Below are 55436 nucleotides of genomic sequence, written 5' to 3'. Positions count from 1 at the left end.
TCTGGCCTGTGTTGAGGTATATCGAGTTGAGCTTTCGTGATCTGAAATCCGAACAATCCAGTTCGCTTTCACAAGCGGGTTTCGCGCCCTTCGGCGTGGATCACGCCCCGCTGCGTCCGTCGCAAGCCCGCAACGCAATTGCGGCTTCCGGCATTTCGGCCAATTCCCGCATTGATACGTTGCGCGGCAAGGTCGCGGCCCGCGATCTGCGCGAAGGTGATCAGGTCAAGATCTACGGCGATAAATTCGCGACCCTGCGTTGGGTGGGCCTGTCGCGCCAAGGCAACAACAGCGATCTGCCAATGCGCCGCGTTGAAACTGACGGCTCCCCTAGCACGACGTTGCTGTCGCCCGACAACCTGGTGATGGTCCGCCATCCCCGCACCGAGCTTTTGTTCGGCACCAATGAAGTTCTTTGCCCCGCGCGCTTTCTGGCTGATGCGGGGCTTTTCGTGCAAGACGATACCGTCACCCCGGTTTTCGTGCACCTGCTGTTTGAGACCTACGAGCTGATCAAATGCGGAGAGGATTGGGTCGAAAGCCTGATGCCGAACATGTCCCATATCCGGTCGGCTGATCTGGGTGTCGCGAAGGAAATCACCGCAGTTCTGCCGCGCTTGGAAACCAAACATGGGCTGGCTTCGTATGTGCGCAACCGTCCGGTTCTGAATGCCCGCGAGGCATTGGTGCTGTTTAGCTGATCACTGAAAAAGCGCGTGCTTGACTAAGGCTCTCTGTCGCCATTGGCCCGGCCTTGTGCCTGTTGCCAGCTGTCCCAATCCGTCTGTCGATCAATATCTGTCGTGGCGTGACGTCGTGGCAAGTGCACCAGACGCGCGGGCGATGTTTTCACCACCTCTTTTGCGCCTGTATCGCCGCAAAGCGCCTCCAATTGGGGTCGCATTTGGGCTGGAAACAGGACCGGGTGACCCGCGGTTCCGTCAGGCTCTGCCCCGCGGATCACGTGTTTGCCATCGAAGGACGAACAAACTCTGTTGATGTCTTCGGTGGTGATGGCGGGCATGTCGGCCAGAAGCACCAAGATGGCGTCAAGCCGGGCTGGAAGTGTCGCAACGGCTTGCGCCATGCAATGCCCCATCCCCAATTCCGCATCGGCACACAGAACCGGGTTGGCCCCTGAGGCACGGGTGATGTGGTGGCGGTCGCGGGCATGATCGCCAAGCGCGACATAGACAGGGTGACCCGTCGCGATTGCCACGCTGATCCGATCCTCAAGCAGGGTCTGGCCCGTCGCTTGCCGCAGCAAAAGCTTGTCACATCCCATCCGCAGAGACTGGCCTGCCGCCATCACAAGTATGGCGATATGGGGGGCGGGGGGCATCGAGGCTATTTCTCGGGGATCAAGCCTCGTGGCGAGAAGCGCAGAACCAGCAAAAGGATCAACCCCATCGAGAACAGCCGCATATGTGCCGCCGAATCCAACAGGTGGGCCTTCAGCGCAGATCCGTCCGCCATGCCAGAGGTCACGACCGACATCAGCCAATAGCCGATCGGCTCGACCTGTATCCAGAAAAACCAGATCACAAAGGCGCCCAGAACGGACCCCAGATTGTTGCCCGACCCGCCAACGATCACCATCACCCAGATCAGAAACGTATAGCGCAGCGGTTGATAGGTGCCCGGCGTCAACTGTCCATCAAGTGTGGTCATCATCGCGCCCGCAAGCCCACACAATGCAGACCCCAACACAAAGATCTGCAAGTGCCGCTTGGTCACGTCCTTGCCCATCGCCTGCGCTGCAACCTCGTTGTCACGGATGGCGCGCATCATGCGGCCCCAAGGCGAATTAAGCGACAATTGTGCCAAGATGATCAGCACGACAAGCACCACGGTGAACAGCGCGGAATAAGACAGCTTCACCGCGATGGTCGATGCGGTGGTGATATCCGTGCCCCATGCCTCGGCGCGCGTGGCGAATTCGGCGCTTTGCTGCAGGTCGATCTCGTAAGGGACGGGGCGGGGCAGGCCGATCACGTTCTTCACGCCTCGCGCCATCCAGTCTTCATTCTTCAATACGGCGATGATGATCTCGGCGATGCCAAGCGTCGCGATGGCAAGATAGTCAGACCGCAGACCCAACGCGGTTTTGCCCACGATCCACGCAGCCCCCGCCGCAAGCAATCCGCCGACCGGCCAGGCGAGAACCGTCATGTAGCCATGCGCCCGATAATTGTCCGGCCCGCCGGGGTTCAGCCCGCCAAGATAGCCGGTTTGCGCCGGGTTCACGGCCTCGACCCCGACAACGCCTGCGTCGAACACCCAGCGGTAAAGGACGAAACCCAGAACCAGCGTCGCCAGCATGGTCAATATGCGCGTGCGTCCCGGTGCCATGCGCTTGTTTTGCAATACCACAAGCATGATCGTAGCCGCACCCAGCGCCAACCCGGCGATGATGCTATTGCCACCTGCCGCCCAGGTGCCGGGTGTTGCGGGCATCGACACCAATACCGTCGCCAGCCCGCCAAGGGCCACGAAGCCCATGATCCCGACATTGAACAGCCCGGCATAACCCCATTGCAGGTTCACGCCCAGCGCCATGATCGCCGAAATCAGCGCCATGTTGAGAATGGACAGAGAGGAGTTCCAGCTGCCCGCAAAAATCCACCAGTCGGTCGAACCTTGCAGGATGAACAAAAGCGCGACCAGCGCGAACAACAGCGGCGTGCGAATGGACTGGCTCATACCGATTGCCCCTTGAAAAGCCCGGTGGGCTTGAACAGCAGAACGACGATCAGGATGACGAAGCTGACCGCGAATTTATAGTCGGTGGACATCAGCTGCACCAACCCGGATGGCTCTAGGCTTTCGGGCAACACGTAGGTCGCGACTTTTTTCCAGGCATAGGTCACCGTCACCTCGGAAAAAGCGATCACAAAGCCGCCGGCAATAGCGCCCAGCGGATTGCCCAGCCCACCCACAATAGCCGAGGCAAAGATCGGCAGTAGAAGCTGGAAATAGGTGAAGGGCTTGAAGCTTTTGTCCAGCCCGTAAAGCACGCCCGCGATGGTGATCAGGCCTGCGACGATGATCCATGTGATCATCACCACCCGTTCCGGATTGATGCCCGACAAAAGCGCCAGGTCCTCGTTGTCAGAGAAGGCGCGCATGGATTTCCCCGTGCGGGTTTTGTTGAGGAACCAGAACAGCGCGGCGACGACGATCACCGCAGTGATGATTGTCAGCCCCTGACTGGTCTTGAAGGCCAACCCCTCGTCCAGTCCGGTCAGTTCCTTGAATTTACGCGCGCTGATGATGAAGCGGGCGCCATCGGCAAACCGCTGGTCGTCGGTGCCAATGATGAAACGGACGATCCCGTTCATGATGAACATCACCCCGATAGAGGCCATGACGAACACGATCGGTTTGGCTTTGACCTGCCGATAGAAGCGATAGACCACCCGGTCGGTCGCCAGCAGCATCATCGAGGTTGCCACGATCCCGAAAGGCAGCGCCAGAAGTGCGGTGGGCAGGGGGTCGATCGAGACACCCATGGATTGAAACCACCACGTGATCAGGATCGTCACCATGGCCCCAAACGCCATGCTGTCGCCATGTGCGAAGTTTGAAAACCGCAAGATCCCGTAGATCATGGTGACGCCCAAGGCCCCTAGCGCCAATTGGCTGCCATAGGCAATCGCGGGGGTCAGCACGAAGTTGGAAAGCGCCACAATGGCATTTAGGAAATCCATCAGAACTCTCCCTCGCAGGTGCCGATATAGGTGATTGCAGCGGGGCCTTCATTGGCGTGGGTGGTGAAGCGCGCGGCGTCCGCGTTGCGCGACAACAGGTATTCAGCGCCCTCGCCGGTGGCGAAAATCGTGGTCAGACTGCCCTCGGATTTGACACCGACGACGACAAGATCGCCGAAATCCGTGATCAGTTTCGCCTCGTCCAACGCGGCGGACAGCGCAAAACTGGTGTCCTGACAGGGCTCGGCCTCGTAACATTCGGTGGTGAAGGTGCAGGTCTGCGCAGCGGCAGGCACCGCGCCCAAACAGCTCAGCAAGACGGCATATGTGGGTTTCAACATGCTCATCCCCCCAGAAAGCTTTGACGCACTTCGGGGTTGGCCAGCAGTTCCTTGCCCGTGCCCGTATGTCCGTTGGCGCCTTGCACCAACACATAACCCTTGTCGGCGATTTCCAGCGCCTGGCGGGCGTTTTGTTCGACCATCAGGATCGAGATGCCAGTGCGCGCGACCTCGATGATGCGGTCAAACAGCTCGTCCATCACGATGGGGCTGACCCCGGCTGTTGGTTCGTCCAGCATCAGGACGGTTGGCTTGGTCATCAAGGCGCGGCCCACGGCCACCTGTTGACGTTGCCCGCCCGACAGCTCGCCCGCCGCCTGATTGCGTTTCTCATGAAGGATCGGGAACAGGTCATAGACCTGCGCCATCGTTTTCGAGATATCGTCCTGGCGGATAAACGCACCCATCTCGAGGTTTTCTTCGACCGTCATCGACGTGAAGATGTTTTGCGTCTGCGGCACAAACCCCATGCCCTTGCCCACCCGCGCCTGCGGGCTGAGGTCGGTGATATCCTCGCCATTCAACCGCACCGAGCCCTGGCGCAGGTTCAGCATGCCAAACACTGCCTTCATCGCCGTGGATTTCCCCGCGCCATTGGGGCCGACGATCACAGCGATTTCGCCTTTTTCGACGGCGATGGTGCAATCATGCAGAATGTCGGGTCCGTTTTTGCCATAGCCACCGGTCATGCTGTCGCCGATCAGAAAGGCGTCGCCCGTGTGCATTTTATGCTTGGTGCCGGTGGCCGGGATCATCGTGCCCTGACCCTTGGGGTTCACGATCGAAGCGTCTTTGTTGCCGCGCTCGGACTGATAGGGGTTCTGGCTCATGCGCCCACCATCTCCTTGTTTTTCAGACCTGTGCCCAGATAAGCTTCGATCACGTGCTCGTTTGCCTTGATCTCGGCCAGCGTGCCTTCGGCCAGCACTTTGCCTTCGGCCATGCAGATGACAGGATCGCAAAGGCGTTCGATGAAATCCATGTCGTGTTCGATCACCACGAATGTGTAGCCGCGTTCTTCGTTCAGGCGTTTGATGGCATCGGCGATGGTATAGAGCAGAGTGCGGTTCACGCCCGCGCCGACCTCGTCCAGAAAGACGATTTTGGCGTCGACCATCATGGTGCGGCCAAGCTCCAACAGCTTTTTCTGCCCGCCCGAGATTTCACCCGCGCGCAGGTCAGCGATGTGCGAAATGGTCAGGAATTCAAGCACTTCGTCGGCGCGGGCGCGCAGTGCGCGTTCTTCGTCCGCGATCCGCTTGCGGCCAAACCACGTGTCCCAAAGCTTTTCACCCGTCTGGTTGCCGGGCACCATCATCAGGTTCTCGCGACACGTCATCGAGCCAAACTCATGCGCAATCTGAAAGGTGCGCAGAAGCCCTTTGTGAAACAGTTCATGCGGTGCAAGGCCGGTAATGTCTTCGCCCGCCATTGTGACGCGCCCTGATGTCGGCTGAAGCACACCGGCAATCACGTTAAACAGCGTGGTTTTGCCCGCGCCATTGGGACCAATGAGCCCGGTGATAGAGCGTTCCTCGATCCGCATGGATGCGCCATCCACCGCGTGGAAGCCGCCAAAATGCTTGTGAACGTCTTCGATGACGATCATCTATCCCCCTTCGCAGCGTGATCTCGCTGCTTAACTTACCAAAACAGCCCGGAAAGACCGGGCTGTTTCATTGTTTCTAAGGTGCAGATCAGCGGTATTGAACCGTGACCATCTTGCCGCCTTCGATCTTGATCTGACGATAGGAACCGGCTGCTTCGCCGCCATCCACGAACTCGACCGCTGTTGCGCCGACATAGTCGATGTCACCGCCATCCGCCAGAATTTGCAGACCTTTGGCCAGTTCGCCGGGGAAGATTTGTTCGCCGGGGGCGTTTGCCACCATCTCGACCTTCGACGCATAGTCGCCGGGTTCTGCCGAGCCTGCGGCTTGCATCGCCAGCAACAGCAGGGCAGCCGCGTCATAGCTTTCGCCGGAATAGGGCGAGGTCACGTCGAACTTGTCGCCCACCAGCTCAGCGAACGTGGCAGCGCCGGGGCTGTCCGTGCCCGGAACCTGACCGGTCGAGCCTTCAATTTCGTCGCCGAAATTGGCTTCGAGGTTCGACCCGATCATCCCGTCGGGGAAGTGGAACATGTCAAACGCACCGGTGTCCAGCGCGCCGCGCACGATGCCAGCACCGCCTTGGTCAACATAGCCCGCAACCACCAGCAGATCGCCGCCAGCCGATGCCAATGCACCAACTTCAGCGGTATAGTCGGCTTTGCCGTCTTCATGCGCAGCCACGATGGTCACGGTGCCGCCTGCCGCTTCGTAAGCGGCTTTGAACGCATCGGCCATGCCTTTGCCGTAGTCGTTGTTGGTATAGGTCACAGCGACCGAGTCCACGCCGTTTTCGCGCAGGATCTGTGCCATGATGTCCGACTGGCGCGCATCCGACGGTGCGGTGCGGAAGAACAGGCCGTTGTCTTCTGCAGTCGACAGGCCGGGTGACGTTGCCGAAGGCGAGATCATGACGATGCCGTTGGGCAGGGCCACGTTGGCCAGAACTGCTCCGGTCACGCCCGAACAGTCGGGGCCCATCAGGCCTTTGACGCCGTCGCCGGTGATCAGTTTTTCAGCAGCAGCGGTGGCCGCGGCACTGTCGACACAGGTCGAATCAGCGCGCACGCTTTCGACTTTCTTGCCGCCCAGCAGCAGGCCCGAGGCCGAAACCTCTTCCATCGCCAGTTCGGCACCCCCCGCCATATGCGGCGTCAGGCTTTCAATCGGGCCGGTAAAGCCAAGGATTGTGCCGATTTTGATGGTTTCATGGTTGTCGGCATAAGCTGCGCCACCCACAAGTGCGGTGGCGGCGGTTGCCATCAGAAACTTCTTCATTTTCTTTGTCTCCCAATTGGAAAATTCCGGGGCCGAGCGTAGGCAAGCGTTTCGGAAAAGAAAAGGGAGAAGCGTGTTGAACGCCTAAAAAACCGGGTCTTCTTTGGCGGCGGTCGCCTGCGGACGGGGCAGGGCGAAGTCCGTGCTGTCACACCATTCGCCGTATAGGTGTAAGGTGCGCGGTCTACGCCCGGTTTCGTGGAAGCCGAGATGCGTCAACAGACGGGCCGAGACAGTGTTGCGCGGGTCAATCTCTGCGGTGATACGATCAATGTCGGCGCGGGTTTGCCATGCTGCTTCGATCACTGCACCCAAGGCTTCGCGCGCCAGACCTTGGCCCCAATGGTCGGGATGAAGGATATAGCCCAGCTCGGCGATGCGCCACAGCCCAGCTTTGCCAATCACGGCTCCATCACGTTCGACGACAAACTCAAGCCCGGTATCGGCGTGGGATGCGATCATATTGTCCAGCACGCGCTCTGTGCGGGCGATGTCGTCATGTGTTTCATGGCTCCAATACCGCATCGCCTCAGGGTTGGAGAAGATCGTGTGCAACGCCGGCAGATCGCTCGGAGCGGGCGCGCGCAGCAACAGGCGCGGTGTCTGGATCACGTCGGCGCCTTTGCCGCGTGGCTGCCGCGTTCACGATAGGGCGTCGTGTCGTAATGCGACCGGTAGCATTTCGAGAAATGCGACGGGCTGGAAAAGCCGCAGGCCAAGGCCACGTTGATCACGCTCATATCGGTTTGCATCAACAGGTTGCGGGCTTTTTGAAGACGCAACTCCATGTAATACCGCTTGGGCGAGCGGTTCAGATAACGGCGAAACAGCCTCTCTAACTGGCGGGTGGACATGCCGACTTCGGAAGCAAGGGTCGAGGGCGAAATCGGATCCTCGATATTTGCCTCCATCTTCTGGATCACGTCGCTAAGCTTGGGGTGCCGCACGCCGATCCGCGTCGGCACGGACAGGCGCTGGGTGTCCCGATCCGTGCGGATCGACGTATAGATCTGTTGATCGGCCACCACATTGGCCACGTCCTCGCCGTGATCATCCGCGATCAGTTTCAGCATCAGGTCGATCGACGACGTGCCGCCCGCTGCCGTCATCACGTTCCCGTCGATGACGAAGACGCGCTTGGTCAAATCGACATCGTCGAACTCTTCAACGAAGCTGTCGTGGTTTTCCCAATGAATGGTGGCGCGTTTGTCCGCCAGCAACCCGGCGCGCGCCAGAACATGGGCCGCCGTGCACAGCCCAACCACGCGCACACCGCGACGCGCTTCGCGGCGCAACCAACCGAGCAGTTTGGGGGTGCAGTGGGTTTGAACATCAACGCCTGAGCAGATGATAACGGTGTCGTCGCGCTTTAGCTCGCCCAGATCGCTGTCCAGATTGAATGAGGCACCCGCAGACGACGTCGCCACCGCGCCGCCTTCGCCCATGATGACCCAATCATACAGCCGCTGTCCGGCCGCGCGGTTGGCAATGCGCAGCGCATCCAGTGCACCGGCAAAGCTCAGCAAGGTGAACCCTTCCACCAAAACAAAGACGAAACGGCGCGCCGTCATGTCTGCCGGCGAGGTCTCTCTGGTCATGAACGTTACCTTCTTGCTGATATTTTTCCCCTTTGGTGCCGGGGACTTCAACAGGTTTCACGGCTTGCGACAAGGCCGAAACTGCCTGCGGCGATATCTGCGGCGATCATAGCTCAGCCCCAAGAATACATGATCATAGCCGGTCACAGGCCAGTCACATAACTGTAATTGCACGTTAGCGCTGGTCAGGTTAGAAGGTGGGCTTGAACCGCGCACATGCGGAACCACTAAGGAATACGGAGCAAAGACATGACGGATTGGGACAAGTCTGCCTGGCGCAAGAAGCCTCGGGTGCAGATGCCTGACTATACCGATCAGGCCGCGCTGGCCCAGGTCGAGGCACAACTTGCAAAGTATCCGCCGCTGGTTTTTGCCGGAGAGGCGATGCGACTGCGCAAAGAGCTTGGGCGCGCGTCACGTGGCGAAGCCTTCCTTTTGCAAGGCGGCGATTGCGCAGAAAGCTTTTCCGATTTCTCGGCCGATGGCATTCGCGACACGTTCAAAGTGATGCTGCAAATGGCGATGGTGCTGACCTTCGGCGCGAAAGTGCCGGTGATCAAGGTTGGGCGCATGGCGGGTCAGTTCGCCAAGCCGCGCTCCGCACCCACCGAAACCATCGACGGGGTTGAGTTGCCCAGCTACCGGGGCGACATCATCAACGAGCTTGCCTTCTCAGAGGCGGCGCGCATCCCTGATCCCGCCAAGATGTTGCAGGCCTATACGCAGGCAGCTGCGACGCTGAACCTGCTGCGCGCCTTTTCGACCGGCGGTCTGGCGGATGTGCACAAGGTGCACAGCTGGACGCTGGGCTTCACCGAATCGGACGAGGCGGAAAAATACCGCGCAATGGCGGAACGTATTCAGGACTCACTGGACTTCATGCAATCTGCCGGTGTGACCGCGGACCGGATGCACAGCCTGCAGACGGTGGATTTCTATACATCGCACGAGGCATTGCTGCTGGAATACGAAGAGGCGCTGACCCGTCTGGACGCCACCACCGGAAAAACCGTTGCCGGGTCCGGGCATATGATCTGGATCGGCGACCGCACCCGCCAACCGGACGGTGCGCATGTCGAGTTTTGCCGCGGCGTGGTCAACCCGGTCGGCCTGAAATGTGGCCCGACCACAACGGCTGATGACCTGAAGGTGTTGATGAGCAAGCTGAACCCGGACAACGACGCCGGTCGTTTGACGCTGATCGCGCGGTTTGGTGCCGGCAGCGTGGCCGACCACTTGCCACGCTTGATCAAGGCCGTGAAGGACGAAGGCGCCAATGTCGTTTGGTCCTGCGACCCGATGCATGGCAACACGATCAAGTCTGCCACTGGCTACAAGACCCGGCCGTTCGATGATGTGCTGCAGGAAGTGCAGGAATTCTTTGGCGTTCACAAAGCCGAAGGCACCATTCCTGGCGGCGTGCATTTCGAAATGACCGGGGCGGATGTGACCGAATGCACGGGTGGCGTGCGCGCTGTGACGGATGAGGATCTGTCAGACCGCTACCACACCGCCTGTGACCCGCGTCTGAACGCAAGCCAGTCCTTGGAATTGGCGTTCCTTGTGGCCGAAGAGCTTTCGGCCATGCGCGATGCGCAACCTGCGGCGGCCAAAGCAAGCTAACTCGCACCTAGAATTGTTGTGAAACTGAAAAACCCCGGCACGGTCCGGGGTTTTTCTTTGAGACTGACGTGTTTTGGCCGGGCGCCGAAGGCGGCTCAGTCAGATTTGACCAAGCGCAGATGGCCGCCGGGGCGCAACGGTTTGGGCGCGCGTTCAGGCGCGGTTTGCGTCTGAAAGCCCTGTGCATGTTCTGCAAAACCCGGAATGAAGGCTTGCGCGCCAGAGCCCGGTCGCACGATGTGCCCGGTGCGTTTCTCGCCAGTATGTTCGGATTGGGTGGGGCGGATATCGACACGGGTCACGTCCGGCAGACCACTGTCATGCAGATCGCGCATCATGACCGCGTCCGAGGTGAAGGACGTTGCAGCAAGGTCCGGGGGGCTGGCCGGCGTGCGGCTTGGGGCAGGGGCTTCGGTCAGCAACGGGCGCAGTTCCAGCTCGCGGATGTCGAACCGGTGCGGGCCGCGTCCCAGCGGGCCTTGCACTTGCAGCCCACCCAGAACGCGGGTCACGCGACCTTCTGCGTCCTTCAGCGGAAAGAGCACCATCTGCGCGTCCAAGCGGCCTTGAAACATGCCGGCTTCGCCACGCAGGTTCAGGCAGGCTTCGGCGGGGCTGTCGAAGACGCTTTCGAGGACACGTTGAAATTCGGTGCGTGCGCCGGGCAGAAAGAAGGCGCTGATTGGCATGCCACGCACTTCCATGGACAGAATATCGTTCAGATGCTGTCCGGCCAGACGGATGCGAGCCAGTCCGGGGGCGATGCGTTCCAGAACGAAAGCATGGGCAAGTTGGTCAGAGATGCCGCGCGGATCCACATCACTGCGCTGAGGCATCAACCGCCCATTTCTGAGACCATGCCAATAGGCTTCGATCTGTGCCGTCGCGGGAAAAATGCTTTGGCGGCGCACAGTTGACAATGCAACGACGTTCCCGCCTTTCAAATACTCGATCTTCATGTTTCTCGCCCCAGGTTTGAAACGGTAATCACTACAAACGGCCTAAACCGTATCCTTGTTCAAATTGTGACCGTTTGTTAACGAATAAATAGGTATTCCTTACCGATGTCTTAATATGCCACATTCCGCGCGGAATTGGCGTAAAAACTTAACAAATGGTTAATTACACATGACTCAGTCGATGACAGGGTTTGCCAGCGCCGCCGGGGAACAGGCGGGTTTTACCTGGACCTGGGACATTCGCGCGGTGAATGCGCGCGGGTTGGATATCCGCACCCGGCTGCCTGATTGGCTGGACGGAATCGAAGATGCCTTGCGCAAAGCGCTGAAAGGCGCGGTGGCGCGGGGCAATGTCTCGGTAGCGTTGAAAATAGCCCGCCAAGACGACGCGGGCGCGCTGTCGCTTAGCCCGGAGGGATTGCTGCTGGCGCTTGGTCACCTGTCCGCCATCTCGGCCGAGGCAGAGGCGCGCGGCCTGCAAGTGTCGCCGATCAGCCCTGCTGATATAGCTGCGATGCGCGGGGTGTTGGACCTCCGCGCCCCGTCCGAGCAGGACAACGCCCCCCTGATCGACGCCTTGTTGGCGCAAATTCCCGATCTGGTGGAAGACTTTACACAATCGCGCCGTCAGGAAGGGGTCGAACTGGGCCGCATCCTGTCTGCCCAGATTGACGAGGTCGATCTGCTGATCACTGCCGCAGAAGCCGTGTTGGATCAGCGCGCCGATGCCCGTGCCGAGGGGCTGAAATCCGCGCTACGCCGGGTGATGGAGAACACCGATGGGGCAGATGGCGACCGCGTGGCCCAAGAGCTTGCCATGATCGCCGTGAAAACCGATGTTCGCGAAGAGCTGGACCGCTTGCGCGCCCACGTCACCGCGGCCCGCCAGCATCTGCAGTCTGATGCCCCCGTGGGGCGCAAACTTGACTTTCTGATGCAGGAATTCAATCGCGAGGCTAACACCTTGTGCTCAAAGGCGCAGTTCAACGAATTGACCGCCATTGGCCTTGACCTGAAGCATGTCATAGATCAGATGCGCGAACAGGTTCAGAACGTGGAGTAGAGACATGAGCGCCCAGAACAATCAACGTCGCGGCCTTCTTATCATCCTGTCTTCGCCATCGGGCGCAGGCAAATCCACTCTGGCGCGGCGGCTGATGGACTGGGATCCGACGCTCAGCTTCTCGGTCTCGGCCACCACCCGCGCCCCGCGTGAGGGCGAGGTTGACGGGCAGCACTATCATTTCGTGGACGAGTCCAAGTTCAAGGACATGGTCATTCAGGGCGAAATGCTGGAACACGCCCACGTCTTTGGCAATTTCTACGGCTCGCCGTCTGAACCCGTGCGCAAGGCAATCGAAACCGGCCGTGACGTGCTGTTCGACGTGGACTGGCAGGGCGAGGTGCAGATCCGCAACTCCTCGCTTGCGTCGCATTCGCTGTCGATCTTCATCCTGCCGCCCTCAATCAAAGAGTTGCGCGCACGGCTTGAGGGGCGCGGGCAGGACGACGCGGCCACCATCGCCAAGCGGATGCAGAAAAGCTGGGACGAGATCAGCCATTGGGGCAGTTATGATTATGTCCTGATCAACGACGACCTGGAAGAAACCGCGCAAAAGCTGATCACCATCGTGAACGCCACACGCCAGCGGCGCAACCAGCAACCGGGATTGTTGAACCATGTCCGTAAGTTGCAGGCCGAGTTTGAAGAGGGAAATGAATGATCTACGACTTGGACGGAGTTTCACCCGACATCGCCGACGACGCGTTCATCGCGCCGGATGCCAACCTGATCGGCAAGGTGCGCATCGGCGCACGTGCCTCGGTCTGGTTCGGAAGCACGTTGCGCGGCGATAACGAGTTGATCGACGTGGGCGCGGGCACCAATGTGCAGGAGAACTGCGTGTTTCACACCGATATGGGCTTTCCGCTGACCATTGGAGAGAACGTCACGGTCGGCCACAAGGTGCTTCTGCACGGCTGCACCATCGGTGACGGCAGCCTGATCGGCATGAACGCCACCGTGATGAACGGCGCTGTGATCGGCAAAAACTGCTTGATCGGGGCAGGGGCCTTGGTGACGGAAGGCAAAGTGATCCCCGACGGATCGATGGTTCTGGGCGCACCGGGCAAAGTGGTGCGCGAATTGGATGACGCGGCGATCAAGGGGATCGAGGCGTCGGCGATTCATTATCAGCAGAATGCGGCGCGGTTTTTGAAGGGGTTGAAATTGGTAGGTAGTGGTTGCTGCTAGTACAGTAGCGCCGAGACCGAATCCGTTGGGCCAGACCTTTCTTGCTCAGAATTTGACAACGGGCTGGTCTTCACCATTATGGAATAAGTTTCAAAGAAGAAAGAAAGTTGTTCCAATGAAAAAGATAACCGTCTGTGCTGCGATGCTCCTTACAACTTTGGCGACACCCGCTTTGGCTCAGGATATTTCGGCTGGGTCTCGAATTACGATCACCTCTGACTGGCACTCAAAAAACGGCGGGCCGTACAGTCCAAATGTCGTATCTTGCAAGTCAAACAGCGGATTGTGCCTGCACGACACCAACGCGTCCCCTGCAAACAGCCCGATGACGAAGACCAAGAATGGTCTACAGGTCGTATATAAAAACTTCGGGGTCATTTATGTATTTCGCGCCGGTGGAAAGGGCACGTTTCACGACATGAGCGGGAAACAAACTGGCAAGTTCAAATGGTCGCAGTGACGGTTTAACCGCGCCCATTGTAATTCGCCTAGCTCACCTAGCACAAACAAAAAGGGCCACCCAATCGGGCGGCCCTTCATCATTCATTCGGCAATCGCTTACGCAACGGCTTCTTTGGCCTCTTTCAGCCACGCCAGAACGGTTTCCGGCGCGCTTTCGCCATAGGGGTCTTCGCCGTGGTTGTCGCAGCGGCCGGGCTCTTCGAACCATGCTTCTACAACACCGTCATTGATAACAGCAGCATAGCGCCACGAGCGTGCGCCGAAGCCCAAGTTATCTTTGTTGACCAACATGCCCATGCCGCGGGTGAACTCGCCCGAGCCATCGGGGATGACTTTGACGTTTTCCAGTTCCTGATTACGGGCCCAAGCGTTCATGACGAAGCTGTCATTGACCGACATGCAATAGATCTCGTCGATGCCTTCTGCGGCGAAATCAGCAAAGCCGTTCTCGTAACCGGGCAGCTGATAGGTCGAACATGTGGGCGTGAACGCGCCGGGCAGCGAGAACAGGACGACGCGCTTGCCTTTGAAGTAATCATCCGAGGTCATGTCCTGCCAGCGGAACGGGTTGGGGCCGTCGATGCTGTCGTCACGAACACGGGTGCGGAAGGTGATGTTGGGAACGCGAACGCCTTTTTGCATGTCAAAATCCTTTGATCAGTGGTCCAGTTGCGTGGGGAATCGCCACGCGGGTTCGCGGATTGTTTAGAACGATTCCAATGAAGGCTCAATCAGGTTTCTCGCAGTTGCAGCAAGTGCAATAAAAAAGGTGCGCCGCGTTACCGGGGCGCACCATCTGGGTCGGCGAGGGTCTACGGTCAGCCAGACGCAGACAGCGCCTTGCGGGCCGCCCGAATGCCATCCCCATAGGCTTGGCTGATCTTGTCATAGTGAACCAGAACCCGGTCGATCACCTCATCTGGCACGCCGTCCATCGCGGCCGCCGTGTTGCTGTAAAGGCGGGCTTGCTCATCGCTGTTCATCAAGTCATGCAGCGCGCGGGCTTGGCTGTAATCGTCATTACCCTCCCGGTGATCATACCGCGCCGCATCGCCTGAAATGCGCAAGGGCGGCTCCAGCGTGGTCGGATCTTCGCGCGCGGCGTCTTCATACATGTTCGGCTCGTAATACGCGTCGGGATGACCCGTTTTGGGGCCCATGAAGTTCATCTGGCCGTCCTTGTGATAGTGATGCATCGGGCAGCGCGGGGCGTTCACCGGCAAGGCCTCGTAATGGGTGCCCAGACGATATCGGTGGGCATCGGCATAGGAAAAGACGCGCGCCTGCAGCATCTTGTCGGGGCTGTGGCCGATCCCCGGAACGGTGTTGGACGGGCTGAAGGCGGCTTGTTCGATCTCGGCAAAGTAATTGTCCGCGTTGCGGTTCAGTTCAAACTCGCCCACGTCGATGACCGGGTAGTCGCCATGCGGCCAAACCTTGGTCAGGTCAAACGGGTTGTAGGGCGTCTTTTCCGCGTCCGCTTCCGGCATGATCTGCACCTGCATTTTCCAGCGCGGGAAGGTGCCGGCCTCGATCGTGCCAAACAGTGCCTCTTGATACCCTTCGCGGGTCTGACCGATCAGGGCGTTGCCTTCTTCGTTGGTGTAATGCGCGTGGCCTTGCTGGGTTTTGAAGTGGAACTTCACCCAGAACCGTTCGCCTGCGTCATTCCAAAGCGAATAGGTGTGGCTGCCATAACCGTTCATGTTCATCGGCGTTTGCGGCAGGCCGCGATCCGACATCAGGATCGTCACCTGATGCAGCGCCTCCGGGCTTTGCCCCCAGAAATCCCACATCGCCGTAGGGCTGCGCATGTTGGTGCGCGGGTGGCGTTTTTGGGTGTGGATGAAGTCGGGAAACTTCAACGGGTCGCGCACAAAGAAGACCGGAGTGTTGTTGCCAACCAAATCCCAGTTGCCTTCTTCGGTATAAAACTTCAGAGCGAAGCCGCGCACGTCGCGTTCGTGGTCCGCAGCCCCCAATTCGCCCGCCACGGTCGAGAACCGCGCCAGCATCGGCGTCTCAGTGCCGGGTTGCAGGGCTTTGGCACGGGTGTATTTTGACAGATCGCCCGTGATTTTCAGCGTGCCAAACGCGCCCCAGCCCTTTGCGTGCACGACGCGTTCGGGGATGCGTTCGCGGTTTTGGTGGGCCAATTTTTCGATCAGTTGATAGTCCTGCATCAAAACCGGACCGCGTTCACCTGCGGTTAGCGAGTTTTGGTTGTCCGGCACTGGGGCGCCAGCCGTGGTGGTCATGCGTGTTTTGGACATGTCATTCTCCCTGATGAAGTTCGACACAAGCTTGCCAGCTAAGCGCGATAAAGAAAAATTGCTTTTTCTTAGCACTATGATAACTTTAGGTTATGGAAGTCACCTTGCGCCAACTGACCTACGTTATGGCCCTTGCCGAAACCCGCCACTTTGGCCGCGCCGCGCAGCAGTGCCACGTGACCCAACCGGCGCTTTCCAATCAGATCAAGGAGCTGGAAAACCGCTTGGGGACAGAGCTGTTCGTGCGAAGTCGACATGGGATCGACATGACCTCGGCCGGGCAAGACGTTCTGGGCACGGCGAAACGGATCATGGCCGAACTGGACCGGATGAAAGACGCGGTTCACTGGCAGCAAGGACTGACCGGTCGCCTGCGCCTTGGTATCATTCCGACGGTTGCCCCCTATCTTTTGCCCGTCGCACTTCCCTTGATCCGCGCGCGGGCCGAGGGCCTTGACCTGCGATTGCGAGAGGCACAAACAACAGAGCTGATGGCCGATCTTGACAACGGTCGGTTGGATGCCGCCATCGTCGCCTTGCCCACCGGGACCAGTGGAGTGGTGGAAACGCCCCTGTTCAAGGACCGTTTCTTGCTTGCCGGAACACCTGAACAGATTGTTGGGCTTGCCGCCCACGGCGCGGCGCTGCGACCCGAGGCGATTGATCCAGACCTGCTTTTGTTGCTGGACGAAGGGCACTGCCTTGCAGATCAGGCGCTTGAGGTGTGCGGGTTTCGTCGTCGCGACAGGCGCTTGGATCTTGGCGCGGCGTCGCTGGGCACGCTGTGTCGGCTGGCCGCGGGCGGGTTGGGGGTGACATTTCTGCCTGAAATGGCCCGCAAGGATGAACAGACCGCGACGCCAGATCTGGCAGTTGCGCGGTTTGCCGACCCGCAGCCGTTTCGACAGATTGGTTTGGTGCGGCGCGATTTGTCGCGCCATGTGGTCTGGTTCGAGACGCTGGCTGCCTTGTTGACCGAGGCAGCGCATGCAGATGACCCGACGTAAAGTCATGCAAGGCGTGCATAGCAGCGTTGCGGCTTTCAAGGTGACTTGCCCGCGGGATACGGGTATACGTCGGTGAACCGTTTTTTGGCCGGAGGACCGCCATGCGTGACTTGAAAATACCCGAGAGCCGCCACCCTGAAAAGGCGCATCGGCCGGACAATGCGCAGCCCAAAAAGCCCAGCTGGATCCGCGTCAAGGCACCGGGTGGCAAGGGATACGCCGAAACGCACAAAATCATGCGCGAAAACAACCTGTCCACTGTTTGTGAAGAGGCCGCATGCCCCAACGCCGGCGAATGCTGGAGCCAGGGCCACGCCACCATGATGATCATGGGCGAGATTTGCACGCGCGGCTGCACATTTTGCAATGTGGCGACCGGGCGGCCTGATGATCTGGACGCGTTCGAACCCGGCCGCGTCGCCAATGCAGTCAAGAAACTGGGTTTGAACCATGTTGTGATCACATCCGTCGATCGCGACGATCTTGCCGATGGCGGGGCCGACCACTTTGCCCAGACCATCCGCGCGATCCGTCACCAATCACCTGACACAACAATCGAGATCTTGACCCCTGATTTTCTGAAGTGTGACCCGAAAGTGCTTGAAATCGTTGTGGAAGCACGTCCCGACGTTTTCAATCATAACCTTGAGACTGTGCCCGGGCTATACCCCCAGGTGCGCCCCGGCGCGCGCTATTTCCATTCGCTGCGACTGTTGCAGCGGGTCAAGGAAATGGACCCGTCGATGTTTACCAAATCGGGCATCATGGTTGGATTGGGCGAAGATCGTCAGGGCGTGTTGCAGGTCATGGATGACATGCGCGCCGCTGACATCGATTTTCTGACCATCGGCCAGTATTTGCAGCCGACGCCCAAACACCACGCGGTGGAACGGTTCGTGCATCCTGATGAGTTCAAGGACTACGAGACTGCAGCGTTTGGCAAAGGCTTTCATATGGTGTCTTCGACACCCTTGACGCGATCATCCTATCACGCGGGTGACGATTTCGCTCGACTGCGCCAAGCACGTGAAGAAAGTCTTGCAAAAGCTTGATAAGAAAAGATTTATGGCCTGATCCGCTCAAGCTCCATCCAGCCTGGCATGCCAAAGATCTTTTCATATGCGACGAGCAATAGGCAGATCGCAATGATTGCCAGCACGAACCTGACACGCTTGGCAGAGGGCGGATTACGCGCCCATCTGGACATCCGCCAGAACCACCGCTGGTGCATTTGCTAGTCCTCGTCTAGAAAGCGCACCTTGCCGATACAGGGCAGGTTGCGGTCACGTTGTGCATAGTCGATGCCGTATCCCACGACAAATTCGTCAGGGATTTCGAACCCGGTCCAATCCGCGCGGATGTCGACCTCGCGGCGCGAGGGTTTGTCGAGCAGCGCAATTGTTCTGAGCTTTCTCGGGCCTTTGGCCTTCAACAGGCCAACAACGTGTTTAAGCGTGTAGCCTGTATCGACAATGTCTTCGACAACCAGCACGTCACGCCCCGAAATCTCGCCGCGCAAATCTTTCAGAATGCGCACCTCGCGGCTGCTTTCAGTCGAATCGCCATAGGATGAGGCTTCGAGGAAATCGACTTCGACCGGCAAGTCCAGTTCGCGCACGACGTCAGCGATGAACACGAACGATCCGCGTAACAGCCCGACAACGACCAGTTTTTCCGTGCCGGCAAATTCCTTCTGGATGTCGGCTGCCAACTCTTCGACCCGCGCCGCGATCTGCTTGGCCGAGATCATCGTGTCAATGACATATGGTCGCTGTGCCATGTCTTCCCCCTTGATTTCCGGTCGTATTCCTAGGACATGTGGCGATGAGTTAGAAGGAAAAACCGCCTGATGCCGACACATGGCGAAAAACGTGTCCTGCCTTACACGCCGCAGCAGATGTATGATCTGGTGGCCGACGTAAGCCGGTATCCGGAGTTTTTGCCTTGGAATTCAGCGGCGCGGGTGCGTCGGGTGACGCCTCAACCCGATGGCCGGCATCTGATGGACGCCGATCTGGTGATCAGCTTCAAGGTTTTCCGCGAACGGTTTGCCAGCCGGGTGATGCTGGATCAGGAGACCAGAAAGATTGATACGGAATATCTTGATGGACCCTTCAAATACCTGAAATCCCACTGGATATTTCGCGACCACCCGGCTGGGTGCGAGGTCGAGTTCTTTGTCGATTTCGAGTTTAAGAGCACGGTTTTGCAAGGGGTCATCGGCTTGGTGTTCAACGAAGCGATGCACCGCATCGTTGCGGCGTTCGAGAAACGCGCCGCAGTGCTTTACGACCCCGTCAGCTAAACCCCTGCGCTAAGTTTCTGGTGGAATGCATTGGGCGCACCGGACCGTTTGGCCGCGGCGCCCCCAAATCACATCAGGTTTTTCGGCGCTTCGGCACGCCATCACCACCTTTGGCTTTCGCCTGCACCTTTGCCGCCGCGCGCGCGCGGTTTTTCTTGCTGGAGGCCTTTCCCTTCGGCGGTGGCGGCCCCTTCTTTGCATCCGTGGCGCGGGCAGGGCGCTTGCCGGTGGGTGCTCCGTCAGACGGTTTCGCACCCTTGCTGCGGGGCTTGCGGTCCTCGGCCTGCGGCTTGGCATAGGCTTTGACCGGGCGGTCGCTGTCTTTGTCGTCTTTCCACTTATGCTTCGGGTTCGGTTTGCGATCCCCCTTTGGCGCAGTGTCCGAACCGCCCTTGCGGTGCGGCTTGGGTGGACGTGCGTCATCGTCGACCCGGGCCTGCTTGCCGGGTTTGTCGAACTTGCGGGGCTTGTCGCGCCGAGGCGGTTTGCTTGTGCGACCCAGATCAGGCGGCGTGTCCAGCCGCGTCAGTGCCAGTTTCTCGACCGTCATGCCGGGGCCGATGGCGTTCAGGAAACGGTCGACCTGTGCGTCTTTCACTTCGAAGAAAGTTTGGTCGCCCTGAATGCGGATCGCGCCGATATCGGTGCGGGTGATGTTGCCCGCCGTGCAAAGCATCGGCAGGATGTGGCGTGGATCAGCACCCTGATCGCGCCCTTTGGCCATCGAAAACCAGACACTGGCGCCGAACGGTTCGCGCGCCTGCGGCTTGGCGTTCACGGCAGACAGCTCCTCGGGGGCGGCATGGGCGGTGTGGTAGAGTTGCAGATAGGCGGTGGCCAGTTGGGCCGGGGTGAACGTCTCGACCAATTCCTCGGCCAGGGCGGCTTCGTTTGCTGTTGGCTCTTGCTGCCAGACCTCGTCGGCAAGGATGCGTTTTTGATCTTCGGCATGGACCTCTTGCGCAGAGGGCGGGGGCGCCCATGTGGCATTCAGCTTGGCAAACCGCAAAAGACGTTCGGCCTTGTTGCGCGCGGCTGGCGGCACGATCAGCGTGCTGACCCCCTTGCGACCCGCTCGCCCGGTGCGGCCGGACCGGTGCAACAAGGTTTCATGGTTGTTGGGCAGCTCGGCATGGATCACCAGATCAAGTTTGGGCAGGTCGATCCCACGTGCGGCGACATCGGTTGCCACGCAAATGCGCGCACGCCCGTCGCGCATGGATTGCAACGCATTCGAGCGTTCGTTCTGGGTCAGTTCCCCCGACAGAGCCACGACCGAGAAGCCCCGGTTTGACAGGCGCGTCGCCAGTCGGCTGACCATGGCACGGGTGTTGCAGAAGATCAGCGCGTTTGGTGCCTCGAAAAACCGCAACACGTTGATGATCGCGTTTTCCCCATCGCGCGGGGCAACCGGCATCGCACGGTATTCAATGTCAACGTGCTGGCTTTTCTCGGCCACGGTGGTGACGCGCTTGGCGTCCTTTTGATACCGTGCGGCAAGCGTGGCGATGCTTTTGGGCACGGTGGCTGAGAACAGCAGGGTCTGCCGGTCGTCAGGCGTTTCATCCAGAATGAACTCAAGGTCTTCGCGAAAGCCCAGATCCAGCATCTCGTCCGCTTCGTCCAGCACCACGCTGCGCAGCGCCGACAGGTCGATCGAGCCGCGCATGACGTGGTCGCGCAGCCGTCCGGGTGTGGCCACCACCAGATGCGCCCCACGCGCCAGCGCGCGCCGCTCGTCGCGCATGTCCATCCCGCCGACGCAGGACGCCACAACAGCGCCGGTCTTCGCAAACAGCCATGTCAGCTCGCGCTTCACCTGAAGTGCCAGTTCGCGCGTTGGCGCAATGATCAGGCCAAGCGGGCTTTGCGCCGGACCGAACCGGTCGTCATCCCCCAACAGGACCGGCGCAATGGCCAGACCAAAGCCCACCGTCTTGCCAGATCCGGTCTGGGCCGACACCAGCAGGTCTGCGCCTTCAAACTCGGGTTTGGAGACTTCGGTTTGCACTTGCGTCAATGTGGAATAGCCACGCTCGTTCAGCGCGTCAGAGATCAGGTTTTTCACGGGCAATCAATTCTGTTTGGTCGGGTGCCAGTTGCGTGCGGTCTGCCAACAAGCGGCAGAACATGCGTGCACAGCGCATGGGTCCGGTGGGGATGGATCACGAAAGCGCGCAATAGCCTGTCCGCAGCTGAATGTATAGGCCTATCACGCTGCGCGGGCTTGCTGTGGGGGTCACAGGGGCGCTCAGGACTGCTCAGGTGGCTTTGGCGAGCGGGTGGCGGGTCAGCACCAGGTCTTTCAGGCGCTCCTCCAACACATGGGTGTAGATCTCGGTGGTCGAAACATCGGCGTGTCCCAGAAGCGTCTGGATCGACCGCAGGTCTGCGCCATGGGCCAGAAGGTGCGTGGCAAAGGCGTGGCGCAGCCGGTGCGGTGTGACCGAGCCCGGGGGCACGCCAGCATGGACCGCGATTTCCTTGATCAACCCATAGAACCGATGGCGGGTCAGGTGGCCGCCTTTGCCGGTCGACGGGAACAGGAAAGCCGACGGCTTGGCGCCGCGTTCCATCCGCGCTGTGTCTTCGGCCGCGTCACGGGCGTCAAGCCAGCGGGTCAGGGCGTCGCGCGCCGGGCCAGACAGCGGCACCATCCGTTCTTTGCCGCCCTTGCCTTTGACCAGCAGCATTCTGGGATCGCCGCGGGTGGCTGCCACGGGCAGGGTGACCAATTCGCTGACCCGCATCCCGGTGGCATAGAGAAGTTCGACCAGACAGCTGTTGCGCAGCTTGTCGGCCGGGCTGCGCCCATGGCTGCGCGCGGCGGTCAAAAGCGCCTCCACTTCGGCCTCGCTTAGCGTTTTGGGCAAGGATTTGGACCGACCCGGCCCTTTGATTTTCAAAGCCGGGTTGTCGGTGCGCCAGCCTTCTTCATAGCCAAAGCGAAACAGTTGTTTGATCGCGGACAAGCGCCGCGCAAGGGTGGATTGTGCTAAGCCAAGCGTGTCGCAATCGACCATGTAACTTTCGATATCCGTGCGGGTCAGATCCTCGAAGTTCAGCCCGCGATCCGCGGCAAATTCGGCAAACCCTTTCAGGTCGCGCCCATAGGCCAGCAGCGTATTCTCCGAGGCATCAAGCTCCGCCGCCTGTGCCTCCAGAAAGGTCGAGATCCAACGGGCGTGATCGCTGTTCATCCGCGCCTCTCGAGGATCAGAAATTCAAGAGCGGCCTGGCGTGCGACCTGTTCCAGACCGATCTGGTGCAGGAACGCCAACGCATCCGTCAATTCGTCCAGATCACCGTGGCTGCCGCTGCTAAACAGCGCGACGGCGCGCAAGATCGCTTCGCCCAGGCGGCCTTGGTCCACAAGCGATCGCAACCGAACCGGGATCTTATCGGCGCTGAACGCTTCGATCACGGCACGGCTGCGCGCATCTATCGGCGACAGGCCCGTGACATCGCCCTGGGCCACGCCGATCAGGATGGGGGCAAGCGCATCGGTTGGATCAGCGGTTGCATGTGCCGCCACGCGCTCATAGCTGTCTGACAACAGGCCAAGTCGCAGCGCGATGCGGCCTGCCGCACCCCCTAAGGACCGGGTCGCGACTTCGGGCCCGAACACCTGCGCAAAGGGCACTTCCAGTCCGCTTTCCTCTAGCCGGGGCCAAAGGTTTTCGACGGCGGCGGCCAGATCGTCATCGGACCCTGAAGACAGCGCCCGTTCGACGGTTTGAACCGCCATCATGCGATCCCAAATGCCACCCGAGGCCGCCGGCTTTCGTTCAGAATACAGCCCCAGCAATTGGTTGTCCGTCACCGCCCCCACGCGCGCCAGCCGTTCGCCAGCTTCGGCACGGGCCTTCCAGCCGATATTGGCGCGCAGGTCGGACTGGGCAAAGGCAAGGGGCAGGGTGGAGGTGTTGATGTGCAGGCCTATCGCCTCATACATCCGGAACACCAAGGGCGAAGGATGGTCGGGGCGCTCAAGCTCGGGGTCTTCTTCGAACAGATCGGGATCAAGGAACCGCGCCAAAAGCGCGTCGTCTTCGGCGCTGATATAGCCCAGCGCGCGCCCCGTGCCCAAGGTGAGCACCGCCGCATCCCAATCGCCGCTGCGCGCAAGGCAGAACACCCGCGCGGTGTAGGTGGGGCTTAGATCAGGAGTGGCGCGCAGGGTGGTGCATTGTGCGTCCTCATTGCCCAACAGAAGGGCGGTGTCAAAGGCGCGACGGAACACGCGCGGGTTCACAGACCCGGCCCGGGCCAACAGCGCCTCGGCCTGATCCAGCGCGCCGATGGTCAACAGGCGGTCGACGCGGGCCAGAAACAAGCGATCCTCGCCTGCGCTGGCACCTTTGGGCGGATCAAGCTCGGCCAGCAGCAATCGGTGCAGCAGGTCTTGCATGGCGGGCAGCAGATCGACCTCGATCGCAGCGATGCGCCGGGCCAGATCGTCCGGGCGCGAAGTGCCCCACAGATCGCGTGGCAAACCCGTCGCGGTATGGGGCAACAGCCCGACCGCATCCAGGATCGGCATCTCAAGCAACGACATCGTCACTTCAGCGACCGACGCGCCGGTGCTGGTCGCAGGCTCGTTGGGGTCGGGTGGCAGAATTGCGTTGTCGGATGATGGCGGGGGCAGGGCAATGCTGTCAGACAGCCAGTCGATTGCCGACAGCGGGCGCGCGGGCGGCTCTGACTGTGCCGCGGCTACGCTGACGCCCGCTGCGAGCAAACAAATCGCCAAACCGCCACAACAGACGGCCCGCGCCCGTCCCGGCTGCGCATGTCTGTCAGCCGCCATTCAGCGTCACTGTGGTGCTTTGTGGCGCGGTTCGGGGTGACATATCCCCCAAAAACGCATAGCCGGTCAGTCCGATCAGGCCCAATATTGTCATAAAGAACAATAGCTTGATCAATCGAAATAGCATGTTGTTTCGCCCATTTTTGCCTCAGATACTGTTTTGCCTCATTTTATATATGGCATTTCCAGCAAGATCACGCCATTCAGGAAAGAAACCCGTATTTGAGCAAGTGGACGCCGCTTTGGCCTTCAAGGTGAAGAAATCCATCGTCATGGTGGGAATGATGGGCGCGGGAAAGACCGCGGTCGGGCAGGCATTGGCCAGCCGGCTGAAGGTGCCATTCCTTGACAGCGACGAAGAGATCGTGCGCGCGGCCAACATGTCGATCGCCGAGATTTTCGATCGCGACGGAGAGCGTTTCTTTCGCGACCGCGAGACAGAGGTCATCGGCCGTCTGCTGGATACCGAACGCGCGGTTCTGTCGACCGGTGGCGGTGCATTCATGTCCGAACGCAACCGCTCGATGATTGCGAAGCGTGGTGTGGCGGTCTGGCTGAAGGCGGATCTGGATTTGTTGTGGAACCGGGTCAAACACAAAGACACGCGCCCGTTGTTGCGCACGGCCGATCCGAAAGCGACGCTGACCCAGCTTTATAACACCCGCGTGCCGGTCTACGCCTTGGCCGACCTGAAGGTCGAAGCCAGCGCGAGCTATTCGATTGCCGATATGGCCGACGCGGTGGTGGCGGCTCTGTTGACCCGCCCTGATGTTCTGGAGGAGATCTGACGTGACCACTGTTCATGTGCCCTTGGGCGATCGCGCCTATGACGTGCGCATCGCGCCCGGACTATTGGCGAATGCCGGGGCCGAGATCGCGCCGCTGCTCAACCGTCCGAAAGTCTGGATCGTGACCGAAGAAACCGTCGCGCGCCTGCATCTGGACGCGCTGAATGCCGGGTTGGGCGCGTCGGGCATCGCCACGCAAACCCTGATCCTGCCACCCGGTGAAAGCACCAAAAGCTGGCCGCAGCTGATGCGCACCGTCGAATGGCTGCTGGAAGCGCGGGTCGAGCGCAAGGATGTGGTGCTTGCCTTTGGCGGTGGGGTGATTGGTGACCTTGTCGGGTTTGCAGCGGCGATCTTGCGGCGCGGGGTGCGGTTTGTGCAGCTGCCGACCTCGCTATTGGCGCAGGTGGACAGTTCGGTGGGCGGAAAGACCGGGATCAATGCGCCTCAGGGCAAGAACCTGATCGGCGCCTTTCATCAACCCTCGTTGGTGCTGGCCGATATCGAGGTGCTGGGCACCCTGACCCCACGCGATTTTCTGGCGGGTTACGGTGAAGTCGTGAAATACGGCGGTCTTGGTGATGCGGCCTTCTTCGACTGGCTCGAGGTCAACGGACCCGCGCTGGCCGCGGGCGACATGGCGCTGCGCCAAGAGGCTGTGCGCCGATCCGTGCAGATGAAAGCCGACATCGTGGTGCGCGATGAAACCGAACAAGGCGATCGCGCGCTGTTGAACCTTGGCCACACATTCGGCCATGCGCTGGAAGCGGCAACCGGGTATTCCGACCGGCTTTTGCACGGTGAAGGCGTCGCCATCGGATGTGCGCTTGCGTTCGAAACCTCGGCCCGTTTGGGGGTGATGAGCCAGGAATGCCCGTCACGTTTCCGCCAGCACTTGTCCACAATGGGTATGAAAAAAGACCTGTCCGACATCGCGGGCGATCTGCCCGATACCGACGGGCTGATCACCTTGATGGGGCAAGACAAGAAGGTTGAGGCGGGACAGCTGCGCTTTGTCCTCGCGCGCGCGATCGGTGAGGCCTTCGTGGCAAAAGATGTCGACATGAATGTGGTGCGTGCTGTGTTGGATGACGCGCTGGCGCAACGTTAAGTTAGGCAAATTAGCTATTGATAGAAATCAATATACTCTCGGCGACTTGGCGTCCCTGGTCATACTGCCCTGTCACGGCGGGCATTGGCGACGACCATCAGCTCTCCGATGTTTTCGCGGGTGATGTAGCCCAGAAGATGCCCGGTCTCATCGACGACGGCCAAAGGAGCGATCCCATCGCCCATGCGTTCCAGCACGGTCTCTAGCCCATCCAGCAGTTTAACCGTTGGCAGGTCAGTCTGCATCCGGTCCGCCACCCGATGCACCTGCGTGCCCTGCGCCATCGCTTCGAACAGGACGGCGCGGGTCAGAAAGCCTTGAAAAAACCCGTTCACGTCCACCACGGGAAACTCGTGCTGGGTGGTGCGGATGAGGGTGTTCGCGGCGGTCTGGATTGTGTCGTCAGGCCGCAGCGTTTCATATTCGGTGATCATCGCATCGCGCGCCATCAAGCGGCGCGCAATCTGGCGCATCGCCACATCCGAGCTTTCCGCCCCAGCCGCCGTGAAGATGAAAAAGGCGATCAGCACAAGCATCAGGTTGCCACTGGTCAGTCCGACAAACCCCATCATAAAGGCCAGAACTTGCCCGGCGCTGGCAGCAATGCGCGTGGCCGTCACCCGATCAGTGGCCATGGTCAGTGCGGCGCGCAACACCCGCCCGCCATCCATCGGAAAGGCGGGCAACAGGTTGAACACGGCCAGCACCAGATTGAGCGTCGCCAACTGTGCGGGCAGCGATTGCGGGTTGGTGGCCAGCCCGACCAGATCCGAGGGTGCCTCGGGCGCGCCGAAGACCAAGGTCAGCACCGCCCAGATCACCACGTTCACCGCAGGTCCGGCCAGCGCCACCGCGATTTCCTGCGCTGGTTTCTCGGGCATCCGCTCCAGACGCGCCAAACCGCCGATCGGCAACAGGGTCACGTCGGGCGTGCGAATGCCGAACCTGCGCGCCATCAGCGCATGGCCAAATTCGTGTGCGATCACGCAAACAAAAAGCAACAGCACGAAGACCGTGGTCCACAGGGCCGCTGCCGCGCCACCTTCAATGAAGGCGGCATAGCCAATGACGCCCAGCAGCAGAAAGAAGGTCACATGGACCCTGAGCTGTGAACCGAAAAGGCGCCCGATGGGAAAGGACCACCCCATTATGCGCCCTCCTTACTGTCTGATCAGAACGGAATTTCGTCGTCGAAGCCGCCGCCGCCGCCGCCAGCCGGAGCCGGGCCGGGATCGCCGCCACCGTAGCCACCCTGATCACCGCCGCCATAGCCACCCTGTTGGCCGCCGCCACCAGCACCACCACCGCCTTCGCCACGCCCGTCAAGCATGGTCAAGGTGCCGTCGAACCCTTGCAGGACGACCTCGGTCGAATAGCGGTCATTGCCGGATTGGTCTTGCCACTTGCGCGTCTGAAGCTTGCCTTCGACAAAGACCTTGGACCCTTTGCGAAGATATTGCTCGCAGATGCGCACGAGACCTTCTTGGAACACCGCGACCGAATGCCATTCGGTCCGCTCGCGCCGTTCACCTGTTTGCTTGTCTTTCCAGGTTTCCGACGTGGCAATGCGCAGGTTGCACACCTTACCGCCGTTCTGAAATGTGCGCACTTCCGGGTCACGCCCCAGATTTCCGATAAGCATGACCTTGTTGAGCGAACCCGCCATCCTGCGTCCTTTCGATTCTGTAAGTTGCCAACATGGTTACACCAAGACAGGACATAGTGGCAGAGCGATTTCGTGGTTTTCGACCGCCTGCCATCGACAGGCCGAGCGCGCGTGCGCCCTTGCGGCGCAGGCCCCAGTGTCACACCCCCTTTCCCAAAAGAGCGAACCCGACTATATTGGGGCCAATCTATTTCGGGGGACGGTGATGTCACGCAAGGTTTTGTTGGTGGCTGCGGGCCTGTTTTCAGGGCTGACGATGAGCATTTCGACTTTTGGCGGACCGGCTGAGGCCGATACGCTTTTTTCCAGTTCCGGGGGGCGGGCAGCGTTTTCTGCTCAGACCCGTGTGCTCGACACGCGTGGCGCTCAGCAATATGCCAATTCGGTGCGGCTGACGCCCAACAAGGGGGCGGTGCCGACCTATGGCATTCCTTCCTTCAAAGGGAATTACAAGGGCCAGTATCTGCCGCTGGCGAAATCCGCAGCGCGGCGTCACGGCATTCCCGAAGATCTGTTCCTGAGGCTTGTGCAGCAGGAAAGCGGCTGGAACCCGCGTGCCAAAAGCCATGCAGGCGCGATTGGTCTGGCGCAGCTTATGCCCTTCACAGCGCGCAAGCTGGGCGTCAATCCACATGATCCGGTGCAGAACCTTGAAGGTGGTGCCCGGTATCTGCGCCAGCAATATGATCGGTTTCGGTCGTGGCGACTGGCGTTGGCGGCTTATAACGCCGGGCCGGAAGCGGTTCAGAAATATTCCGGCGTGCCCCCTTATCGCGAAACGCGCGGCTATGTGCGCGCGATCCTTGGCAGCTAAGGCGCGGGCGGCGGCGGTGTTTGATGTGGGTGCGCCCCTGAAATGTGGGGCTTTGCCAACCTAGACCTCACGCCCTTGCGGGCCGTCATAGGCCCGTTCAACCTTGGCAACCCGCAAGTTGTAACGCGCATACCAACGCGTGATCCCCAGCTTTTGGGCAAGAAGGTGTTGAGCCTCGGCCTTCCAGGCTGAGATTGCGCGCTCGTCTTTCCAATAGGACACTGTGATCCCGAGCCCCGCCTCGTCACGGGTGCTTTCGGCCCCCAAAAACCCTGGCTGTGATTGGGCGAGGGCGAGGACCAAATCCGCCATGGCGTCATAGCCGGGCGCGGGGGTTGCAAGCTGATTGGTAAAGATGACCGCGTAATAAGGCGGATCTGGCATCGGGGCAAAGCGGTTCGGGGTCTGACTGTCGGAGACCATCTGGGCGTGTCCTTGATTTGGGCACGCCCAGATTAGAGTGGTGGCCTTGGTTATTCTATACCTGAGAGCTCTTTTTTATGCAGCCATTCGGCATGTTTAGGCGCGCGCTTGGTTTCGGACCATTCGTTCAGCATGTCCCATTTGACCGCATCCATGCGCGCCAGCATCGCCTCTTCCTCGGGGTCGGGACAGGCCAGTTCGACGCGGTGCCCGTTGGGGTCGAAGAAATAGATCGAATGAAACAGCGAATGGTCGGTTACGCCCAGGACTTCGACACCATTAGATTCAAGATGTTGTTTGAATTCAATAAGTTCCGCGCGGTCCTTCACCTTGAACGCGATGTGTTGAACCCAGATTGGCGTGTTGGGGTCGCGCCCCATTTCAGGTTTTGTCGGAAGCTCGAAGAATGCCAAGACATTGGCGTTTCCTGCGTCCAGAAACACATGCATGTAAGGGTCGGGTTCGTGAGTGGATGGCACGTGGTCTTCTGCAATCGCCAGAATGAAATCCATATTCAGCATTTTGCCATACCATTCGACGGTCTCTTTGGCGTCTTTGCAGCGGTAGGCGACGTGGTGAATTTGGTCAATTTTCATGCGTGATCTCCTGTTTGAAGGGAGTTTAGCATTCACTCGTTGCAAATGCAACGAAATAGGATTGACGCATTGATGCGCCACATCAGCACCTTAGGGCAGGGACAGCGCATAGGCATAGGTGACGATGATGAAAGCGCTCAGGATCAGTGACCAGATGACACTGTCGCGCGGCGACCGGCGCGACATGATCCGAATGACATGGGTGGGCGTTCTGGTGTTGAGAAGGCGAAAGATCGACCGGGTGCCGCCCAACTGTCCTTCGATCAGGATGAAGAAGGAAAACACCATCGAGGGCAGGTAGACGGTTATGAACATCTCGGTCAGCCATGTCTCGGGCCGGGCCAACAGCCCGATGGCGCCGGTCGCAAGAAGGCAGGCCGCAAGCGAAACGTGCTTGCCAAGACGAAGCGACCGGTTGCGCGCGTGGGCAAGGTAGTCAAGTTGCAGCGCAAGGGCCTGTTCGCCCGCGGCAATCAACTCGCGGCGCAGCACTAGGTAGCGTCGCTTGAAGATGATCGGGTTCAGCGGCGTCGCGATCTGTTCAAAACATTTGGAAAACCTTGTGGGTTTTTCGGCTAGGCTGTGGTTCAGCGCGATTAGCAGGCGTTCTTCGTCGTCTGCCTGGCGCGACACTTGCCCCAGCCCGTCGACAAGGATGAAGACGAAGAAGATGCTCAGAATACTGATGGCATCAAAGTAGTAGTCACTTTGCGTGAAGACAGGGTCGACGAAATAGCACCATGACCCGGTGCCCAGCACAGTCAACACCAGCGATTTGAACGCGCGCGAGGTGTCTGCGGCGATGGTCAGTAGCAGGTTCGAGCTGAGAATGAAGGTTAGGCCGATCAGCTCGTGCCCCTTCAGCGCCTCGCCGGTCCACAATGCGAACAGCAATAAGGAAAAGGCGGGGGTAAAAAACCACACAAACCCGTCCGACGCGCGTTTCAGCTTCAGTGTGGCGAACGAATACAGCACCGAAGATGTGAAATTGAGGCACACGACCAGCGCCACCCATGGCAAAGCGCCCTGCAAGACCGTCGAAGGCAGATCCAGCGGGCTACTGGGAAAGACCACGAAATAGAGTGCAAACAGTGGCAGTGCCGGCAGAAAAAAGAATTGCAGCAAAAAGAAGCTCAGCATCGGTCCGATCCTGTAGCGATTTTTCATCAGCTTGACCGCGCGTGCCTTGAATGCCGTCGACAACCCCATCGACACAGCCGAGGCGATGGCCAGGAAGGCCCCGATCCAGGTGGTCGTTTCGACAGCGCCAAGCTTGCCCGGCAGGTCAAGCACCAGCACCACCCCCAAAAACGCAATGCCGCCCCACATGAATTCGCTCAGCGACAGTCGATGCAGCTGGTCGCGCAGCAGATAGCTCATCGCGATGGCGGATGGAATGGGCCAGGTTTCCGCGATGACGATCGCGACGGGGGTGTCGAGCGTGGCCAGTGACATTGCGAAAAGCAAAAGTGACAGCACAAAGAAGAAGGCCTGCGCTGACGCGAACAAAATAATCGCTTTGTCGCGCACGGATTTCAGCAGCCGGCTTCTGCTCCACGGGTGGAAGAAGACGGGCACCGCAGTGAGCAATTTCAGCGCAATCAGTGCCACCGGAAAGCTTGACACAAGCCGCGAATCCATCTGCGACAAAGCCACGGGGATCGCGGCATAGGCGGCAGCTGAAAGCAAGATCAGTTCGATCGTGGAGGCGCGTCTGTAGTTCATTGCGTGGGGCACTCGGGACTTGCGCGAAAATCTACCGCGCGCAGGGTTTCGCCTGACGGGTCAGCTGGCAAGAACGGGCGTCTCAGCCACCTTTGCGAAACGCAGAAGGTGTCGCGCCGGTCTGTTTTTGAAATGCGCGGGTGAAATAGGCGGCCGAGGCAAACCCCAAGGATTCTGCAATATCCTTGATCGGAATATGTGTCTCGGTCAGCAGGCGGCGGGCTTCGTAATGCACCCGGTCTTGCAAGATCGCCGAGGCCGGACGACCACACGCCCTGTTGCAAACGCGGCTCAGGTGGGTCGGCGTGACGCCAAGTTCAGCGGCATAGTCGCGCACGGTTTTGGTGCTGTGGAAATCTTGTTCGACAAGCGCCGTATAGGCATTCACAAGGCGTCCGGTGGCGGTCACCGACAGCTTGTCGCTGTCCAGATTGGCAATCTGACGTTCAAGCCAGACAGACAACAGCCCCGCGTGGCACATCATGGCGCGGTGGGCCTGATCAGACGCTTTTTCCATCTCGCGCAGCAGGTCATCGACCAGCTTACCAAGCTCAAGCTGCCTGTCGACGTCGCGCAGCCGCAGGTGCAACGGGTCTTCGGGAAGGGCCAGATCGGCTTCGCATCCTTGCGGGAACACGACGATCGTGCCGGACACCTGATTGGACATTTCAAACCCGTGCATCGTTCCGGCCGGCAGAAAGATGCAGTTATGTGGGCCGTAGCCCGCCGTGACACCATTCACGGTGATGCGACCTTGCCCACGGGTGAACCACAGCAGGACCGGAGCACCATAGGACCGCATCGCTTCGGTGCGCCATCGCCCGCCGGACCCCAAACGGGCCAAGGGCATAACACGGAACGGAGACGAGACGGATGTGGTTTTGGTCATGGGACGATCGAACACATTTTTAGGGCACAGAAAGGTGATCTGAATAGAACAGGGGTAACGCAAAAAGCGCCTCTGGCCCAGAAAAATTTCCTGCAAACTGCCAAGTAGAGGCGCAGTTGACACATGAAACGAGGACAATTGCTGCGATCTTGGCGAATTGATGCACATCTGCACGTGTCTTTGGCGTGTCTTTGGCGTCTGCGCGCCGATCAGCGGGCGCGAGCCTGAGCCAGGTCGGGGGCGGGTCAGGGGCGGGGAATCACCTCCCAATCTCGCATTCGTTTACGAAACCAGGTCCGTTGCCGCTTGGCATATTGATGCGAGGCGGTGATCGCACGGGCGCGCGCTTCCTCTAACGAAATCTGGCCACGCAGATAGGCGATCAGTTCGGGCGCGCCGATGGCTTTTGCGCTTGGGTCTTTGGGGTTCCAATCGGACAGATTGGCGCGTGCTTCCTCCAATGCGCCATCACGCAACATCTGGTCAAAGCGCCGGTCGATCCGGTCGCGTAACCAGTCGCGATCCGCATCCAGATGAAAAGCTCGGGCATCCGCGCGCGGCAACAGCGGCGCAGGGGTGTCATCTTGCCATTCGGCAAGCCCGCGCCCGGTGGTGCGCTGCACCTCCCATGCGCGCGCCACGCGGACTGGGTTTCGTGTGTCGATCCGCGCCAGAGTGTCGGCGTCCAATGCGCGCAGAAGGGCGGGCAATCCTGCCGTTTCCAGCAGCGCTTCGCCCTCGGCCCGGATGCTGGGCGGGGTCAGGGGAATGTCGGCCAACCCTTCGGTCAGAGCGGTGAAGTTCAGCCCCGTGCCGCCCACGATGATCGGGCGCTGATCGCCCTGCAGAATGGGCGCCACGTCGCGAAGCCAATGGCCCACGGAATAGGCCGTATCGCCAGCGATATGCCCATAAAGGCGATGCGGGGCACGCGCCTCGTCAGCCCGTGTCGGGCGGGCGGTCAGGATGCGCCAGTTGGAAAAAACCTGCAGGGCGTCTGCATTGACGATCACCCCGCCTGACGCCTCTGCAATTGCCAGCGCCAATGCCGATTTGCCGGACGCCGTAGCCCCCGCGATCAACACGGGCTGGCGGGCGTCGATGCTGGCCACGATCTGGCTGATATCGGTGTTGGTTGCCGACAATCTGCGCCTTGCTCCCCTTTTTTCCGACAAGCACGGGATCGCACATTGAAAGTCGCGCCCGGATCGGTCATCTTGCGCGCCAACACAATCACGACAACCAGAGAGTGGCAACCGATGAGTGAACAAGCCTCCGAGGTTACGGGCGAGGATGCCGACACCGGCAACCCCGACACCCCGCAACCGGCCTATAAACGTGTCATGTTGAAGATTTCAGGCGAAGCGCTGATGGGCGATCAGGGGTTTGGCCTGAACCCGCCGACCGTCGAGCGCATCGCACAAGAGGTCAAGTCGGTGCACGACATGGGGGTCGAGATCTGCATGGTGATCGGGGGTGGCAACATCTTCCGTGGCCTGCAAGGGTCCGCGCAGGGGATGGAGCGGACGACGGCTGATTACATGGGGATGCTGGCGACCGTGATGAACGCGCTGGCCATGCAATCGGCGCTTGAGGGGCTTGGCGTCTACACGCGTGTGATCTCGGCCATTCCGATGGATCAGGTCTGCGAACCCTACATCCGGCGCCGGGCCGTGCGCCACCTTGAAAAGGGCCGCGTCTGCATTTTCGCCGCGGGCACAGGAAACCCTTATTTCACCACCGACACGGCAGCAACTTTGCGAGCAAATGAAATGGCTTGCGAGGCGATCTTCAAGGGCACCAAGGTCGATGGCGTGTATGACATGGACCCCGCCAAACACGACGAAGCGCAGCGCTATGACGATGTCAGCTATGATGATGTTTTGCAAAAGCGGCTGGGGGTCATGGATGCCTCGGCGATCGCGCTGGCGCGCGACAACAACCTGCCGATCATCGTGTTTTCGCTGGATGAACCCGGTGGGTTCCGTGGCATTCTGGCCGGCGAGGGCACCTATACGCGCGTCGGTGGCTAATGTGATCTGATCCTGGCGCATGGATTGACCCGCAAGGCAATATCCTGCCCAGCCACGATGGGATTGCCGCGCCACCCGGCGCTGGACCTATACAATAGGTGTGCAGTGGCGTTATACCGGGCGCAATGCGCTCGGATGACAAGAGCTTGAGAATAAGACGAAGGGATGCCTGCGATGGCTGACGAAGAATTTGAACTGGATATGACCGATCTTGAACGCCGCATGGATGGCGCCTTGGGATCTTTGCGGACCGAATTTGCCTCTTTGCGCACGGGTCGGGCCTCTGCCTCGATGCTTGAACCGATCATGGTCGAAGCGTACGGCAGTCGAACACCCCTGAACCAGATCGGCACGGTCAACGTGCCTGAGCCGCGCATGGTCACGGTGAATATCTGGGACAAAGGGCTGGTTGGGGTTGCCGAGAAAGCGATCCGTGAAAGCGGTCTGGGCATCAATCCCCAACTGAACGGCACCATTATCATGCTGCCGATCCCGGAATTGAACGAAGAACGCCGCCGCGAACTGAGCCGCGTCGCCGCGCAATACGCTGAACACGCCCGCGTGTCGGTGCGCAATGTGCGCCGTGACGGCATGGAACAGCTTAAAAAGGCTAAAAATGACGGAATGAGTGAAGATGACCACAAATTCTGGCATGATGAAGTTCAGGCTCTGACAGACCAATTTGTCGGAAAAGTGGACAAGGCCCTTGAGGTCAAGCAAGAAGAGATCATGCAGGTGTAACCCTTCGGGGGATCAGCGTGGCGTATGGACGGGAATTGGGCAAGGCGATGATGGGCAGCAAAGCCTCAGATGCACAGGCGAAGGCGTTGAAAACGCCGGACCATGTTGCCATCATCATGGATGGCAACGGGCGTTGGGCGCAGCGCCGTGGAAAGCCGCGGCTGTTTGGCCACCATGCCGGAGCCAAACGGGTGCGCGAAATCGTCGAGGCGTGCCCAGACCTTGGCGTGAAATATATCACGATCTTTGCCTTCTCGACCGAAAACTGGAAACGCACTCAATCGGAAGTCGCGGGTCTGATGAGCCTGTTTCGCCGTTACATCCACAAAGAAGCGCGCGCCTTGTTCAACGAAGGCGTTCGGGTGCGTTTTATTGGGGATCGTGACCGATTGGACAAAAAGCTGATCGCGCTGATGCACGAGCTTGAGACGCTGACCCAAGGCAACGACCGGGTGCATCTAACGATCGCGCTGAACTACGGGGGGCGTGACGAAGTTGCACGGGCCACCCAGCGTATGGCACGCGATGTGGCCGCCGGTCAGCTTGACCCGGAAGATGTGGATGAACAAACGCTGGCAAGCTATTTGGATACATGCGTTTTGCCTGATCCTGACCTTGTCATCCGCACCAGCGGCGAAGCCCGGATTTCCAACTTTCTGCTGTGGCAGTCCGCCTATGCGGAATACGAGTTTATCGACACGCTCTGGCCCGATTTCTCGTCGGATATTTTTGCCGAGATCGTCGATCGTTTTTCCGGGCGTGAACGTCGGTTCGGCGCGGTTGGATCAATCGCGGAAACCGCTGCAGAATAACACCCAGTTCAGAATTGGCCGAGGCAGTTGCCTTGCGTAACGTGCAGAAGCTGCACACAACTGCTTGAGAGCATCGCGCCTGAATGCCATAACCCCCACATGACGCAAACCGACACCTCCTCTAAATGGGCCGATTTGGCACCGCGTGTGCTGTCCGCTGTTGGTATGGCAGCGATTGCCATCATCGCTGTTGCCTTGGGGGGACCCGTTTTTCTGGCTGTCCTCGCGGTGGTGATCGGGCTTTGCATGTGGGAGTTTTCCCGCCTGATCCATGCCGAAGCCCGCGCGCTTCATGTGGTGTTGGGAGTGATTGCCGGGGTCAGCGTCATCTATTGCGGCATCACCCTTGATAGCCCGGACCCGGTCGCGCTGTTCTCATTGCCAAGAATTGCTGTGCTGCTGGGCGCGCCCCTCGTCGGGGCAGCGTTACTGCCGCGCCATCGGGTGTTGTTTTTCTTCTATGCCGCTCTGATCATGTTGGCCGGGCTTGGGTTTGTGGCAATGGGCACCAGCCAGATTTTGGTTTGGTTTATTTTGATCATCATCATCTCGGACGTGTCGGGCTACTTTGCCGGTCGTCTTCTGGGTGGCCCAAAGTTCTGGCCGCGCGTCAGTCCCAAGAAAACCTGGTCCGGCACCATTGCCGGTTGGATCGGCGCGCTTGGTCTGGGCGTGATTGGAGCCGCTCTGGGCGCCTTCACCCCGGTCGAAGCCCTGGCTTTGCCGCTGGTCGCCTTTGCCGGCCAGATGGGGGACATCGTGCAAAGCGCGATCAAGCGCAAGATGGGGGTCAAGGACAGCTCGAACCTGATCCCCGGTCATGGCGGCGTGCTGGATCGGTTTGACGCCATGATCGGCGCGTCCGGCGCCATGATCCTTCTGATTACAATCGCCTCGCTCAGCGTTGCGGGCTAGGGCAGGGCGTATGGCACAGGACGACAGCACGCCAAACTCGCGGCCAAACACGGCGCGGCGCGTTTCGATCTTTGGCGCGACCGGGTCTATCGGGCAATCCACCATCGACCTGATCGGGCGCGATCCCGACCGCTATGAGGTCGTGGCGCTGACGGGGGGGCACAATATCGCGTGCCTTGCCCAGGACGCAATCCGCTTGAACGCAGAGGTCGCGGTCACAGCGCATGAAGAACACCTTCCGGCCCTGCGCGACGCCTTGGCCGGCACCGGTATAACCGCAGCCGCTGGCGAAGCTGCGATAGAAGAGGCCGCGACCCGCCCCTGTGACTGGGTGATGTCCGCAATCGTAGGGGCCGCGGGGCTTTTGCCCGGCTTGCGCGCGCTTGAAGCGCGGGCCACACTGGCGTTGGCCAACAAGGAAAGCCTTGTCACGGCGGGGCCGTTGATCTTGGCCACGGCCCACGCGCACCATGCGCGCATCTTGCCGGTGGACAGCGAACATTCGGCGGTGTTTCAGGGGCTTGCCGGCGAAGATATCAGCGCGGTCGAACGGGTCATCATCACCGCATCGGGCGGAGCGTTTCGTGATTGGCCGATGGAAAAGCTGGCCGGGGCCACCCTTGCCCAAGCCAGCGCGCATCCCAATTGGGACATGGGGCAACGGATCACGATCGACAGCGCCTCGATGTTCAATAAGGCGCTGGAAGTCATCGAAACCAAAGAGTTTTTTGAGGTGTCTCCTGAGCAGATCGAAGTGTTGATCCACCCTCAAAGCCTCGTCCATGCCCTGGTCGGGTTTCGCGATGGGGCGTTGATGGCGCATCTGGGGGCACCCGATATGCGCCATGCCATCGGCTATGCGCTGCACTGGCCTGATCGCCGTGCACTGCCCGTGGAGCGTCTGGATCTGGCCCGTGTCGCCACGCTTGACTTTGCCACGCCGGACGAGCAGCGCTATCCAGCCCTGCGCCTTGCGCGCGAGGTTATGGCTGCAGGTGGCCTGACCGGGGCGATCTTCAACGCCGCCAAGGAAATCGCTCTGGACAGTTTCATCGCCGGACGCATCGGGTTCATGGACATGGCGGGCGTGGTCGAAGACACGCTTTGCCGTCTTGACGGGGATGTGAGCTTGGCCCATGGGGGCATGACCCTTGATAATGTGCGCGCGGCCGACCAAATGGGTCGCACAACCGCCACCCAAATCGTCACACAGCGGCCCTGAGCAGCCAAAACCAAGAACGCAGGAGAAAACTCCATGGAATTGACCGGGCTGCTTCCCGACTTCGGCAACCTTGCCTTCACGATCCTCGCCTTTCTGGCGGCGCTGACGGTGATTGTCGCAGTGCATGAATACGGCCACTACATCGTGGGGCGCTGGTCCGGGATCAAGGCGGATGTCTTCTCGATCGGGATGGGGCCGGTGCTTGGGTCGCGAATGGACAAACATGGCACCCGCTGGCAGATCGCTGCTTTTCCAATTGGCGGCTATGTGAAATTCCACGGCGACGCCAATGTTGCCTCGGGCAGCGCCGACGAAGATGCCATGGCGCGGATGAGCGACGAAGAGCGGCGCCACACCATGCATGGTGCGCCCTTGTGGGCGCGGGCGGCGACGGTTGCAGCCGGGCCTGTTTTCAATTTCATCCTGTCTGTCATCATCTTCACGGGCTTGATCCTGTCCACGGGCGTCGCCCGCGATCCGCTGTCGGTCGCTGCGGTGCAGGACGTTCCGGGGATGGAGCAGGGGCTGAAACCCGGTGACGAAATTCTGTCCATCGCGGGCATCGAGACGCCTCCGCTTGCAGAGTTTCAGACCATCGTGGACAAGCTGCCCGACACTGCGCGTGTCGCCTATCAGGTGCGCCGCGACGGCGCGGTCATTGACCTGACCGCAACCCATCCGTTCCCCCCCTTGGTCGGGTCGGTCAGTCCGAAATCAGCGGCGATTGAAGCGGGTTTGAAGCCCGGCGACTTCATCGCCACCGTTGACGATGTGCCGGTGGCAACCTTTGAAGGCTTGCGTGAAATCGTCGTGGATGGCGATGGCGCTGCGCTGACGCTGGGTCTTTTGCGCGATGGCACCCCCACGCAGGTGACGCTGACGCCGCGCCGCCAAGACATCCCGTCGGCCGAAGGCGGGTTCGAAACCCGCTGGCTGATCGGCATCACCTCGGGCATGGTGTTTGACCCGGCAACCCGCACGCCGGGCCTGTGGGAAAGCGTCACAGCCAGCGTCGATCGGGTGATCTATATCATCCGCGCCAGCTTGTCGGGCCTTTGGCACATGATCACGGGGGCGATTTCCAGTTGCAACCTGTCCGGCCCGATCGGCATCGCCCAGGTGTCGGGGCAGGCGGCGTCCATGGGGGCGACAAGCTTCATCAGCTTTATCGCGATGTTGTCCACGGCCATCGGTCTGTTGAACCTGTTTCCGATCCCCGTGCTGGACGGGGGACATCTTGTGTTTCACGCGTGGGAAGCCGTCACTGGCAAGCCGCCCTCGGACAAGGTGCTGAATGTGCTGCTGGCGATTGGTCTGACGCTCGTTCTTGCGCTGATGATGTTTGGTCTGACCAACGACTTGTTCTGTCCATAGACAACAGCCACGGGCTCTTATGCCACAATTTTGCCTTAATTCCGAAATTCTGATGCCCCAATTGGCGGCCAAGATGATCGAAATCGACACGCGATCCGGTCCAGTGACCAGACAAGGCAAGAGGCGAATATGGAACGTTTTGGATATAAAACCCGCGGTTTGACGCTTCTGTTCGATCTCAATTACGATCGCGTGATGTTTGCAGGTGCCATCGCGGCCGCCTTGTGGTTCAGCGTCATTCTTGGCGGGATGATGCACTAAAGGCCACGCTGCCGCCCGGCACCGACACGATCAAGCCCATCGCTGAAATGGATCCTCGCTGCAGTGCCACTGCGGGCGGGGTTTTTTCATTCTGGACGCCCCGCTTTGTCCCCGTCCGCCATGCAGCCTAATGATGCCGTCATGCTGGGCAGAAGGCATTGCGCGCGCCGGATGGTGTGACCCATGCACAGCGGCCTCGAAAACTCTGCTTTCGCGCTTTGACAAGAACGTCCCAACCGCTTATCCACATTGGAACTGGGGTGTCTGAGGAAAGTAAATACGATGGCATTTGTCGAGGGGTTGAGCAGCAACCGTTTTGATTTCGTGAAACAAGGCACCAAGGCACTGGCAACCACCAGCGGTCTTGCGATTTTCCTTGCAATTTCAGCGGTTACGGTTGTGGCCCCGAAGCCCGCCACAGCGCAGGCCTATTCCTTCTCTCGGGTCGAGATCGAGGGAACGCAGCGGATCGAGGCTGCGACCATCCTGTCCTATCTGGGAATCGCCCAGGGTGAGGTGGTGTCGGCAGCAGCGCTGAACGATGGCTATCAACGTCTCGTCGGCTCGGGCTTGTTTGAAGATGTGCAGATCCTGCCGCGCGGCAACGTGTTGGTGGTGAAAGTGCGTGAATACCCGACGATCAACGTTGTCTCGGTTGAAGGCAACCGCAAGATCAAGGACGACGTGTTTACGCCATTGCTGAAATCACAACCGCGCCGGGTCTATAATCCTGCGACGGCCGAGCTGGACGTTGAAACCATCACCGAGCTTTACCAGGCGCAGGGCCGTTTGGCCGCGCAGGTGACGCCGAAAATCATCCGCCGGGCGAACAACCGTGTCGATCTGGTGTTCGAAGTCGTCGAGGGCAAGAACGTCGAGGTCGAGCGCCTGTCTTTCGTCGGCAACCGCATCTATTCCGACAGCCGTTTGCGGCGTGTTCTTGAGACCAAGCAGGCGGGCATTCTGCGCGCCCTGATCCGCGCGGACACGTATACGCCCGACCGGATCGAATTCGATAAGCAAGTTCTGCGCGACTTCTACCTGTCGCGCGGCTATGTCGATTTTAAGACCACCGGCGTGACGAGCGAGTTTTCGCGCGAACGCGATGCGTTCTTCATCACCTTCACGGTGCAGGAAGGCCAGCAGTATCGCTTTGGCAACATCACCACCAGCTCAGAGATCGCCGAGGTTAACGCCGACGAGTTCGACGCGGTGCAAAACTTGCGTTCGGGTGCTGTCTACAGCCCCTCGCTGCTCGAAAATGCCACCGCGCGGATGGAACGTCTGGCCATCCGCAAGGGGCTGGATTTCGTGCGGGTCGAGCCGCGCGTGACCCGCAATGATCGCGATCTGACGCTGGATGTGGATCTGGTGCTGACCCGCGGCCCGCGTATCATTGTCGAACGCATCGACATCGAAGGTAACGCCACCACGCTTGACCGTGTGGTGCGCAACCAGTTTCGGATCGTCGAAGGTGACCCTTTCAACCCGCGCGAAATCCGCGAGGCGGCTGAACGGGTGCGCGCGCTTGGCTATTTTTCCAACTCCAACGTCGAAGCCCGAGAGGGGTCCGCCCCCGATCAGGTGGTCATTGATGTGGATGTGGAAGAGGGGCCCACAGGGTCGCTTAGCTTTGGTGGCGTCTACAGTCTTGAAAACGGATTTGGCCTGAACCTGTCCTTCTCCGAACGTAACTTCCTTGGGCGCGGTCAGTTTCTCAGCGCAAGCTTCCAGAACACCGAAGATTCCACCAGTTTCTCGTTCAAGTTTGCCGAACCGAATTTCCTTGGTCGCGATCTGGAGCTCGGGTTCGAGGCGTATTACCGCGAAACCGCTTTTGCCTCGGCACTATACAACACCAAGGCCATTGCTTTCCGCCCATCGCTGACCTTCCCGATCAGTGAATATTCGCGCCTTGGCGTGCGGGTGTTTGCCGATGGGGCCGAGATCACGGATGTTGGTGTCGATAGCTCTGTCGTGTTGCAAAACGAAGCCGCGCGGGGCCGTCAGATCGGTGGCGGGGTTGGGTTTACCTTTAGCTATGACACCCGTCGCACCGGACTTGATCCGAACCGCGGGTATTACTTCCAGCTTGACGGTGATATCGGCGGCGTTGGCTCGGATTACCAATACGCCCGCGCGACCGCGTTGGCACAGGCACAGACCAAGGTCTGGAACGATCAGGTCACGCTGTTGGCGACGGTCGAGGGCGGTGTGCTGGGGTCGTTGAACGGTGGTGTGTCACGGGTGACGGACCGGTTCCGCATGGGGCCGTCGAAACTACGCGGCTTTGCAACCAACGGTTTGGGGCCGCGCGATTTGACGGCGGTCAATCAGGATACGCTGGGCGGCAATATGTATGCCGTGGCCCGGCTTGAGGCGCAGTTCCCGTTGGGTCTGCCCGAAGAATATGGCATTACCGGTGGTCTGTTCGTGGATGCTGGGTCGCTTTGGGGATTGGATGACACTTTGGGTGGCGCAATTGACGACAAGGCCTATTTGCGGTCCTCGATCGGTGCGTCGCTCTTCTGGGATACCCCTATCGGCCCGTTGCGGTTTAACTACTCGCGCGTGCTGGCCAAGGAAGCCTATGACGAAGAAAACAACTTCGAACTCACGATTTCTGCCCAGTTCTGATCGGGCTTGGATGGGTGGGCCGCAGCTGATGCGCCGATTGCATCGCCAAGTGGTGCATGCGCTGCGCATCGGGTGTGTGACGCTTTGCACGTTGTCAGTGACCAGTGCTGGCGCGCATGCGCAAGAGCTGGGGCGCGCGGTGTCGCAGATTGTGACGATTGATCGTCAAAGCCTGTTTTCAGACACGCAGTATGGACGACGGGTCGTTCAAACGGTCGAAGTGGAACGGCAACGCTTGGCCACCGAGACGCGCAAGGTCGAGGCGGCTTTGCTGCAAGAAGAGCGCGACCTGACCGCCAAGCGCGCCGAAATGACCCCCGAGGCTTTCCGGGCGCTGGCGAAGGCATTTGACGAGAAAGTGCAGGCGCTCAGGGCCGAAGGCACCACCCGCGAACAGGACTTTGTCAGCACATTGGAACGCCAACAGGTCGAGTTTTTTGAGCAGGTTGGCCCCATTCTTGGTCAGCTTGTGCGGGAACTGGGCGCTGTGGTGATCCTTGACCGTCGCGCCATTCTTCTGACAACGCAAAACATCGACATTACCAAACTGGCAGTGCAACGCATTGACGAGGTTTTGGGCGATGGCGCAGATCGCGAAGCGGATACCAACTCTGGCGACGACAATGCGGTGGAGGGCGACACAGACGCGCCGACGCCTGAAGGTCTTGCCCCAACCGCGCCCGCCGATGGTGACCTGCCCGCGCCTTTGCCCGACAACTGATTGCGATTGTTTCGGTTTGACCGGACTGCTAGTCAGGTTGGAACGAAAGGCCCGACAAGGGTCAAAGACGGAAAAGGACGTGAAAACATGGTCGATGTGCCCAGCACTGCAGATATTCAACTGATCCAGCAATGTATCCCGCACCGCTATCCGTTCCTGCTGGTTGATCGGGTCGAGGACATTCGCGAAAAAGAATTCGCGCGCGGTATCAAGATGGTGACCATGAACGAACCTCATTTTCAGGGTCACTTTCCTGGTCTGCCGATCATGCCCGGTGTCACCATCATCGAGGCAATGGCGCAAACCTCGGCGGTTATGGTGTCCTTGTCACTGGATCTGGTCGGGTCGGGTGCGGTCGTCTATTTCATGGGCATCGACAGTGCCAAGTTCCGGCGCAAAGTCGTGCCGGGCGACGTGTTGGAGTTGGAAATCACCACATTGCGCGGCGGGGCCAAGGTCTGGAAATTTGACGGCCTTGCCAAGGTCGGTGACGAGATCGCCTGTCAGGCCACCTTCATGGCCATGATCGACGTAACCGGCGGAAAGGGCTGACCAATGACAGCCAACGGGAGTGTTGATCCCACGGCGTCGGTCCATGCCAGCGCCATCGTCGAAGCAGGCGCCATCATCGGCGCGGGTTGCGAGATCGGACCGTTTTGCTGCATCGGCGCGCGGGTCAAGTTGGGGCAGGGCGTGGTCCTGAAATCCCATGTGATCGTGACTGGCGATACCGAAATTGGCGACGACACGGTTGTGTTCCCGTTCTCGGTGATCGGAGAGATCCCGCAGGATCTGAAATTCGCCGGTGAAGACACGCGGCTTGTGATCGGCAAACGCAACCGTATTCGCGAACATGTCACCATGAACACCGGCACCGCCGGGGGCGGCTTTGTCACCCGGATTGGCGATGACGGGTTGTTCATGGCTGGCTGTCACGTCGCCCATGACGCCCAGATCGGCAGCAACGTGATCTTGGTGAACAACGTGGCCGTCGCGGGCCATGTGGTGATCGAAGACGATGTGATCGTCGGCGGTTTGTCGGGCTTGCACCAATGGGTGCGCATCGGCCGTGGTGCGATCATCGGTGCCCTGTCGATGGTCACGGCAGATGTCTTGCCCCACGCCCTTGTGCAAGGTCCGCGAGGCGAGCTGGACGGGTTGAACCTTGTCGGGCTGAAGCGGCGTGGCGTCAACCGCGCCGACATCACGGCCTTACGTGCTGCGTTTCTCATGCTCAAACAGGGCGAAGGTTCGTTTCAGGAACGCGCCGCCCGGCTCACCGAGGATACCGACAGCCCTTATGTCCGCGAGATGGTGGCCTTCATTACCGGCGACAGCGATCGCGGGTTTCTGACCCCGAAATAAGGGGGGGGCATGACAGATCGCCTTGCCATCATCGCCGGAACCGGGGACTTGCCGCATCAAATCGCGGCCGCCAACCCGGACGCCTTGTTCGTCACCATAAAGGGGGTCGAGGTCGCTGCGCCCGACGCGGTTGAACTGGCCGAAGCCAGCTATGAAAAGCTGGGGGCGCTGTTCAAGACCATGCGCGCAGGTGACGTCACGCGGGTGGTGTTTGCCGGCAAGGTTGACCGACCCAAGTTGAACCCGCTGCGGATGGACCGCGTGACGCTTGGCCTTTTCCCTCGGGTGAAAGCCGTTTTGGGAAAAGGCGACGATGCGCTGCTGAGGCTTGTGGCCGAAGTATTTGAAGAGCAGGGGTTCGAAGTGGTCTCGGCCACCGACGTGACCGATGGCCTGACCATCGAGGCCACGACCATTGGACGCCAACCTGATGCGCAGGATTGTGCGGACCGCGATCGCGCTTGGTCCATCCTTGATGCGCTGGCGGGGGAAGACGTGGCGCAGGGTGTTGTGGTCGCTGGCGGGCAATGTCTGGGCATTGAAACCATTCAGGGCACAGACGCGCTATTGCGCTTTGTGGCCGCCACGCCTGCGCATCTGAAGCAAGGCGCGCGCGGGGTGTTCGTCAAGCGCCCCAAGCCCGGACAGGATGCGCGCATGGACATCCCCACAATCGGACCGGACACCGTGCGCGCGGTGGCCGAAGCCGGCCTTGGCGGGATCGCGGTGCCTGCGACGGGCATCATCGTTCTGGACCGCCCCGAGGTCGAACGCCTTGTTGCCGCGCATGACCTGTTTTTCGACATCCTCGAGGACACCTCATGAAGGTCTTTTTGATCGCGGGCGAGCCGTCGGGCGACAAGCTGGGGGCTGCGCTGATGGAGGGCCTGTCCTCGTTGCGCGACGATATAGAATTCATCGGCGTTGGCGGTGCGGCGATGCAGGCGAAGGGCTTGACCTCGCTGTTTCCCATGTCCGACCTTTCGGTGATGGGCATCGCCGAAGTGGCGCCGAAATACTTCCACCTCAAACGCCGCATTCGTGAAACCGCGAAGGCTGTGATCGACGCCGACCCTGATGTTCTGGTGACCATCGACAGCCCGGATTTCTGCCTGCGTGTGGCGAAGATCGTCAAACAAGACGAGGTCGAGGGCCAGACTTTCGGACATGATATACCGGTGGTCCACTACGTCGCGCCCTCCGTCTGGGCGTGGCGACCAAAGCGGGCCGACAAGATGGCGCAATGGGTCGATCATGTGCTGGCGCTGTTGCCGTTCGAGCCGCCTCTGATGACCGCTGCTGGCATGGGCTGCGATTTCGTTGGCCATCCCGTCGTGGCTGAACCGGTCGCCACCGACGCCGAGGCGCAAGCGTTTCGTGAACAGCACCAGATTGGCGCGGCACCCTTGGTTCTGGCGCTGCCCGGATCGCGTCAGGGCGAAATTGCGCGACTAGCGCCTCGCTTCGGCGAGACGCTGGCGCGGGTGCAACGCGAACATCCCGACCTGCGCGTTGCGTTGCCCGTCGCCCAAGGGGTCGAGGATCAGGTGCGCGCGCAAACGGCCACATGGTCCAGCCCCCCGATTTTGATCCCCGCTGACCAGCCCGATCAGAAACGCGCAGCTTTTCGGGCCGCCGATGTCGCGTTGGCGGCGTCCGGCACCGTCTCGTTGGAGCTTGCTGCCGCGGGCACTCCGATGGTGATCGCCTATGACATGAACTGGCTCAGCCGGTTGATGATTGGCTGGCTGTTGCAAATCGACACGGTGACCCTGGTCAACCTTGTGTCTGAGACACGCGCGGTGCCGGAATTTCTTGGCAAGGCCTGCCAACCCGCCCGGATTGCCCCAGCGGTTCTGGCAATGCTTGCAGACCCAACCGCCCAGCACGCGGCAATGCAGGTGACGATGGCGCGTTTGGGGCAGGGCAGTGAGGCACCGGGATTGCGCGCGGCGCGCGCGGTGCTGGACGTTGTGGCGCGCTCAAAAGCAGACTGAGCGTGCCAAACTGGACGGGCGGGCGTTATTGCGCCGCGCTGCCTTCGCTCAGGATTGCCTGAACCTTCGGGATGATCTCGGGCATTTTCTCCTGCACCATCTGCAGCACCATAGGCGTCTGTCGCTGGGTCACCTGTGGCAGCTTGGTCATCGCGGCACGGCCAAGATCGCTGGCATAGAAATCTCGTATGGCTTTGATTTCATCGAAGGTGAACAGCTCTGCCATGACCGCGGCCTGATTGCGCATGATTTCATACATCGGACCGGTCATTTCCTCCTGATACAGCTGGTCGATTTTCGCGATCTGACCCTCATCCAGTGGAATGCCCTTTGCCGTGACATCTGCAACAATTGGCTGCCACATGGTCTTGACCATCGCCTGCATGTCGATGTCTTCAAGCGTGGCGTCGATATACCCGGTGGCCAGCGCGAGGCGCTGTTCATAGGTTTCTTCGGCCAGGGCTGGCGCGCCGAGAACAGCGACAGCGGCAAAGGCGGCAAGGGTTTTACGCATGAGTTTTACCTTTCAGAGTTCGGTTCTTGCGAATACTCGGTTCGTTTTGCGTCTGCCGCCACTGCATTGGTCAAGTCCAGGCGCGAAATTCAGGCCTATGAGGACTGGCCGCGCCAGATCCAACCGCCACCGAACACGCGCGGGCCTTCAAGGTCATAGAACACGCAGGCCTGCCCCGGGCTGACGCCTTCTTCGGCGGTCAACAACTCGACCTCGGCTTCGGTTTCAGAAGTCGGCCTGACAATCGCTTCGCGGGCGGGTCGGGTTGACCTGATCTTCACGCCAAGATGCCATTCCTTGCGTGCGGTGAAGGGCTCATCCCCCAACCAGTTGATCTCGCGAACAGGCACGGTGCGGGTGGCCAGAAGCTCTTTCGGACCGACGACCACCTGTTTGGCGTCCACGTCCAGTTTGACCACGTAAAGCGGTTCGCTAAGTCCGCCAATGCCCAGCCCGCGGCGCTGTCCGATCGTGTAGTGAATGACGCCGTCATGGCGGCCCAACACGCGGCCATCCGCATCGACGATGTCACCGGGTTCGGCAGCCCCGGGGCGCAGTTTTTCAATCACGCTGGCATAATTTCCGTCCGGCACGAAGCAGATGTCCTGACTGTCGGGCTTGTCGGCGACCTCCAACCCGTATTTACGAGCCAAAGCACGGGTTTCATCCTTGGTTTTCAGGTGACCCAATGGAAAGCGCAAATACGCCAACTGCTCTGGTGTGGTTGAAAACAGAAAGTAGCTTTGATCGCGCGTTGGGTCAGCGGCGCTGTGAAGCTCTGGCCCGGCGGTCCCGTCGGCACGCTGAATATAATGCCCGGTCGCCATGCAATCCGCCCCAAGGTCGCGCGCGGTTTCCAGCAGGTCTTTGAATTTCACCCGCTCGTTGCAGCGGATACAGGGCACCGGGGTTGCGCCGCCCAGATAGCTGTCGGCAAACTCCTCGATCACCGCGTCCTGAAAGATATTTTCGTAATCCAGAACGTAATGGGGAAATCCCATGCTTTCAGCAACATGGCGCGCGTCATGAATGTCGATCCCCGCGCAGCACGCGCCTTTTTTGGCCAGGGCCGCACCGTGGTCGTAGAGCTGTAGCGTGACCCCGATCACGTCATAGCCTTCTTCGGCGAGCATCGCCGCCACCACCGAGCTGTCGACACCGCCCGACATGGCCACGACCACACGGGTGTCCGCAGGGGATTTGGCAAAGCCCAACGAATTCAGCACAGCCGCGTCTTTAGTCTTTGTCGTGGTGCCTGCGGTCGCAGTCATGACCAAATCCTTTCCAGAAGAGACACGGAATATAGGAAAATTCGAATGAACAACAAGGGGTAGCTTCACCTCTCCTTAAGTGAATGGCGACAAAGTTGGCGCATACGTTGAAGTGAGGGCCAAACATGTATTTGAAGAAAGTCGAAGGACCAAGGGCAGTCACCCTGCCGGATGGATCAATCATGACGCGTGCTGATCTGCCGCCAAATGACACGCGCCGCTGGGTGGCCAGCCGTAAGGCAGCTGTTGTCAAAGCGGTGCGTTCCGGGTTGATCACGCAAAAGGATGCAGAGCAGATGTATGCCCTGTCTACCGAAGAGCTGGATGAATGGATGCGGGCTGTTTCTGAACACGGCGAGGCCGCGTTGAAGGCCACATCGCTGCAAAGGTATAGACAACCCTAGATTGTTTTCGCTAAAAGTTCTTTGTGGGTAACCGGTGATTAACCATTTCACGTGATGCTGCTTGCAATCGTTAGGAATTTTTAGCGGAGAACCCGAATATGCGTATCCTTTTGGTGGAAGACGATCCAACCACATCCCGCAGCATCGAATTGATGCTGACCCATGCGAACCTTAACGTCTATGCCACCGATCTGGGCGAAGAGGGTATCGATCTGGCTAAGCTCTATGACTATGATCTGATCCTGCTCGACCTGAATTTGCCTGATATGAACGGGCACGAGGTGTTGCGACAGCTCCGGCTGGCGCGTGTCGAAACACCAATCCTGATCCTGTCCGGTGCCGATGACACCGAAAACAAGATCAAGGGGTTCGGGTTTGGGGCTGACGATTATATGACCAAGCCGTTTCACCGCGAGGAATTGATCGCCCGCATCCATGCCATTATTCGCCGCTCCAAGGGACACAGCCAATCGGTGATCAAGACCGGTCATATTTCGGTCAACCTTGACGCGAAAACCGTTGATGTGGATGGGCGTACGGTTCACCTGACCGGGAAGGAATACCAGATGCTCGAGCTACTGTCCTTGCGCAAGGGCACGACCTTGACCAAAGAGATGTTCTTGAACCACCTCTATGGTGGCATGGATGAACCTGAGTTGAAAATCATCGACGTGTTCATCTGCAAATTACGCAAAAAGCTGTCCACGGCGACTGGTGGCGACAATCACATCGAAACCGTCTGGGGTCGCGGCTATGTTCTGCGCGATCCGGAACCGGCCGAATTGGATGCCCAGATCGCGATGGGGGCTTAGGCTGTCAGGCCAGTCTGCGCCTGGCGATCCTCAAGCTGAAAACTCGCTGGCAATGCGCGCTGCAAGGCGCGCATTGTTTTTAACCAGAGCGATATTCGCGACCAGCGAGGCACCATCGGTCGCATGATAAATGCGATCAAGCAGATAGGGCGTGACGGATTTTGCGGCGATGCCGTCCGCTGTTGCGGCGGCCAGTGCCTCTTCTATCACCGGGTTTATCACAGAGGACGGAATCTCGTCCGCTTCTGGGATCGGATTGGCGACCAGTTGGCCGCCCTCAAGCCCCATTTCGCCCCGCAGCACCATCGCCTGCGCGATATCGGACGGGCTATCCATCGACAGGGGCGCTGGAAGACCGGAGCTGCGCGACCAGAACGCTGGGAAATCAGCCTGTCCAAATGCGATCACCGGTACGCCCAACGTTTCTAGCACTTCAAGCGTTTTTGGCAGGTCCAGAATGGCTTTCGCACCTGCGCCAACCACGGTGACTGGGGTCTTAGCAAGCTCTTGCAGGTCAGCGGAGATGTCGAAGCTGGTGTCCGCCCCGCGATGCACGCCGCCGATCCCGCCGGTGGCAAAGACGTGGATGCCAGCCAGATGCGCCGCGATCATCGTGGCGGCGACCGTGGTTGCCCCCGTGCCGCCGGTCGCCATACACGCTGCCAAATCGGCGCGCGACAGTTTGGCGACGTCTTTCGCTTGCCCCAATGTGTCAAGCTCGTCGTCTGTCAGACCAATGTGCAAACGGCCATCGAGCACTGCGATGGTCGCCGGGACAGCCCCATTTTCACGGATCACCGTCTCTACCTCGCGCGCGGTTTCCACATTCTGCGGCCAAGGCATTCCGTGGGTGATGATCGTGCTTTCCAGCGCGACAATGGGAAGGCCGCGGGCGCGCGCGTCGGAAACTTCGGGCGAGAAATGCATGGCTATGGTCATGTGTCGTCTTCTCCGGATACATAATGGGCTGCGGTTTTCTGGGCGTGCGCCAAGGCGTCAACCCGGCTTTTGCCGGCCGTTTCAGCGGCAATATGGGCGGCCATGAATGTATCGCCTGCGCCGGTAATGCGTCGCACGCGCACGGCCGGGCAGGGGGTTTGGATAATCCCATCCTGCCTGCTGCCATCTGCGGCGAAGCTGCCGCCATCCGTGACCAACACCCGGTTGGCACCTGCAGCAAGCAGCCCCTCGGCGGCGGCAAGCGCGTTGTCAAATGTTTTGCCCGCCAGATACCCGGCCTCTTCCCGGTTCAGATAGAGCGTGGCGCCGGGATGCAACATCAGCGGCAAAAGGCGCCGCGCCTTGCCGGGGCTGGCCGGGGCGACGCGCAAATCCGCCGCCGCAAAGCTGGGCCGTTTGGCAATATCGGTCAGCAGCGGCGCCGTCAGATTGCCATCAAGCGCGATCATACCCGCGAATGGCGCGTCGGGCGAACCCAACGTGCCATCCTCCAACGGGGTCAGGATCGCATCGCCAGCAGCTTCCAGCGAATGCGCATCAGCCAGGGCGGACACAAGTCCCTGTGGTCCTTCGATGGCCATATAGATATCCGTCGGCAGACCAGAAGGGCGATAAACGTATGACGTGATAATCCCACGTGCACCGCATTCGGCCATCAGCTCTTCACCTTCGGCGTCACGCCCGATGGCGGTCAAAATCGCGGGGCGAAGGTTGAACCGCTGCACCGTTTTGGCGATGTTCATCGCGACACCGCCGGGCAGGCGGGTGATGCGGCCGGGCTCGTCCGAGCCGATGTTCATCGGCTGTTTCGTGCGCCCGATCACGTCCCACAGGACGGACCCGATGCAAAGAATATCGTGCTTCATGTTCATATCCCTGTTCTGCCGAGGATTACGAAGCGACACAAGAGTGGATGCGTCTTGCAATCCGCACGACCCAGCGCGCCAGCAAAATATGGGCAAATCCTTGTTTTTTGGGCTTGTCAGGGCGGGGGCGGGCGTCTATACGCGCCCAATCAATCCACAGGCGGGGTTGGGCCGATGGGGGAGACATTCCCAAAGGTCCGCCGGTTGAGCCGGGGAATGACCACGAAAGGGTAGTTGTGAAAACGACGTCTTTTCAAGGACATGAACCGCTCGTATGGCCCCGTCAAGGTAGAAACCGGAAAGGAAAAGAACATGGCGCTGCCTGATTTTTCACTGCGTCAGCTTTTGGAAGCTGGCGTTCACTTTGGTCACCAGACCCAACGTTGGAACCCCCGCATGGGCCCGTTCATCTATGGTGAACGTAACGGGATTCACATCCTTGACCTGACGCAAACCATGCCGATGCTCGACGCCGCCCTGAACGCGGTGCGCGAAACGGTTGCCAAGGGCGGTCGTGTGCTGTTCGTCGGCACCAAGCGTCAAGCTGCGGGTGCCATCGCTGAAGCCGCCGAGAAATCGGCCCAGTATTACATGAACCACCGCTGGCTGGGTGGCACGCTGACCAACTGGCAGACCGTGTCCAAGTCGATCCAACGCCTGAAAGAATTTGACGAGAAACTTGCGAATGGCGCCGAAGGCCTGACCAAGAAAGAGCGTCTGGGCATGGAACGTGAGCAGGCAAAACTGCAAGCGTCGCTGGGCGGTATTCGTGAAATGGGCGGCGTTCCCGATCTTCTGTTCGTCATTGACGTGAAGAAAGAAAGCCTGGCCATCGCGGAAGCCAACAAGCTGGGGATCCCGGTTGTGGCCATCGTCGACACCAACTGCCCGCCGGAAGGCGTTGACTATATCATCCCGGGCAATGATGACGCGGCACGCGCAATCGCCTTGTATTGCGATCTGGCTTCGCGCGCGGCGCTGGACGGTATGTCGGCACAGTTGGGCGCTGCTGGCGTTGATCTGGGCGCGATGGAAGAAGCACCGGCGGAAGAGGCTGTTGCCGAAGTCGCCGAAGAAGCTGCGCCGGCCGAATAAGGACCGCGCAATTGCGGGGCAGGGCGACCTGCCTCGCGCTTTTGTCACAGAATTGATACCGGGGCGGCGCATCTTCTCCGCGCCCGAAATGCCCCGAGACACCAAGGAGCTCAGATATGGCAATCACTGCTGCACTCGTCAAAGAACTGCGCGAATCCACAGGCGTTGGCATGATGGACGCGAAAAAGGCATTGGTCGAAACCGATGGCGATATGGAAGCCGCCGTCGACTGGCTGCGCACCAAAGGTCTGGCGAAAGCCGCCAAGAAAGCTGGCCGCACGGCTGCAGAGGGTCTTGTGGCCGTCGCAGTTTCGGGTGGAAAGGGCGTCGCGGTTGAGGTGAACTCCGAAACCGACTTCGTTGCCAAGAACAGCGAATTCCAGGAAATGGTTTCGTCGATCGCTTCGGCTGCATTGACCGTGTCGGATGTTGACGCGCTGAACGCGGCCGATCTGGGTGGCAAATCTGTCGCCGATACGATCACCAACAAAATCGCCACCATCGGCGAAAACATGTCGCTGCGCCGCATGGCCTCGGTCGAAGGTGAAACGGTTGTGACCTATGTACACAACGCTGCCGCCGACGGTATGGGTAAAATCGGTGTGCTGGTTGCAATGACGGGTGGTTCGGAAGACTTCGGTCGTCAGGTTGCGATGCACATCGCAGCTGCCAACCCGCAAGCTTTGAACGAAGCCGAGCTGGACGCCTCTGTCGTTGAGAAAGAGCGCACCATCCTGACCGAGCAAGCCCGCGAAAGCGGCAAGCCTGAAAACATCATCGAGAACATGATCAAAGGCCGCATGAAGAAATTCTTGGCCGAAGTGACACTGCTGGGCCAGGACTTCGTGATCAATCCCGATCTGACGGTTGAAGCTGCCGCCAAAGAGGCTGGGGCTGAAATCACCGGCTATGTTCGCATGGAAGTCGGCGAAGGCATCGAAAAAGAAGAATCGGACTTCGCAGCCGAGGTCGCGGCCGCCGTTCAGGGCTAAGTCGCAGTTTCTTTTTTGAAGAGAGTATCAAGGGGGTCGATTTTTCGGCCCCCTTTTCTTTGTCCGGACGAAGGCGGGGCAGGGGCATTCGATTTGGTCGCCCGCAGCGTTCGAGATGAAAACCAACAACGGCGCCGACAGGGAGGTCGGCGCCGTTGAGACCCACACGGGACACTGTGTGGTTCAGGAGGATTCCAGAAGCCGGAAAGACGCTGACACCGCGGGGATCAATACTCCCTTAGTGTCAGCACCCGGTTTCCCGGAAGAATGAAGCGTCACCTGAAATCACAGAACGTCCACCCCTTCAAGTTCCAACGGCTATAAAGCCACCACTCACGGAACAGGTTTAGTGTGCACAATTTCTCGTGATGGGGGAAGTCAGGGATTCCCTACCTTAGCGTAAACACTTCGTGACTTTTTGTCGCAAAATGGACAACAGTAATGCTGTTCACAGCGGATAACCTACCCGTTTGTGAATACCATCAACTTTCTGGTGTGTGAATCTGGTTAAAGTAGGAAATCTTCAGAACTGCCTGCGCCGTGGTTTCAACGCCCAGTTTGTCACGTGCAATCCGAAGGTGTTTTTCGATCGTTGCGGGCGTTACACCCAGGATTGTCGCGATGTCCTGATTGGTTTTCCCGTCACCAACCCACTCCAACACCTCGCGCTGACGGGCCGACAGTTTCGCACGGTCCGTTTGTTGCGGCAGTGAAATGATCTTAAGATGCGCGACATTGTTCATGGCTTCGATCATCGACCCATGTTCGGCCCAGATGTCATCAACTTTGGACTGCGACAGTCCGGGCTTGGCCGTCAGAGCAATCACACCACGCGCGCGTTTCGAGGTTTCCGAAAACGAGATTGTGTAGCCCGCGACGACGCCCATGTCGCGATTGATCTGGATCACTTGCTGGCCCAGATTTCCGAACCGTTCGATGTTTTCGCGGATCCACGACCAGCTGCAGGCGCCGGTATTCTGTGCCGCCCATTCGATCATCGGAGAATGGCGATAGAACTCTTCATCCTTGTAGATCTTCATGTATTCGGGAGCGTGCGAGAACAGGATCAACGAATCCTCGCGCGGGCCCAGTGACTTGGGTGTCATGTAATGCGTGAAGCCATAGATCAGCCGATCGAACCCAAATTCCAGCATGGCACGACAATGGATGTCCCATACACAATCAACCGTGCGGCAGCCACAAACCTCGTTCAGGTAGTCAAGCAATCGAGTCATTCAGCGCGCCTTGTCTTGGCTGAGGTGCAAGTGAAGCGCGTCGATTGCCAGTTTATAGCTTGTGGCGCCGAACCCGCTGATCTGTCCGATGGCGACTTTCGCCAGATAGGAGTTGTGGCGAAACGCTTCGCGGGCATGAATGTTGGACAGGTGAACTTCGACGGTTGGCACCTCGGATGATGCTACCGCATCCATGATCGCCACAGAAGTATGGGTAAACGCACCGGCGTTCATGACGATCCCGTCATGCGTGCCGCGCGCGGCGTGGATCTGGTCAATCAGAGCACCTTCGTGATTGCTTTGAAAGCAAACACAGTCGCTGCCAAGCGTCGCAGCGTGCTCGCGGCACAGGGTGTCGATCTCGTCCAAGGTGGTGCGACCATAAACGTCTGGTTGGCGCAGCCCCAACATGTTGAGGTTTGGACCATTTAGAACGAGCAACGATGACATTAGCGATTTCCTTTTCCCCAAGACATACTTTCCTGCAAATGGCGCAATTGTCGAGAGGGAACCCATAACCTGACATGAACTATTCTTTGGTGTAGGTCAGAGAGGCAACAGCTCGACGAGAGGAATTGCTTTGAAACGCTGTAGGAGTGCGGGTGTTCAAAACCAGCGCGAAATGAAATCAGAGGGCTTAGCGAGATTAATACGTTTTGCCATAAGGTTGAGCCGCATTCTTAATCTAAAATCGTTGTCTCGTGTATCTAAATGTTACATAATACTGATTATGCGTTAAATGGCGTGGTTTGAAGGATAGGTAAAAGACCCTCAAAAAAGAGACTCCTGTTTCGAGACTCGATCTGCAGAGACCTTCTCGCGCACTGCCCCTTCAGCAAGGATGCGCAGGTTTAGCGCTGTTGAGGATACGCTGTTTGAACTGATTGAAGGTATGCGTCCGGTGTGGTCGCGCTATGAACTTCTGGCCATCACCTTCAAGATAATTTCGCCTAGCAAAGCTGCTTCG

At 59.6% G+C, this 55436-nt stretch carries 60 protein-coding genes and 1 pseudogene; 29 read left to right on the top strand and 32 right to left on the bottom strand.

Annotation, left to right across the window (positions count from 1 at the left end):
- The first annotated feature begins 26 nt into the window (after positions 1-26).
- Positions 27-701, top strand: coding sequence for a Hint domain-containing protein (locus Q0864_RS13945; protein WP_298570968.1), 675 nt, complete (start codon positions 27-29; stop codon positions 699-701).
- A gap of 23 nt (positions 702-724) precedes the next feature.
- Here the strand turns inward: Q0864_RS13945 and Q0864_RS13940 are convergent, their stop codons facing one another.
- From Q0864_RS13940 to Q0864_RS13900, 9 genes are all read right to left on the bottom strand, one after another.
- Positions 725-1342 carry a nucleotidyltransferase family protein gene (locus tag Q0864_RS13940; protein WP_298570966.1) on the bottom strand — a complete coding sequence of 206 codons (618 nt, stop codon included), beginning with the start codon at positions 1340-1342 and terminating at the stop codon, positions 725-727.
- Between the two features lie 5 nt (positions 1343-1347).
- The gene (locus tag Q0864_RS13935; protein WP_298570965.1) at positions 1348-2703 is read right to left on the bottom strand and encodes a branched-chain amino acid ABC transporter permease; all 1356 of its coding nucleotides are present in this window, start codon (positions 2701-2703) and stop codon (positions 1348-1350) included.
- Complete coding sequence (locus Q0864_RS13930) at positions 2700-3710, bottom strand: branched-chain amino acid ABC transporter permease (RefSeq protein WP_298570963.1); 1011 nt, start codon at positions 3708-3710, stop codon at positions 2700-2702. Before Q0864_RS13930 ends, Q0864_RS13935 begins: the two co-directional genes overlap by 4 nt.
- Positions 3710-4051 (bottom strand): hypothetical protein, encoded by a 342-nt coding sequence (locus tag Q0864_RS13925; RefSeq protein WP_298570961.1) that lies wholly within the window; start codon positions 4049-4051, stop codon positions 3710-3712. The genes Q0864_RS13930 and Q0864_RS13925 overlap by 1 nt, the downstream gene beginning before the upstream one ends.
- A gap of 2 nt (positions 4052-4053) precedes the next feature.
- Positions 4054-4881 (bottom strand): ABC transporter ATP-binding protein, encoded by an 828-nt coding sequence (locus tag Q0864_RS13920; protein ID WP_298570959.1) that lies wholly within the window; start codon positions 4879-4881, stop codon positions 4054-4056.
- On the bottom strand, positions 4878-5660 hold the full coding sequence (locus Q0864_RS13915; protein WP_298570957.1) for an ABC transporter ATP-binding protein: 783 nt from the start codon (positions 5658-5660) through the stop codon (positions 4878-4880). The genes Q0864_RS13920 and Q0864_RS13915 overlap by 4 nt, the downstream gene beginning before the upstream one ends.
- A gap of 88 nt (positions 5661-5748) precedes the next feature.
- Complete coding sequence (locus Q0864_RS13910) at positions 5749-6939, bottom strand: ABC transporter substrate-binding protein (RefSeq protein ID WP_298570956.1); 1191 nt, start codon at positions 6937-6939, stop codon at positions 5749-5751.
- Positions 6940-7023: 84 nt separating this feature from the next.
- Positions 7024-7551 (bottom strand): GNAT family N-acetyltransferase, encoded by a 528-nt coding sequence (locus tag Q0864_RS13905; RefSeq protein ID WP_298570954.1) that lies wholly within the window; start codon positions 7549-7551, stop codon positions 7024-7026.
- Positions 7548-8537, bottom strand: coding sequence for a GlxA family transcriptional regulator (locus tag Q0864_RS13900; RefSeq protein WP_298570953.1), 990 nt, complete (start codon positions 8535-8537; stop codon positions 7548-7550). The genes Q0864_RS13905 and Q0864_RS13900 overlap by 4 nt, the downstream gene beginning before the upstream one ends.
- Positions 8538-8786: 249 nt before the next feature.
- Between Q0864_RS13900 and Q0864_RS13895 the strand changes: the two genes are divergently transcribed.
- Positions 8787-10160, top strand: coding sequence for a class II 3-deoxy-7-phosphoheptulonate synthase (locus Q0864_RS13895; protein WP_298570951.1), 1374 nt, complete (start codon positions 8787-8789; stop codon positions 10158-10160).
- A gap of 95 nt (positions 10161-10255) precedes the next feature.
- Here Q0864_RS13895 and Q0864_RS13890 read toward each other — a convergent pair whose 3' ends face one another.
- Entirely contained in the window at positions 10256-11119 is an 864-nt protein-coding gene (locus tag Q0864_RS13890; RefSeq protein ID WP_298570949.1) for a PAS domain-containing protein, read from the bottom strand.
- Positions 11120-11288: 169 nt separating this feature from the next.
- On the opposite strand from Q0864_RS13890, the gene Q0864_RS13885 reads away from it, so the two are divergent.
- From Q0864_RS13885 to Q0864_RS13870, 4 genes are all read left to right on the top strand, one after another.
- Entirely contained in the window at positions 11289-12182 is an 894-nt protein-coding gene (locus Q0864_RS13885; RefSeq protein ID WP_298570947.1) for a YicC/YloC family endoribonuclease, read from the top strand.
- A 4-nt stretch (positions 12183-12186) separates the two neighbouring features.
- Positions 12187-12843, top strand: a complete 657-nt coding sequence (gene gmk / locus Q0864_RS13880) for a guanylate kinase (RefSeq protein ID WP_298570945.1) — start codon at positions 12187-12189, stop codon at positions 12841-12843.
- Positions 12840-13373: a gamma carbonic anhydrase family protein gene (locus tag Q0864_RS13875; protein WP_298570943.1), complete on the top strand. Its 534-nt coding sequence runs from the start codon at positions 12840-12842 to the stop codon at positions 13371-13373. Before gmk ends, Q0864_RS13875 begins: the two co-directional genes overlap by 4 nt.
- Positions 13374-13488: 115 nt before the next feature.
- Complete coding sequence (locus tag Q0864_RS13870) at positions 13489-13833, top strand: hypothetical protein (RefSeq protein WP_298570941.1); 345 nt, start codon at positions 13489-13491, stop codon at positions 13831-13833.
- 98 nt (positions 13834-13931) lie between these two features.
- On the opposite strand, the gene Q0864_RS13865 is transcribed toward Q0864_RS13870, so the two are convergent.
- The 3 genes and pseudogenes from Q0864_RS13865 to Q0864_RS13860 form a co-directional block, all read right to left on the bottom strand.
- On the bottom strand, positions 13932-14477 hold the full coding sequence (locus Q0864_RS13865; RefSeq protein ID WP_298570939.1) for a peroxiredoxin: 546 nt from the start codon (positions 14475-14477) through the stop codon (positions 13932-13934).
- A gap of 176 nt (positions 14478-14653) precedes the next feature.
- Positions 14654-14950: a catalase-related domain-containing protein gene (locus tag Q0864_RS16585; RefSeq protein WP_363317625.1), complete on the bottom strand. Its 297-nt coding sequence runs from the start codon at positions 14948-14950 to the stop codon at positions 14654-14656.
- Between the two features lie 6 nt (positions 14951-14956).
- A pseudogene (locus Q0864_RS13860) lies at positions 14957-16093 on the bottom strand (catalase); the annotation flags it as partial.
- 119 nt (positions 16094-16212) lie between these two features.
- On the opposite strand from Q0864_RS13860, the gene Q0864_RS13855 reads away from it, so the two are divergent.
- Together Q0864_RS13855 and lipA are read left to right on the top strand one after the other, a co-directional pair.
- The gene (locus tag Q0864_RS13855) at positions 16213-17115 is read left to right on the top strand and encodes a hydrogen peroxide-inducible genes activator (protein ID WP_298570935.1); all 903 of its coding nucleotides are present in this window, start codon (positions 16213-16215) and stop codon (positions 17113-17115) included.
- A 101-nt stretch (positions 17116-17216) separates the two neighbouring features.
- Positions 17217-18167 (top strand): lipoyl synthase, encoded by a 951-nt coding sequence (gene lipA, locus Q0864_RS13850; RefSeq protein WP_298570933.1) that lies wholly within the window; start codon positions 17217-17219, stop codon positions 18165-18167.
- A gap of 11 nt (positions 18168-18178) precedes the next feature.
- Here lipA and Q0864_RS13845 read toward each other — a convergent pair whose 3' ends face one another.
- On the bottom strand, positions 18179-18346 hold the full coding sequence (locus tag Q0864_RS13845; protein ID WP_298570931.1) for a hypothetical protein: 168 nt from the start codon (positions 18344-18346) through the stop codon (positions 18179-18181).
- Between the two features lie 3 nt (positions 18347-18349).
- Positions 18350-18895: a hypoxanthine phosphoribosyltransferase gene (gene hpt, locus Q0864_RS13840; RefSeq protein ID WP_298570929.1), complete on the bottom strand. Its 546-nt coding sequence runs from the start codon at positions 18893-18895 to the stop codon at positions 18350-18352.
- Positions 18896-18964: 69 nt separating this feature from the next.
- Between hpt and Q0864_RS13835 the strand changes: the two genes are divergently transcribed.
- Positions 18965-19420 carry a type II toxin-antitoxin system RatA family toxin gene (locus Q0864_RS13835; RefSeq protein WP_298570927.1) on the top strand — a complete coding sequence of 152 codons (456 nt, stop codon included), beginning with the start codon at positions 18965-18967 and terminating at the stop codon, positions 19418-19420.
- 73 nt (positions 19421-19493) lie between these two features.
- Here the strand turns inward: Q0864_RS13835 and Q0864_RS13830 are convergent, their stop codons facing one another.
- From Q0864_RS13830 to Q0864_RS13815, 4 genes are all read right to left on the bottom strand, one after another.
- The gene (locus Q0864_RS13830; protein ID WP_298570925.1) at positions 19494-21488 is read right to left on the bottom strand and encodes a DEAD/DEAH box helicase; all 1995 of its coding nucleotides are present in this window, start codon (positions 21486-21488) and stop codon (positions 19494-19496) included.
- 193 nt (positions 21489-21681) lie between these two features.
- Positions 21682-22620 carry a site-specific tyrosine recombinase XerD gene (locus Q0864_RS13825; protein ID WP_298570923.1) on the bottom strand — a complete coding sequence of 313 codons (939 nt, stop codon included), beginning with the start codon at positions 22618-22620 and terminating at the stop codon, positions 21682-21684.
- A complete protein-coding gene (locus tag Q0864_RS13820; protein WP_298570921.1) occupies positions 22617-24230 on the bottom strand; it encodes a hypothetical protein in 1614 nt (537 codons plus the stop codon). Before Q0864_RS13820 ends, Q0864_RS13825 begins: the two co-directional genes overlap by 4 nt.
- Complete coding sequence (locus Q0864_RS13815; protein ID WP_298570919.1) at positions 24220-24357, bottom strand: hypothetical protein; 138 nt, start codon at positions 24355-24357, stop codon at positions 24220-24222. The genes Q0864_RS13820 and Q0864_RS13815 overlap by 11 nt, the downstream gene beginning before the upstream one ends.
- Here Q0864_RS13815 and Q0864_RS13810 point away from each other — a divergent pair.
- Positions 24356-25018 carry a shikimate kinase gene (locus tag Q0864_RS13810; protein ID WP_363317624.1) on the top strand — a complete coding sequence of 221 codons (663 nt, stop codon included), beginning with the start codon at positions 24356-24358 and terminating at the stop codon, positions 25016-25018. The genes Q0864_RS13815 and Q0864_RS13810 overlap by 2 nt on opposite strands.
- Entirely contained in the window at positions 24999-26129 is a 1131-nt protein-coding gene (gene aroB / locus Q0864_RS13805) for a 3-dehydroquinate synthase (protein WP_298570916.1), read from the top strand. The genes Q0864_RS13810 and aroB overlap by 20 nt, the downstream gene beginning before the upstream one ends.
- A 59-nt stretch (positions 26130-26188) precedes the next feature.
- Here aroB and Q0864_RS13800 read toward each other — a convergent pair whose 3' ends face one another.
- A complete protein-coding gene (locus Q0864_RS13800; protein ID WP_298570914.1) occupies positions 26189-27277 on the bottom strand; it encodes a site-2 protease family protein in 1089 nt (362 codons plus the stop codon).
- Between the two features lie 23 nt (positions 27278-27300).
- Complete coding sequence (ssb, locus tag Q0864_RS13795) at positions 27301-27795, bottom strand: single-stranded DNA-binding protein (RefSeq protein ID WP_298570912.1); 495 nt, start codon at positions 27793-27795, stop codon at positions 27301-27303.
- Between the two features lie 256 nt (positions 27796-28051).
- On the opposite strand from ssb, the gene Q0864_RS13790 reads away from it, so the two are divergent.
- A complete protein-coding gene (locus Q0864_RS13790; protein WP_298571208.1) occupies positions 28052-28609 on the top strand; it encodes a lytic transglycosylase domain-containing protein in 558 nt (185 codons plus the stop codon).
- A gap of 60 nt (positions 28610-28669) precedes the next feature.
- On the opposite strand, the gene Q0864_RS13785 is transcribed toward Q0864_RS13790, so the two are convergent.
- From Q0864_RS13785 to miaA, 5 genes are all read right to left on the bottom strand, one after another.
- Entirely contained in the window at positions 28670-29032 is a 363-nt protein-coding gene (locus tag Q0864_RS13785) for an antibiotic biosynthesis monooxygenase (protein ID WP_298570911.1), read from the bottom strand.
- Between the two features lie 50 nt (positions 29033-29082).
- Positions 29083-29628, bottom strand: a complete 546-nt coding sequence (locus tag Q0864_RS13780; protein WP_298570910.1) for a VOC family protein — start codon at positions 29626-29628, stop codon at positions 29083-29085.
- A 90-nt stretch (positions 29629-29718) separates the two neighbouring features.
- Positions 29719-31353 carry a hypothetical protein gene (locus Q0864_RS13775; RefSeq protein ID WP_298570909.1) on the bottom strand — a complete coding sequence of 545 codons (1635 nt, stop codon included), beginning with the start codon at positions 31351-31353 and terminating at the stop codon, positions 29719-29721.
- An 82-nt stretch (positions 31354-31435) separates the two neighbouring features.
- Entirely contained in the window at positions 31436-32242 is an 807-nt protein-coding gene (locus Q0864_RS13770) for an AraC family transcriptional regulator (protein WP_298570908.1), read from the bottom strand.
- A gap of 245 nt (positions 32243-32487) precedes the next feature.
- Positions 32488-33387: a tRNA (adenosine(37)-N6)-dimethylallyltransferase MiaA gene (miaA, locus tag Q0864_RS13765; RefSeq protein WP_298570907.1), complete on the bottom strand. Its 900-nt coding sequence runs from the start codon at positions 33385-33387 to the stop codon at positions 32488-32490.
- 198 nt (positions 33388-33585) lie between these two features.
- On the opposite strand from miaA, the gene pyrH reads away from it, so the two are divergent.
- The 13 genes from pyrH to lpxB all read left to right on the top strand — a co-directional run bounded on the left by pyrH (position 33586) and on the right by lpxB (position 46320).
- On the top strand, positions 33586-34275 hold the full coding sequence (gene pyrH / locus Q0864_RS13760) for a UMP kinase (protein ID WP_298571207.1): 690 nt from the start codon (positions 33586-33588) through the stop codon (positions 34273-34275).
- A gap of 174 nt (positions 34276-34449) precedes the next feature.
- Positions 34450-35016, top strand: a complete 567-nt coding sequence (gene frr / locus Q0864_RS13755) for a ribosome recycling factor (protein ID WP_298570906.1) — start codon at positions 34450-34452, stop codon at positions 35014-35016.
- A 50-nt stretch (positions 35017-35066) separates the two neighbouring features.
- On the top strand, positions 35067-35828 hold the full coding sequence (locus Q0864_RS13750; protein ID WP_298571206.1) for an isoprenyl transferase: 762 nt from the start codon (positions 35067-35069) through the stop codon (positions 35826-35828).
- A gap of 99 nt (positions 35829-35927) precedes the next feature.
- Positions 35928-36743, top strand: coding sequence for a phosphatidate cytidylyltransferase (locus Q0864_RS13745; RefSeq protein WP_298570905.1), 816 nt, complete (start codon positions 35928-35930; stop codon positions 36741-36743).
- Between the two features lie 10 nt (positions 36744-36753).
- On the top strand, positions 36754-37965 hold the full coding sequence (gene dxr, locus Q0864_RS13740; RefSeq protein WP_298570904.1) for a 1-deoxy-D-xylulose-5-phosphate reductoisomerase: 1212 nt from the start codon (positions 36754-36756) through the stop codon (positions 37963-37965).
- 33 nt (positions 37966-37998) lie between these two features.
- Entirely contained in the window at positions 37999-39339 is a 1341-nt protein-coding gene (rseP, locus tag Q0864_RS13735) for an RIP metalloprotease RseP (protein WP_298570903.1), read from the top strand.
- Positions 39340-39468: 129 nt separating this feature from the next.
- Positions 39469-39600 carry a hypothetical protein gene (locus tag Q0864_RS13730; RefSeq protein WP_298570902.1) on the top strand — a complete coding sequence of 44 codons (132 nt, stop codon included), beginning with the start codon at positions 39469-39471 and terminating at the stop codon, positions 39598-39600.
- Positions 39601-39882: 282 nt separating this feature from the next.
- Positions 39883-42237, top strand: coding sequence for an outer membrane protein assembly factor BamA (bamA, locus tag Q0864_RS13725; protein WP_298570900.1), 2355 nt, complete (start codon positions 39883-39885; stop codon positions 42235-42237).
- Positions 42191-42958, top strand: a complete 768-nt coding sequence (locus Q0864_RS13720; protein ID WP_298570898.1) for an OmpH family outer membrane protein — start codon at positions 42191-42193, stop codon at positions 42956-42958. The genes bamA and Q0864_RS13720 overlap by 47 nt, the downstream gene beginning before the upstream one ends.
- A gap of 87 nt (positions 42959-43045) precedes the next feature.
- Positions 43046-43510, top strand: a complete 465-nt coding sequence (fabZ, locus tag Q0864_RS13715; protein ID WP_298570897.1) for a 3-hydroxyacyl-ACP dehydratase FabZ — start codon at positions 43046-43048, stop codon at positions 43508-43510.
- Between the two features lie 3 nt (positions 43511-43513).
- Entirely contained in the window at positions 43514-44323 is an 810-nt protein-coding gene (gene lpxA / locus Q0864_RS13710; RefSeq protein WP_298570895.1) for an acyl-ACP--UDP-N-acetylglucosamine O-acyltransferase, read from the top strand.
- Between the two features lie 9 nt (positions 44324-44332).
- Entirely contained in the window at positions 44333-45148 is an 816-nt protein-coding gene (gene lpxI, locus Q0864_RS13705) for a UDP-2,3-diacylglucosamine diphosphatase LpxI (RefSeq protein WP_298570893.1), read from the top strand.
- Complete coding sequence (gene lpxB, locus Q0864_RS13700) at positions 45145-46320, top strand: lipid-A-disaccharide synthase (protein WP_298570892.1); 1176 nt, start codon at positions 45145-45147, stop codon at positions 46318-46320. Before lpxI ends, lpxB begins: the two co-directional genes overlap by 4 nt.
- Before the next feature lie 25 nt (positions 46321-46345).
- Here lpxB and Q0864_RS13695 read toward each other — a convergent pair whose 3' ends face one another.
- Both Q0864_RS13695 and mnmA read right to left on the bottom strand, forming a co-directional pair.
- Positions 46346-46834 (bottom strand): DUF2059 domain-containing protein, encoded by a 489-nt coding sequence (locus Q0864_RS13695; RefSeq protein ID WP_298570890.1) that lies wholly within the window; start codon positions 46832-46834, stop codon positions 46346-46348.
- A 95-nt stretch (positions 46835-46929) separates the two neighbouring features.
- Positions 46930-48105: a tRNA 2-thiouridine(34) synthase MnmA gene (gene mnmA / locus Q0864_RS13690; protein WP_298570888.1), complete on the bottom strand. Its 1176-nt coding sequence runs from the start codon at positions 48103-48105 to the stop codon at positions 46930-46932.
- Between the two features lie 125 nt (positions 48106-48230).
- Between mnmA and Q0864_RS13685 the strand changes: the two genes are divergently transcribed.
- Both Q0864_RS13685 and ctrA read left to right on the top strand, forming a co-directional pair.
- Entirely contained in the window at positions 48231-48509 is a 279-nt protein-coding gene (locus tag Q0864_RS13685) for a DUF1153 domain-containing protein (protein ID WP_298570886.1), read from the top strand.
- Between the two features lie 98 nt (positions 48510-48607).
- Positions 48608-49321: a response regulator transcription factor CtrA gene (gene ctrA, locus Q0864_RS13680; RefSeq protein ID WP_298570884.1), complete on the top strand. Its 714-nt coding sequence runs from the start codon at positions 48608-48610 to the stop codon at positions 49319-49321.
- A gap of 30 nt (positions 49322-49351) precedes the next feature.
- Here ctrA and Q0864_RS13675 read toward each other — a convergent pair whose 3' ends face one another.
- The gene (locus Q0864_RS13675) at positions 49352-50260 is read right to left on the bottom strand and encodes a pseudouridine-5'-phosphate glycosidase (protein ID WP_298570882.1); all 909 of its coding nucleotides are present in this window, start codon (positions 50258-50260) and stop codon (positions 49352-49354) included.
- Positions 50257-51153, bottom strand: coding sequence for a PfkB family carbohydrate kinase (locus tag Q0864_RS13670; RefSeq protein ID WP_298570881.1), 897 nt, complete (start codon positions 51151-51153; stop codon positions 50257-50259). Before Q0864_RS13670 ends, Q0864_RS13675 begins: the two co-directional genes overlap by 4 nt.
- 306 nt (positions 51154-51459) lie before the next feature.
- Between Q0864_RS13670 and rpsB the strand changes: the two genes are divergently transcribed.
- Complete coding sequence (gene rpsB / locus Q0864_RS13665) at positions 51460-52242, top strand: 30S ribosomal protein S2 (RefSeq protein WP_298570880.1); 783 nt, start codon at positions 51460-51462, stop codon at positions 52240-52242.
- 116 nt (positions 52243-52358) lie between these two features.
- On the top strand, positions 52359-53234 hold the full coding sequence (tsf, locus tag Q0864_RS13660; RefSeq protein WP_298570878.1) for a translation elongation factor Ts: 876 nt from the start codon (positions 52359-52361) through the stop codon (positions 53232-53234).
- A 482-nt stretch (positions 53235-53716) separates the two neighbouring features.
- On the opposite strand, the gene Q0864_RS13655 is transcribed toward tsf, so the two are convergent.
- Both Q0864_RS13655 and aroQ read right to left on the bottom strand, forming a co-directional pair.
- Positions 53717-54469, bottom strand: coding sequence for a LuxR family transcriptional regulator (locus Q0864_RS13655; protein WP_298570876.1), 753 nt, complete (start codon positions 54467-54469; stop codon positions 53717-53719).
- Positions 54470-54919, bottom strand: coding sequence for a type II 3-dehydroquinate dehydratase (gene aroQ / locus Q0864_RS13650; RefSeq protein ID WP_298570874.1), 450 nt, complete (start codon positions 54917-54919; stop codon positions 54470-54472). It abuts the gene before it with no gap.
- Between the last annotated feature and the right edge of the window lie 517 nt (positions 54920-55436).

This window comes from uncultured Aliiroseovarius sp. (genome assembly GCF_947497285.1).
In the GTDB taxonomy this organism is placed as follows: domain Bacteria; phylum Pseudomonadota; class Alphaproteobacteria; order Rhodobacterales; family Rhodobacteraceae; genus Aliiroseovarius.
This window is presented reverse-complemented; position numbering and strand designations above follow the sequence as displayed.

Bases quoted from the DNA above. Each gene is read 5' to 3' on its own strand.
- Q0864_RS13940 (WP_298570966.1), bottom strand. From the start codon at position 1,342: ATGCCCCCCGCCCCCCATATCGCCATACTTGTGATGGCGGCAGGCCAG.
- rseP (WP_298570903.1), top strand. From the start codon at position 37,999: ATGGAATTGACCGGGCTGCTTCCCGACTTCGGCAACCTTGCCTTCACG.
- frr (WP_298570906.1), top strand. From the start codon at position 34,450: ATGGCTGACGAAGAATTTGAACTGGATATGACCGATCTTGAACGCCGC.
- gmk (WP_298570945.1), top strand. From the start codon at position 12,187: ATGAGCGCCCAGAACAATCAACGTCGCGGCCTTCTTATCATCCTGTCT.
- aroQ (WP_298570874.1), bottom strand. From the start codon at position 54,919: ATGTCATCGTTGCTCGTTCTAAATGGTCCAAACCTCAACATGTTGGGG.
- ssb (WP_298570912.1), bottom strand. From the start codon at position 27,795: ATGGCGGGTTCGCTCAACAAGGTCATGCTTATCGGAAATCTGGGGCGT.
- Q0864_RS13820 (WP_298570921.1), bottom strand. From the start codon at position 24,230: ATGGCGGCTGACAGACATGCGCAGCCGGGACGGGCGCGGGCCGTCTGT.
- bamA (WP_298570900.1), top strand. From the start codon at position 39,883: ATGGCATTTGTCGAGGGGTTGAGCAGCAACCGTTTTGATTTCGTGAAA.
- ctrA (WP_298570884.1), top strand. From the start codon at position 48,608: ATGCGTATCCTTTTGGTGGAAGACGATCCAACCACATCCCGCAGCATC.
- Q0864_RS13675 (WP_298570882.1), bottom strand. From the start codon at position 50,260: ATGACCATAGCCATGCATTTCTCGCCCGAAGTTTCCGACGCGCGCGCC.
- Q0864_RS13925 (WP_298570961.1), bottom strand. From the start codon at position 4,051: ATGTTGAAACCCACATATGCCGTCTTGCTGAGCTGTTTGGGCGCGGTG.
- Q0864_RS13695 (WP_298570890.1), bottom strand. From the start codon at position 46,834: ATGCGTAAAACCCTTGCCGCCTTTGCCGCTGTCGCTGTTCTCGGCGCG.
- Q0864_RS13935 (WP_298570965.1), bottom strand. From the start codon at position 2,703: ATGAGCCAGTCCATTCGCACGCCGCTGTTGTTCGCGCTGGTCGCGCTT.
- Q0864_RS13720 (WP_298570898.1), top strand. From the start codon at position 42,191: ATGACGAAGAAAACAACTTCGAACTCACGATTTCTGCCCAGTTCTGAT.
- mnmA (WP_298570888.1), bottom strand. From the start codon at position 48,105: ATGACTGCGACCGCAGGCACCACGACAAAGACTAAAGACGCGGCTGTG.
- lipA (WP_298570933.1), top strand. From the start codon at position 17,217: ATGCGTGACTTGAAAATACCCGAGAGCCGCCACCCTGAAAAGGCGCAT.
- Q0864_RS13745 (WP_298570905.1), top strand. From the start codon at position 35,928: ATGACGCAAACCGACACCTCCTCTAAATGGGCCGATTTGGCACCGCGT.
- tsf (WP_298570878.1), top strand. From the start codon at position 52,359: ATGGCAATCACTGCTGCACTCGTCAAAGAACTGCGCGAATCCACAGGC.
- lpxA (WP_298570895.1), top strand. From the start codon at position 43,514: ATGACAGCCAACGGGAGTGTTGATCCCACGGCGTCGGTCCATGCCAGC.
- Q0864_RS13785 (WP_298570911.1), bottom strand. From the start codon at position 29,032: ATGGTCTCCGACAGTCAGACCCCGAACCGCTTTGCCCCGATGCCAGAT.
- Q0864_RS13790 (WP_298571208.1), top strand. From the start codon at position 28,052: ATGAGCATTTCGACTTTTGGCGGACCGGCTGAGGCCGATACGCTTTTT.
- rpsB (WP_298570880.1), top strand. From the start codon at position 51,460: ATGGCGCTGCCTGATTTTTCACTGCGTCAGCTTTTGGAAGCTGGCGTT.
- fabZ (WP_298570897.1), top strand. From the start codon at position 43,046: ATGGTCGATGTGCCCAGCACTGCAGATATTCAACTGATCCAGCAATGT.
- lpxB (WP_298570892.1), top strand. From the start codon at position 45,145: ATGAAGGTCTTTTTGATCGCGGGCGAGCCGTCGGGCGACAAGCTGGGG.
- Q0864_RS13825 (WP_298570923.1), bottom strand. From the start codon at position 22,620: ATGAACAGCGATCACGCCCGTTGGATCTCGACCTTTCTGGAGGCACAG.
- Q0864_RS13810 (WP_363317624.1), top strand. From the start codon at position 24,356: ATGTTGTTTCGCCCATTTTTGCCTCAGATACTGTTTTGCCTCATTTTA.
- Q0864_RS13655 (WP_298570876.1), bottom strand. From the start codon at position 54,469: ATGACTCGATTGCTTGACTACCTGAACGAGGTTTGTGGCTGCCGCACG.
- Q0864_RS13865 (WP_298570939.1), bottom strand. From the start codon at position 14,477: ATGCAAAAAGGCGTTCGCGTTCCCAACATCACCTTCCGCACCCGTGTT.
- Q0864_RS13775 (WP_298570909.1), bottom strand. From the start codon at position 31,353: ATGAACTACAGACGCGCCTCCACGATCGAACTGATCTTGCTTTCAGCT.
- Q0864_RS13900 (WP_298570953.1), bottom strand. From the start codon at position 8,537: ATGACCAGAGAGACCTCGCCGGCAGACATGACGGCGCGCCGTTTCGTC.
- Q0864_RS13845 (WP_298570931.1), bottom strand. From the start codon at position 18,346: ATGCACCAGCGGTGGTTCTGGCGGATGTCCAGATGGGCGCGTAATCCG.
- lpxI (WP_298570893.1), top strand. From the start codon at position 44,333: ATGACAGATCGCCTTGCCATCATCGCCGGAACCGGGGACTTGCCGCAT.
- Q0864_RS13685 (WP_298570886.1), top strand. From the start codon at position 48,231: ATGTATTTGAAGAAAGTCGAAGGACCAAGGGCAGTCACCCTGCCGGAT.
- Q0864_RS13800 (WP_298570914.1), bottom strand. From the start codon at position 27,277: ATGGGGTGGTCCTTTCCCATCGGGCGCCTTTTCGGTTCACAGCTCAGG.
- Q0864_RS13910 (WP_298570956.1), bottom strand. From the start codon at position 6,939: ATGAAGAAGTTTCTGATGGCAACCGCCGCCACCGCACTTGTGGGTGGC.
- Q0864_RS13895 (WP_298570951.1), top strand. From the start codon at position 8,787: ATGACGGATTGGGACAAGTCTGCCTGGCGCAAGAAGCCTCGGGTGCAG.
- dxr (WP_298570904.1), top strand. From the start codon at position 36,754: ATGGCACAGGACGACAGCACGCCAAACTCGCGGCCAAACACGGCGCGG.
- Q0864_RS13930 (WP_298570963.1), bottom strand. From the start codon at position 3,710: ATGGATTTCCTAAATGCCATTGTGGCGCTTTCCAACTTCGTGCTGACC.
- Q0864_RS13750 (WP_298571206.1), top strand. From the start codon at position 35,067: ATGGGCAGCAAAGCCTCAGATGCACAGGCGAAGGCGTTGAAAACGCCG.
- pyrH (WP_298571207.1), top strand. From the start codon at position 33,586: ATGTTGAAGATTTCAGGCGAAGCGCTGATGGGCGATCAGGGGTTTGGC.
- Q0864_RS13670 (WP_298570881.1), bottom strand. From the start codon at position 51,153: ATGAACATGAAGCACGATATTCTTTGCATCGGGTCCGTCCTGTGGGAC.
- Q0864_RS13815 (WP_298570919.1), bottom strand. From the start codon at position 24,357: ATGCTATTTCGATTGATCAAGCTATTGTTCTTTATGACAATATTGGGC.
- Q0864_RS13730 (WP_298570902.1), top strand. From the start codon at position 39,469: ATGGAACGTTTTGGATATAAAACCCGCGGTTTGACGCTTCTGTTCGAT.
- Q0864_RS13875 (WP_298570943.1), top strand. From the start codon at position 12,840: ATGATCTACGACTTGGACGGAGTTTCACCCGACATCGCCGACGACGCG.
- Q0864_RS13835 (WP_298570927.1), top strand. From the start codon at position 18,965: ATGCCGACACATGGCGAAAAACGTGTCCTGCCTTACACGCCGCAGCAG.
- hpt (WP_298570929.1), bottom strand. From the start codon at position 18,895: ATGGCACAGCGACCATATGTCATTGACACGATGATCTCGGCCAAGCAG.
- aroB (WP_298570916.1), top strand. From the start codon at position 24,999: ATGTTCTGGAGGAGATCTGACGTGACCACTGTTCATGTGCCCTTGGGC.
- Q0864_RS13920 (WP_298570959.1), bottom strand. From the start codon at position 4,881: ATGAGCCAGAACCCCTATCAGTCCGAGCGCGGCAACAAAGACGCTTCG.
- Q0864_RS13780 (WP_298570910.1), bottom strand. From the start codon at position 29,628: ATGAAAATTGACCAAATTCACCACGTCGCCTACCGCTGCAAAGACGCC.
- Q0864_RS13770 (WP_298570908.1), bottom strand. From the start codon at position 32,242: ATGACCAAAACCACATCCGTCTCGTCTCCGTTCCGTGTTATGCCCTTG.
- Q0864_RS13890 (WP_298570949.1), bottom strand. From the start codon at position 11,119: ATGAAGATCGAGTATTTGAAAGGCGGGAACGTCGTTGCATTGTCAACT.
- Q0864_RS13915 (WP_298570957.1), bottom strand. From the start codon at position 5,660: ATGATCGTCATCGAAGACGTTCACAAGCATTTTGGCGGCTTCCACGCG.
- Q0864_RS16585 (WP_363317625.1), bottom strand. From the start codon at position 14,950: ATGTATGAAGACGCCGCGCGCGAAGATCCGACCACGCTGGAGCCGCCC.
- Q0864_RS13885 (WP_298570947.1), top strand. From the start codon at position 11,289: ATGACTCAGTCGATGACAGGGTTTGCCAGCGCCGCCGGGGAACAGGCG.
- Q0864_RS13870 (WP_298570941.1), top strand. From the start codon at position 13,489: ATGAAAAAGATAACCGTCTGTGCTGCGATGCTCCTTACAACTTTGGCG.